The 56475-nt window shown below is 65.2% G+C and carries 51 protein-coding genes and 1 pseudogene (2 of these 52 only partly in view); 27 read left to right on the forward strand and 25 right to left on the reverse strand.

Features of this window, described 5'->3' with window-relative positions:
- Window positions 1–479: the 3' portion of a bifunctional DNA-formamidopyrimidine glycosylase/DNA-(apurinic or apyrimidinic site) lyase gene (gene mutM / locus NJ69_RS19965; RefSeq protein ID WP_039582533.1), read on the forward strand. 334 nt of this gene lie to the left of the window's left edge; 479 of the gene's 813 nt are visible here — the last part of the coding sequence; its start codon lies off the left edge, out of view; the stop codon is at window positions 477–479.
- Window positions 480–486: 7 nt separating this feature from the next.
- Here the strand turns inward: mutM and ggt are convergent, their stop codons facing one another.
- From ggt to NJ69_RS19985, 4 genes are all read right to left on the reverse strand, one after another.
- Window positions 487–2181 (reverse strand): gamma-glutamyltransferase, encoded by a 1695-nt coding sequence (gene ggt / locus NJ69_RS19970; protein ID WP_209435519.1) that lies wholly within the window; start codon window positions 2179–2181, stop codon window positions 487–489.
- A complete protein-coding gene (locus tag NJ69_RS19975; protein WP_039582535.1) occupies window positions 2181–2432 on the reverse strand; it encodes a YfhL family 4Fe-4S dicluster ferredoxin in 252 nt (83 codons plus the stop codon). Before NJ69_RS19975 ends, ggt begins: the two co-directional genes overlap by 1 nt.
- Before the next feature lie 125 nt (window positions 2433–2557).
- Window positions 2558–3037 (reverse strand): pantetheine-phosphate adenylyltransferase, encoded by a 480-nt coding sequence (gene coaD / locus NJ69_RS19980; RefSeq protein ID WP_029612389.1) that lies wholly within the window; start codon window positions 3035–3037, stop codon window positions 2558–2560.
- A 129-nt stretch (window positions 3038–3166) separates the two neighbouring features.
- Window positions 3167–4621 (reverse strand): coniferyl aldehyde dehydrogenase, encoded by a 1455-nt coding sequence (locus tag NJ69_RS19985; RefSeq protein WP_080754784.1) that lies wholly within the window; start codon window positions 4619–4621, stop codon window positions 3167–3169.
- 134 nt (window positions 4622–4755) lie between these two features.
- On the opposite strand from NJ69_RS19985, the gene NJ69_RS19990 reads away from it, so the two are divergent.
- Window positions 4756–5610, forward strand: a complete 855-nt coding sequence (locus tag NJ69_RS19990; protein ID WP_039582540.1) for a sulfurtransferase — start codon at window positions 4756–4758, stop codon at window positions 5608–5610.
- Between the two features lie 12 nt (window positions 5611–5622).
- Here the strand turns inward: NJ69_RS19990 and NJ69_RS19995 are convergent, their stop codons facing one another.
- The 5 genes and pseudogenes from NJ69_RS19995 to NJ69_RS20020 all read right to left on the reverse strand — a co-directional run bounded on the left by NJ69_RS19995 (window position 5623) and on the right by NJ69_RS20020 (window position 12930).
- Window positions 5623–6615 (reverse strand): hydrolase, encoded by a 993-nt coding sequence (locus NJ69_RS19995; RefSeq protein ID WP_039582542.1) that lies wholly within the window; start codon window positions 6613–6615, stop codon window positions 5623–5625.
- Between the two features lie 60 nt (window positions 6616–6675).
- On the reverse strand, window positions 6676–9396 hold the full coding sequence (locus NJ69_RS22225) for a M16 family metallopeptidase (RefSeq protein ID WP_052192167.1): 2721 nt from the start codon (window positions 9394–9396) through the stop codon (window positions 6676–6678).
- Between the two features lie 69 nt (window positions 9397–9465).
- Complete coding sequence (gene rsmD / locus NJ69_RS20010; RefSeq protein ID WP_039582543.1) at window positions 9466–10083, reverse strand: 16S rRNA (guanine(966)-N(2))-methyltransferase RsmD; 618 nt, start codon at window positions 10081–10083, stop codon at window positions 9466–9468.
- A pseudogene (locus NJ69_RS20015) lies at window positions 10083–11435 on the reverse strand (M16 family metallopeptidase); the annotation flags it as partial. The gene rsmD and the pseudogene NJ69_RS20015, both read right to left, overlap by 1 nt.
- Before the next feature lie 139 nt (window positions 11436–11574).
- Window positions 11575–12930 carry a M16 family metallopeptidase gene (locus tag NJ69_RS20020; protein ID WP_039582547.1) on the reverse strand — a complete coding sequence of 452 codons (1356 nt, stop codon included), beginning with the start codon at window positions 12928–12930 and terminating at the stop codon, window positions 11575–11577.
- Window positions 12931–13160: 230 nt separating this feature from the next.
- Between NJ69_RS20020 and ftsY the strand changes: the two genes are divergently transcribed.
- The 4 genes from ftsY to rpoH all read left to right on the forward strand — a co-directional run bounded on the left by ftsY (window position 13161) and on the right by rpoH (window position 17305).
- Entirely contained in the window at window positions 13161–14651 is a 1491-nt protein-coding gene (gene ftsY, locus NJ69_RS20025) for a signal recognition particle-docking protein FtsY (protein WP_039582549.1), read from the forward strand.
- Window positions 14648–15319: a cell division ATP-binding protein FtsE gene (gene ftsE, locus NJ69_RS20030; RefSeq protein WP_029612380.1), complete on the forward strand. Its 672-nt coding sequence runs from the start codon at window positions 14648–14650 to the stop codon at window positions 15317–15319. The genes ftsY and ftsE overlap by 4 nt, the downstream gene beginning before the upstream one ends.
- Complete coding sequence (ftsX, locus tag NJ69_RS20035; RefSeq protein ID WP_029612379.1) at window positions 15316–16341, forward strand: permease-like cell division protein FtsX; 1026 nt, start codon at window positions 15316–15318, stop codon at window positions 16339–16341. Before ftsE ends, ftsX begins: the two co-directional genes overlap by 4 nt.
- A 109-nt stretch (window positions 16342–16450) precedes the next feature.
- Window positions 16451–17305 (forward strand): RNA polymerase sigma factor RpoH, encoded by an 855-nt coding sequence (gene rpoH / locus NJ69_RS20040; protein ID WP_029612378.1) that lies wholly within the window; start codon window positions 16451–16453, stop codon window positions 17303–17305.
- Window positions 17306–17404: 99 nt separating this feature from the next.
- Here rpoH and mtgA read toward each other — a convergent pair whose 3' ends face one another.
- On the reverse strand, window positions 17405–18115 hold the full coding sequence (mtgA, locus tag NJ69_RS20045; RefSeq protein WP_039582550.1) for a monofunctional biosynthetic peptidoglycan transglycosylase: 711 nt from the start codon (window positions 18113–18115) through the stop codon (window positions 17405–17407).
- Between the two features lie 64 nt (window positions 18116–18179).
- Between mtgA and NJ69_RS20050 the strand changes: the two genes are divergently transcribed.
- The 4 genes from NJ69_RS20050 to trmB all read left to right on the forward strand — a co-directional run bounded on the left by NJ69_RS20050 (window position 18180) and on the right by trmB (window position 20433).
- Complete coding sequence (locus NJ69_RS20050) at window positions 18180–18551, forward strand: DUF423 domain-containing protein (protein ID WP_039582551.1); 372 nt, start codon at window positions 18180–18182, stop codon at window positions 18549–18551.
- Window positions 18552–18653: 102 nt separating this feature from the next.
- Window positions 18654–18854: a sulfur carrier protein ThiS gene (gene thiS, locus NJ69_RS20055; RefSeq protein ID WP_029612374.1), complete on the forward strand. Its 201-nt coding sequence runs from the start codon at window positions 18654–18656 to the stop codon at window positions 18852–18854.
- A gap of 52 nt (window positions 18855–18906) precedes the next feature.
- Complete coding sequence (locus NJ69_RS20060) at window positions 18907–19701, forward strand: thiazole synthase (protein ID WP_039582552.1); 795 nt, start codon at window positions 18907–18909, stop codon at window positions 19699–19701.
- 9 nt (window positions 19702–19710) lie between these two features.
- Window positions 19711–20433 (forward strand): tRNA (guanosine(46)-N7)-methyltransferase TrmB, encoded by a 723-nt coding sequence (trmB, locus tag NJ69_RS20065; protein WP_039582554.1) that lies wholly within the window; start codon window positions 19711–19713, stop codon window positions 20431–20433.
- Window positions 20434–20486: 53 nt separating this feature from the next.
- Here trmB and NJ69_RS20070 read toward each other — a convergent pair whose 3' ends face one another.
- The 9 genes from NJ69_RS20070 to NJ69_RS20110 all read right to left on the reverse strand — a co-directional run bounded on the left by NJ69_RS20070 (window position 20487) and on the right by NJ69_RS20110 (window position 27049).
- Entirely contained in the window at window positions 20487–20813 is a 327-nt protein-coding gene (locus NJ69_RS20070; protein WP_029612373.1) for a DUF3392 family protein, read from the reverse strand.
- 9 nt (window positions 20814–20822) lie between these two features.
- On the reverse strand, window positions 20823–22001 hold the full coding sequence (gene hemW / locus NJ69_RS20075; RefSeq protein ID WP_039582555.1) for a radical SAM family heme chaperone HemW: 1179 nt from the start codon (window positions 21999–22001) through the stop codon (window positions 20823–20825).
- The gene (gene rdgB, locus NJ69_RS20080) at window positions 21998–22594 is read right to left on the reverse strand and encodes an RdgB/HAM1 family non-canonical purine NTP pyrophosphatase (protein WP_167335976.1); all 597 of its coding nucleotides are present in this window, start codon (window positions 22592–22594) and stop codon (window positions 21998–22000) included. Before rdgB ends, hemW begins: the two co-directional genes overlap by 4 nt.
- Window positions 22591–23025 carry a DUF4426 domain-containing protein gene (locus NJ69_RS20085; protein WP_039582558.1) on the reverse strand — a complete coding sequence of 145 codons (435 nt, stop codon included), beginning with the start codon at window positions 23023–23025 and terminating at the stop codon, window positions 22591–22593. The genes rdgB and NJ69_RS20085 overlap by 4 nt, the downstream gene beginning before the upstream one ends.
- 23 nt (window positions 23026–23048) lie before the next feature.
- Complete coding sequence (gene metW, locus NJ69_RS20090) at window positions 23049–23669, reverse strand: methionine biosynthesis protein MetW (RefSeq protein ID WP_029612369.1); 621 nt, start codon at window positions 23667–23669, stop codon at window positions 23049–23051.
- Window positions 23670–23676: 7 nt separating this feature from the next.
- Window positions 23677–24816 carry a homoserine O-succinyltransferase MetX gene (metX, locus tag NJ69_RS20095; RefSeq protein ID WP_039582559.1) on the reverse strand — a complete coding sequence of 380 codons (1140 nt, stop codon included), beginning with the start codon at window positions 24814–24816 and terminating at the stop codon, window positions 23677–23679.
- 88 nt (window positions 24817–24904) lie between these two features.
- The gene (locus tag NJ69_RS20100; protein WP_039582561.1) at window positions 24905–25495 is read right to left on the reverse strand and encodes a YggT family protein; all 591 of its coding nucleotides are present in this window, start codon (window positions 25493–25495) and stop codon (window positions 24905–24907) included.
- A gap of 10 nt (window positions 25496–25505) precedes the next feature.
- Window positions 25506–26324 carry a pyrroline-5-carboxylate reductase gene (gene proC / locus NJ69_RS20105; protein WP_039582563.1) on the reverse strand — a complete coding sequence of 273 codons (819 nt, stop codon included), beginning with the start codon at window positions 26322–26324 and terminating at the stop codon, window positions 25506–25508.
- A 38-nt stretch (window positions 26325–26362) separates the two neighbouring features.
- Window positions 26363–27049, reverse strand: coding sequence for a YggS family pyridoxal phosphate-dependent enzyme (locus NJ69_RS20110; protein WP_039582564.1), 687 nt, complete (start codon window positions 27047–27049; stop codon window positions 26363–26365).
- A gap of 65 nt (window positions 27050–27114) precedes the next feature.
- On the opposite strand from NJ69_RS20110, the gene NJ69_RS20115 reads away from it, so the two are divergent.
- The gene (locus tag NJ69_RS20115; protein ID WP_039582566.1) at window positions 27115–28116 is read left to right on the forward strand and encodes a type IV pilus twitching motility protein PilT; all 1002 of its coding nucleotides are present in this window, start codon (window positions 27115–27117) and stop codon (window positions 28114–28116) included.
- A gap of 46 nt (window positions 28117–28162) precedes the next feature.
- Here NJ69_RS20115 and NJ69_RS20120 read toward each other — a convergent pair whose 3' ends face one another.
- Window positions 28163–28795 (reverse strand): C40 family peptidase, encoded by a 633-nt coding sequence (locus tag NJ69_RS20120; RefSeq protein ID WP_039582568.1) that lies wholly within the window; start codon window positions 28793–28795, stop codon window positions 28163–28165.
- 167 nt (window positions 28796–28962) lie between these two features.
- Here NJ69_RS20120 and NJ69_RS20125 point away from each other — a divergent pair, with 167 nt between their 5' ends.
- Entirely contained in the window at window positions 28963–29382 is a 420-nt protein-coding gene (locus tag NJ69_RS20125; protein ID WP_039582570.1) for an NINE protein, read from the forward strand.
- A 51-nt stretch (window positions 29383–29433) separates the two neighbouring features.
- Here the strand turns inward: NJ69_RS20125 and NJ69_RS20130 are convergent, their stop codons facing one another.
- The 3 genes from NJ69_RS20130 to NJ69_RS20140 form a co-directional block, all read right to left on the reverse strand.
- Complete coding sequence (locus NJ69_RS20130; protein ID WP_039582571.1) at window positions 29434–30132, reverse strand: SPOR domain-containing protein; 699 nt, start codon at window positions 30130–30132, stop codon at window positions 29434–29436.
- Window position 30133: 1 nt separating this feature from the next.
- Entirely contained in the window at window positions 30134–31870 is a 1737-nt protein-coding gene (gene argS, locus NJ69_RS20135; RefSeq protein ID WP_039582572.1) for an arginine--tRNA ligase, read from the reverse strand.
- Window positions 31871–32102: 232 nt separating this feature from the next.
- Window positions 32103–34322 (reverse strand): primosomal protein N', encoded by a 2220-nt coding sequence (locus NJ69_RS20140; protein ID WP_039582574.1) that lies wholly within the window; start codon window positions 34320–34322, stop codon window positions 32103–32105.
- A gap of 167 nt (window positions 34323–34489) precedes the next feature.
- On the opposite strand from NJ69_RS20140, the gene rpmE reads away from it, so the two are divergent.
- Together rpmE and NJ69_RS20150 are read left to right on the forward strand one after the other, a co-directional pair.
- Entirely contained in the window at window positions 34490–34705 is a 216-nt protein-coding gene (rpmE, locus tag NJ69_RS20145; RefSeq protein ID WP_029614303.1) for a 50S ribosomal protein L31, read from the forward strand.
- Between the two features lie 324 nt (window positions 34706–35029).
- Entirely contained in the window at window positions 35030–36298 is a 1269-nt protein-coding gene (locus NJ69_RS20150; protein WP_039582576.1) for a malic enzyme-like NAD(P)-binding protein, read from the forward strand.
- Window positions 36299–36404: 106 nt separating this feature from the next.
- Here the strand turns inward: NJ69_RS20150 and NJ69_RS20155 are convergent, their stop codons facing one another.
- Window positions 36405–38855 carry a penicillin-binding protein 1A gene (locus tag NJ69_RS20155; protein ID WP_430736666.1) on the reverse strand — a complete coding sequence of 817 codons (2451 nt, stop codon included), beginning with the start codon at window positions 38853–38855 and terminating at the stop codon, window positions 36405–36407.
- Window positions 38856–38998: 143 nt separating this feature from the next.
- Here NJ69_RS20155 and pilM point away from each other — a divergent pair, with 143 nt between their 5' ends.
- The 11 genes from pilM (at window position 38999) to NJ69_RS20210 (ending at window position 54044) form a co-directional block, all read left to right on the forward strand.
- Complete coding sequence (gene pilM, locus NJ69_RS20160; protein ID WP_167335977.1) at window positions 38999–39907, forward strand: type IV pilus biogenesis protein PilM; 909 nt, start codon at window positions 38999–39001, stop codon at window positions 39905–39907.
- A complete protein-coding gene (locus tag NJ69_RS20165) occupies window positions 39904–40437 on the forward strand; it encodes a PilN domain-containing protein (protein ID WP_039582579.1) in 534 nt (177 codons plus the stop codon). The genes pilM and NJ69_RS20165 overlap by 4 nt, the downstream gene beginning before the upstream one ends.
- Window positions 40438–40451: 14 nt before the next feature.
- Complete coding sequence (locus NJ69_RS20170; RefSeq protein WP_162889484.1) at window positions 40452–41459, forward strand: pilus assembly protein PilP; 1008 nt, start codon at window positions 40452–40454, stop codon at window positions 41457–41459.
- Complete coding sequence (locus NJ69_RS20175; protein WP_116887364.1) at window positions 41425–42651, forward strand: type IV pilus secretin PilQ; 1227 nt, start codon at window positions 41425–41427, stop codon at window positions 42649–42651. The genes NJ69_RS20170 and NJ69_RS20175 overlap by 35 nt, the downstream gene beginning before the upstream one ends.
- Before the next feature lie 4 nt (window positions 42652–42655).
- Entirely contained in the window at window positions 42656–43174 is a 519-nt protein-coding gene (gene aroK / locus NJ69_RS20180; protein ID WP_039582580.1) for a shikimate kinase AroK, read from the forward strand.
- Between the two features lie 95 nt (window positions 43175–43269).
- On the forward strand, window positions 43270–44385 hold the full coding sequence (gene aroB, locus NJ69_RS20185) for a 3-dehydroquinate synthase (RefSeq protein ID WP_039582581.1): 1116 nt from the start codon (window positions 43270–43272) through the stop codon (window positions 44383–44385).
- Window positions 44382–46007: an AAA family ATPase gene (locus NJ69_RS20190; protein ID WP_029614299.1), complete on the forward strand. Its 1626-nt coding sequence runs from the start codon at window positions 44382–44384 to the stop codon at window positions 46005–46007. Before aroB ends, NJ69_RS20190 begins: the two co-directional genes overlap by 4 nt.
- A gap of 371 nt (window positions 46008–46378) precedes the next feature.
- A complete protein-coding gene (gene gltB, locus NJ69_RS20195; RefSeq protein WP_039582583.1) occupies window positions 46379–50824 on the forward strand; it encodes a glutamate synthase large subunit in 4446 nt (1481 codons plus the stop codon).
- A 122-nt stretch (window positions 50825–50946) separates the two neighbouring features.
- Window positions 50947–52365: an FAD-dependent oxidoreductase gene (locus NJ69_RS20200; protein WP_039582585.1), complete on the forward strand. Its 1419-nt coding sequence runs from the start codon at window positions 50947–50949 to the stop codon at window positions 52363–52365.
- 149 nt (window positions 52366–52514) lie between these two features.
- Window positions 52515–53579: a uroporphyrinogen decarboxylase gene (hemE, locus tag NJ69_RS20205; protein ID WP_039582587.1), complete on the forward strand. Its 1065-nt coding sequence runs from the start codon at window positions 52515–52517 to the stop codon at window positions 53577–53579.
- Between the two features lie 117 nt (window positions 53580–53696).
- Window positions 53697–54044 (forward strand): NirD/YgiW/YdeI family stress tolerance protein, encoded by a 348-nt coding sequence (locus tag NJ69_RS20210; RefSeq protein WP_039582589.1) that lies wholly within the window; start codon window positions 53697–53699, stop codon window positions 54042–54044.
- Window positions 54045–54113: 69 nt separating this feature from the next.
- Here the strand turns inward: NJ69_RS20210 and NJ69_RS20215 are convergent, their stop codons facing one another.
- Complete coding sequence (locus NJ69_RS20215; protein WP_039582590.1) at window positions 54114–55358, reverse strand: MFS transporter; 1245 nt, start codon at window positions 55356–55358, stop codon at window positions 54114–54116.
- Between the two features lie 123 nt (window positions 55359–55481).
- Between NJ69_RS20215 and NJ69_RS20220 the strand changes: the two genes are divergently transcribed.
- Together NJ69_RS20220 and NJ69_RS20225 are read left to right on the forward strand one after the other, a co-directional pair.
- On the forward strand, window positions 55482–56387 hold the full coding sequence (locus NJ69_RS20220) for a LysR family transcriptional regulator (protein ID WP_039582592.1): 906 nt from the start codon (window positions 55482–55484) through the stop codon (window positions 56385–56387).
- Between the two features lie 53 nt (window positions 56388–56440).
- Window positions 56441–56475, forward strand: partial view of a ParA family protein gene (locus NJ69_RS20225; protein ID WP_029613852.1) — the 5' portion only. It continues 739 nt past the right edge of the window; the window shows 35 of its 774 coding nt (coding positions 1–35); the start codon lies at window positions 56441–56443; its stop codon lies off the right edge, out of view.

Consider the following 56475-nt stretch of genomic DNA (forward strand, 5'->3'; position numbering starts at 1 on the left):
TCGGCGCCATGCTCTGGAGCCATGACCCGCTCGGCCACGAACTGCTGGCGCGCCTGGGGCCGGAGCCGCTGACCGAGCTGTTCGACGGTGAGCGGCTGTTCCAGCTGTCGCGCGGGCGGTCGATGGCGGTCAAGCCGTTCATCATGGACAACGCCGTGGTGGTCGGCGTGGGCAACATCTACGCCACCGAAGCGCTGTTCGCTGCGGGTATCGACCCGCGCCGCGCTGCTGGCGGCATCAGCCGGGCGCGCTATCTGAAGCTGGCGATCGAGATCAAGCGGGTGCTCGCCGCCGCCATCGAGCGCGGCGGCACCACGTTGCGTGATTTCATCGGCGGCGACGGCCAGCCCGGCTATTTCCAGCAGGAGCTGTATGCCTACGGGCGGGCTGGCGAGGCTTGCAAGGTGTGCGGCAGCGAACTGCGCGAGGTCAAGCTCGGCCAGCGCGCCAGCGTGTTCTGCCCACGCTGCCAGCGCTGAGCGCCGCTCACTCCCGGACAGCCTCCAGCACCGTGGCCTGACCTTCCCCGCGTGGATCGCTGGCCGCTTCGAGCGTGCCCGCGCGCTTGTTCCAATACACCACCTGCTGGTTGCCGTAGCTGCGCTGCAGATCCTTGAGCGTGTAACCACGCGCCCGCAGCGCGGCCTTTTGTGCGTCGTCGAAGGTATCGGGCTCGTGCTCGATCACATCCGGCAGGTACTGATGGTGGTAGCGGGGCGTGGCGGGCCAGTCGCTCACCGGTCGTCCTTCCAGGAAACCCAGCATCGACAGCAGCACCATGCTCGGAATCCGGCTGCCGCCCGGTGTGCCGAAACTGGCGAGTTGCGACGGACTTTCCAGGAAGCTGGGGGTCATGCTCGACAATGGACGCTTGCCCGCGGCCACGGCGTTGGCCTGGCTGCCGGCCAGCCCGTAGCTGTTGCTGCCGCTGGGGTCGGCGGCGAAATCGTCCATCTCGTTGTTCAGCACCACGCCGCTGCCCGGCACGGTGAAGGCGGCGCCGAACGGCAGGTTGACCGACAGCGTGGCCGACACGGCATTGCCAGCGGCATCGATCACGGTGAAGTGAGTGGTGTGGTCGCCTTCGCGCCAGGCCGGTGCCGGCGGCAGCGCACTGCTGGGGGTCGCTTGGTGCACATCGATGCTGTCGGCCAGCGAGGTCAGGTACGAACGCGCCAGCAGGCGGTCGATGGGGTTGGCGACGTAGTCTGGATCGCCCAGCAGACCCCGGTCGCGATAGGCGCGGCGCAGCACCTCGACCACGTAGTGGCTGCGTTGCACCGGCCCGGCGCTCTGCCAGGGCAGGCGCTGGAGCATCGCCAGGCTTTGCGCCAGCGCCACGCCACCCGCCGACGGCAGTGGGCTGCTGATCAGTTCGCGCTGATCGGCCAAGGCATAGCGCAGCGGCTGGCGCCAGGCCGTGCGGTAATCAGCGAGGTCGTCGAGCGTCCACAGCCCGCCGGCCTGGCGAACGCCTGCCACCAGTCGCCGCGCGACCGCTCCGCCATAGAAGCCATCGCGGCCGTGGTCGGCCAGCGCCTGCAGGGTGGCAGCGAGTTCGGGCTGGCGGATACGGGTGCCGAGAGCGGGCACCTGCTGGTCGCGCAAGAACAGGCGGGTGCTTTCGGCGTCGGCGCGCAGCGCGTCAAGGCGCATGCTGGCGCGGTCGCGGTAGATGCGGTCGACGGTAAAGCCTTGGTTGGCCAGGCGGATGGCCGGGGCCAGGCTGTCTTTGAGCGGGAGTTTGCCGTGGGTGGCGGCGAGGTCGGCGAGGGCTTGGGGCAAGCCGGGAATGGCGGCGGCCAAGGGGCCATTGACGGACAGCCCCGCACGGACCTTGCCATTTTCCAGGTACATGTCCGGCGACGCCGCCCCTGGCGCGCGTTCGCGGGCATCGAGGAAGGCGTAGCGCGTTGGCTCGCCCTGTTGGCGCAGCAGGAAGAACCCGCCGCCGCCCAGCCCCGAACCGTATGGCTCGACCACGGCCAGTGCGGCGCTGATGGCGATGGCGGCGTCGAAGGCGTTGCCGCCCTGAGCCAGCACCTGTCGCGCGGCGGCCGTGGCGTCGGCGTGTGGGCTGGCGATGGCGGCCCGACCTGGGCCGTCGGCGAGCGCGGCGCTGGCCAGCAGCGCCAGGGCGGCGCCGAGCAGCGCCTGGCGAATCACGCCGAGCACGGTCATCAGGCCTTGCCGGTGATCCGGCGGTACTTGGCCATCAGCTCGTCTTCGGTTTCCGGGTGCGCGTCATCCAGGGGGATGCAGTCGACCGGGCAGACCTGCTGGCACTGCGGCTCGTCGTAATGGCCCACGCACTGGGTGCACAGGTTCGGATCGATCACGTAGATCTCCTCGCCCTGGGAGATGGCGGCGTTCGGGCACTCGGGTTCGCAGACGTCGCAATTGATGCAATCGTCGGTGATGATCAGGGACATTGGGACTCCGGCCAGGGCTTGCCGCCCAGGCATGTATCAAGGCAATGCGCGCAATTGTGCCGCATTACTGCGCGCAGTGCACGCAGGCGCGGTGTCGCGCCCACGTGGCGTTCCGGGGAGCATGACTACTTCTTGAAGCGTTCGGTCAGTGCGTCGGCCACGCAGGGGTGGACGAACTTGCTGATATCGCCGCCCAGCGCGGCGATCTCCCGCACCAGGGTCGAGGAAATGAACGAATAGCGTTCCGACGGCGTGAGGAACAGGCTCTCCACGTCCGGCGCCAGTTGGCGATTCATGTTCGCCAACTGGAATTCGTATTCGAAATCGGACACCGCACGCAGCCCGCGCAGAAACACATTGGCGCCCTGCTCCTTGGCGAATTGCGCCAGCAGGGTGGAGAAGCCGATGACCTCGACATTGGGCAGGTGCTTGGTGACCTCACGAGCCAGCGCCACCCGTTGTTCCAGCGGGAACAGCGGATTCTTCTTGGGGCTGGCGGCCACCGCGATGACCACTTGGTCGAACAGGCGGGACGCGCGCTCGACCAGGTCGCCATGGCCTTTGGTGATGGGGTCGAAAGTACCCGGGTACAACACTCGGTTCATCGCGTCATCCTGGCTGGAGTGCGTTGGGGAGTCGGATGGTAGCGCAGCGACTGCTGCCGGGCCAAGTCATGTGTCCGGCTGATGGCACTATAGACAGTGCGTCTATTGGCTGTCATGCCCGCGCTGCCATCAGCGGATGAATAGGCGCTGCACCAAGCGCTGCAGCGCCGTGCCGTAGGGCGGGTAGATCAGCCTGGCCAGGTTCACGCGCTGCTTGACCAGCACGGCCTTGGCCTTGCTGAAGGTCTGGAAACCCGCCTGACCATGGTAATGGCCCATCCCGGAGGGGCCGATCCCGCCGAACGGCAAGTCATCCTGGGCAACGTGGAGCAGGGTGTCGTTCAGGCAGACGCCACCGGAGTGGCTGTGCGCCAGCACGCGAGCCTGTTGGCGGCGATCGTAGCCGAAATAGTACAGGGCCAGTGGGCGAGGGCGCTGGGCGATATAGGCCAGGGCGTCGTCCAGATCGTCGTAGGGCACCAGCGGCAGCAGCGGACCGAAGATCTCCTGTTGCATCACCTGCATGTCATCGCTCACCTGCAGCAGCAGGTGCGGTGGCAGTCGCCGGCCCTGGCGCCCTTCCTGCGGATATAGGTCGAGCACCTGGGCGCCTTTGTCGCGGGCGTCCTGCAGCAGGTGTTCGAGGCGCTGCAACTGGCGCGGGTTGATGATGGCGCTGTAGTCGGGGTTGTCGGCGATGTGCGGGTACAGCCGGGTCACGGCCGCCCGATAGGCCTGGGCAAACGCGTCCAGCTGCTGGCGTGGGACCAGCACGTAGTCCGGGGCCACGCAGGTCTGCCCGGCATTGAGCGTCTTGCCGAAGGCGATGCGTTCGGCGGCCATGGCCAACGGCACGTCGGGCGCGACAATGGCGGGCGACTTGCCGCCCAGCTCCAGGGTCACTGGCGTGAGGTTGGCCGCTGCGGCCTGCATGACCTGGCGGCCGATGGCCGTGGCGCCGGTGAACAACAGGTGATCGAACGGCAACCGGGCGAAGGCCTGGGCGACATCGACCTCACCCAGCACCACGCTGACCAGGTCGCTCGGGAACACCTGTTCGAGCAGGTGCTTGAGCAGCGCAGCGGTCTGCGGCGTGGCCTCGCTGAGCTTGAGCATGACGCGGTTGCCCGCCGCCAGCGCATCGGTAAGCGGACCGATGCTCAGGAACAGCGGGTAATTCCAGGGAACGATGATGCCGACCACGCCCAACGGCTGCCACAGCACGTGGGCGCGGGCCGGTTGAAACGCCAGGCCCACCTTGCGCCGCTGGGGTTTCATCCACCGTCGCACGCGGCGTTCGGCATGCCGCAGGCCGTGCACGGTAGGCAGCAGTTCGGCGAACAGGGTTTCATCGGCGCTGCGTCCACCGAAGTCGGCGTCGATGGCGTCGATCAAACGCTCGCGATTAGCCAGCAGGGTTTCGCGCAGGTGCCTCAGCCATTGCCTACGCTGATCGGCGGGTGGCATCGGGTGGGCGGCAAACGCGCGGCGCTGAGCGTCGAACAAGCGTTGCAGGGCGAGGTCGGATGATTCAACGGGCGGGGGATTGGACGAACTCACGGCAGCTCCGTGCAAAGTGGGCATCTGGCCAGCTTATACTCCCTACGCCTCGGTCCGTGAACCTGTCGCTGGCTGCCATGCGATCAGGTCCATAGCCGCTTCAATCAGGCCCTGGCGCATGCCTGCCGGGCCGTTCGTGCCATCGATAGGAGACTGTCATGCCGCTTGCGCAACTGATCACCCCGCCGCAATTGGCCGAGCGCCTGGGTTCGCCAGGACTGGTGATTCTCGACTGCCGTTTCGCCCTCGAAGACCCTGACTATGGCCAGCGCAGCTATGCCGAGGGGCATATCGAAGGGGCGCATTTCGCAGACCTGGAGCGTGACCTCAGCGGACCTGTGATCAAGGGCCGCAGTGGCCGACATCCACTGCCGGATCCGCAGCGGCTGGTCGAGCGCCTGCGCGCCTGGGGCGTGGACAACGACAGCCAGGTGGTGCTCTACGACGATGGTCCCGGCGCCTATGCCGCCCGCGCCTGGTGGCTGCTGGCTTGGCTGGGCAAACGTGACGCAGTGTTCCTCCTCGACGGTGGGCTCAAAGCCTGGCATGCCGCGCATCTGCCGCTGAGCCTGGACCCGCCGGCGCAGCGCGAGGGCAGTTTCGCCGGTGAGCCGGACCTTGCGCTGCTGATCGATGCCGAGCAGTTGGCCAAGCGCCTGGACGCGCCTGATTTGACCTTGATCGATGCGCGGGCGCTGCCGCGCTTTCGCGGGGAAGTCGAGCCGATCGACCCGGTGGCCGGACACATCCCTGGCGCACAGTGCGCCACGTTCACCGACAACCTGGGTGCTGACGGACGCTTCCTGCCTCCCGAGCAATTGCGCCAGCGCTTCGACCAGAAGCTCGCGGACCGCGCACCGCAACAGTTGGTCGCCTATTGCGGTTCGGGCGTCACGGCTTGCCATAACCTGTTCGCCCTGGCGCTGGCGGGCTATCCGCTGGGTCGGCTGTACGCCGGCTCCTGGAGCGAGTGGATCAATGACGCCGACCACGCCATCGAGGTCGGCGACTGAAAGAGGCCCCGCTTAACCCAATCCGCCCAGCCACTGCGGAATGCGCCGTTCCAGGTAGTAGCCCGGAGCGCGCAGGCTGCCTTCGACGAAACCCACATGGCCGCCGTGCCGATGCAGTTCGAATTCGGTCTGCGGCGCCAATTCCCCTGGTGTCGGCAGGCTGTGGTCGAACACGAAGGGATCGTCCTGGGACTGGATGATCAGGGTCGGGGTGCGGTTCTCGCCCAGGTAGTAGCGACTGGAGGCGCGGCGATAATAGTCGTGCGCGTCGCTGAAACCGTGCAGGGGCGCGGTTACCCGGCCATCGAAATCCCAGAAGGTGCGCAGGTTGCGCAGCGGCCCCAGGCCCTCGAGGGCCGCCAGCGCTTCAACGTGCCCCTGCGCCTGGAAATGGCGCTGCTTGACCTGCACGTAGCTCAGCATCTCGCGCATGAAATGCGCCTGATAGATCTTCGAAAAGCCCAGGCCGATGCGGTCGGCGCACTGGTCCAGGCGGAACGGTACCGAAACCGCCACTGCGCCCTGAAGTGCGCTGGCCGCGCCGGTTTCACCCAGGTACTTGAGCAGCACATTGCCGCCCAGCGAGTAGCCCACGGCGTACAGCGGCGCCAGCGGACGTCGGGCGCGCAGGTGGCGGACGGTTTCGCCGAGGTCTTCGCTGGCGCCGGAGTGGTAGCTGCGCGCAAGCCGATTCGGTTCGCCCGAGCAGCCCCGCCAGTTCAGCGCGACGCTGGCCCAGCCTTGCGCCTCAAGTGCCTGTTGCAGGCCCTTCACGTAGGGCGAGTCGGACGAGCCGGTCAGGCCGTGCAGCACCAGCACCAGCGGCGTCTCGGTCTGGTCAGGGCCGTACCAGTCCAGGTCGAGAAAGTCGCCATCCTCCAGCCACAACCGCTCTCGGGCGCGCCGCAGCGCAGGCAGTTTGCGCCACAGCGGTCCCCAAAGCGTTTGCAGGTGCGGATTCGACAGGCCGCGGGCCGGACGAAAGAGGGCGGTGGGACTGGGCATGCTGGGCAACTCGTGATGGGCCTGTCTAGAGTGCCATGAAACAGCGCGCCTGTACCGCGCCTAGTGGTCGGCGCCGACGAGCGCCGGCAATGGTTTCTGCGCCACGTTCGGACCGACGCTGACCACCACGCAGCGGTTTGGGTCGAAGGCCTGCCGGGCTGCCGCCTGAACCTGCGCCGCGCTGACCTGGGCCAGGCGCGCTGAATAACCGCTGCAATGGTCGGCCGGCAGCCCTTGGGCGTTGATCTCGGCGAGCAGGGTGGCCAACTCCTCGTCGTCGGCGAACGTGCGCAACTGTTTGCCGAGCAGTTGGCTGCGCGCCATGTCCAGTTCGACGGGATTCGGGCCTTGCTCAATGAAACAACGCAGCACCAGCCGGACCAGTTCCAGCGAGGCGTCGAGGTACTGAGGCTGGATGTCCCACGACACGATCAACACGCTCGCCGCGCGATAGTGGTGCAGACGGCTATGGATCGCGTAGGTCAGCGCGCGGCGCTCGCGCAGTTCGCTGACCAGCCGCGACTGGAAGCTGCCCCCGACTATCTGGTTGGCCATCAGCAGCGCCGGGTAGTGTGGATCGTCCGGCAGCGTATCCACCGCGAAGGCGAGCTTGAGCGTGACGTTGTCCGTCGTCGTCTCGTTGCCGGGCTCTTCGATACGCAGCGTGCCCGGCTGGCCGGTGGCCTGCGCCTTGGCCACGGTCGGGAGGGGCTGTTCGGTTGCCGTGAACGCTTGGCTCAGTGAGGCCAGCAAGGCTTGCGCCTGTTCGTGCGGCAGGTCTGCGACCAGGGTGATCTCCAGGTTCGCAGCGCTGTAGGCGCGCTGGTGGAAGTCGACGATCTGCTGGCGATCGAGGGTGGCGAGACTGGCGACGGTGCCGTGGTGATCCTGGGTGTAGGGGTGCGCGGCATACAGCAGGCGCAGCGTTTCGACGTTGAGCCGGTTTTGCGCTTTGGCTTCGCGGCGGCGCACATAGTTGAGCACGCGCGTGCGCATCCGTTCGAGGGCCGTGGGCTCGAAGCTCGGGCGTGCGCACACGGCCGTCAGCAGCGCCAGGGCGTCGCTGCGCAGCCCTGCGTGGGCCGGGCAACGCAGGCGCAGGATGGCGTCGTCAGGGGTGACGTTGCGGCTGAAGGTGGCACCCAGGGCCTTGAATCGCTCGGCGATCTGCGCGGCATCCCATTGCCCGCCGCCTTGGTCGAGCATGTACAGCGTCAGTGCCGCCAGGCCCGGGGTATCGCCGTCATGACACGCGCCGGCCTTGAAGCGCAGTTGCAGATCGAACATCGGCGCGCCCTCGCTGGCGACGAAGCACACCTTGCTGCCCTGCGCCGTGTGCCACTGCTGCAGCGGTCGTTGCGTGCCGTCCAACGCGATCTCCGGCAGACCCTGCGCCGACATCAGCGCGGACATGTCCACGGCGGCGATGCCGGGCGACAGATCGGCGCAGGTCAGCACCGGGTGTTGATCGATGACCGGCGTGACGGCGCACAGGTGGGTGACGGTCGATCGCTCGCGAGTCAGGTAAGTGTCGATAGCGTGCTGGATGTCTTGCTCGGTGATCGAGGCCAATGTGCGCAGGTGTTGTTGGCGCAGGGCGGGCGCGGTGCCGCCGATCACGCTCCAGCCGATGGCATCGGCCTGGCCGGTGAGGCTGGCCTGGGCGGCGGCATGCTGTGCCAGCAAGTGGAATTTGGCGTTCTCGATGTGCTGGGCGCTCACAGGCGCTGTCCGAAGCCCATCGATTACGTTCCACACGGCTTGCTCGGCGGCGGCCGGGGTATGCCCGGGGGCGACGTAACCGGCGAAGTTGAGCAAGGTGTCGCCACGCACCTGATAGTCGTACGAAGGGTCGATGCCGGTCATCACGTGCTGTCCGCGCACCAGTTGGCTGTACAGCAGCGACGAAGCGCCTCTGCCCAGCAGTTCGGCGACGACTCTCAACGCATGTACGCTGCGCGGTTCATCGCAGGTTGCCAGGCTCGGAACATTGAAGGCCATGAGCAAGCCGTCGCGCAGGCCGGGCAGGGTCACCGACTGACTGCGCGCGTGCAGGGGCGTTGCGTGACGAGGGACTTCCGGAGGCGGCAGCGGTACGGCCTCGTGAGCGGCAAAATGCCGTTCCACCAGACGCTGAAGAGCGTCGGCCTCGACGTCTCCGACCACCACCAGCGTGGCGTTGTTCGGCGCGTAACGATTCCGGTACCAGGTCCGTATCGCGATCAGGCTCATGTCCTCCAGATCCCGTGCTTGACCATAGTGGGGTGTGCCATAGGGGCTGGTGCCGTGGGCCAGGGCATGGTGGCGCTCTATGGCCTGTTGCACAGGACGGTTGTCGATTTTCAGGCGACGCTCGTCACGCACGGCGGTCCGGGCTTTCTCGAAGGCCCGTTCACTCAGGCGGGCATTGATCATGGTATCTGCCAGGATCTCCAGCGCCACTTCCAGTCGCGAGGCTGGCAGGACCATGGTGTAGACGGTGGCGTCTTGCAGGGTCTGGGCGTTGTTGCTACCGCCCAGCCACTCGATGACGCGCAGGTACTGACCGGTGGCGAGTTTTTCGCTGCCCTCGAAAATCATGTGCTCCAGTACATGGGACAGGTTGGTATGGCCCGGCGCCTCGTGACTGGAGCCCACATGGTAGTAGAGGTGCACGCACACCAAGGGGCTGCGTCGATCTTGCTGGAAGTGGACAGCGAGGCCGTTGGGCAAGGTGAAGTGCTGTTGAGGCGAGTGGGGCGCGGTGATCAGGTCTTCGAGTGCGAGGGGGGATGCTTGCATGGGGGCGCTGCTCCGAGTGAGGTCACAAGCGGAGCAGCTTCGATCACGGCAGGTATCGGCAGGTATTACCTATGTCTGGCTGTCCTGGCGCACTTCGCCGCGCTGCCACAAGGCGTAATGCACCTGGCCGGTTTTCTTTTCCCGGTGCAAGCGCCAGTTGCCCGGCATCGGCAGGCTCGACGGCGCGGTCTCGCTCTCGGTGTAGACCCACGCCTGGTCGCGCAGCCACTGCTGGTTTTCCAGCAGATTGCACACCTCGGCCAGCAGGTCTTTGTGAAAGGGCGGGTCGAGGAACACCAGGTCGAAGGGTTGCTTGGCCTGCCCGCCGAGGTAGCGCAAGGCGTCGGTTTGCAGGATCTGCCCGCGCGGGCAGCGCAGCAACTCCAGGTTGTGCTTGAGGTTGGCGATGGCTGCCGGATTGCTGTCCAGCGCCACCGCATCGGCCGCGCCGCGCGACAGCGCCTCGAGCACCAGCGCGCCGCTGCCGGTGAAGGCATCCAGCACATGGGCGCCTTCGATGTAGGGCGCCAGCCAGTTGAACAGGGTTTCGCGCACGCGATCAGGCGTCGGACGCAGGCCTTCGCCTTCGGGCACGGCCAGGCGACGGCTGCGCCATTCGCCCGCGATGATGCGCAACTGGCCAGCCCCTTTGCTGTGGGGCTGGGCGGGGGAGGAAGGTCTGGCCATCAGTGCTCCGGTACGCCGAGTGGCTGCTCGGACGGTGTGTCTGTCGGTGGCGGCAGGGGCTTTTGCGGCACGCTCGGGCCGGCGGTGACGATCACCAGCTTGTCCGCCGCCAGATGCTTGTTCAACGCCGCCTTGACTTGCTCGACCGTCAGCGCCTGTGACTGCTGCATGAAGTCTTCGAGCCAGGTCAGCGGCAGATTGTAGAAGCCAATGGCGCCGAGTTGCCCGACGATGCTCGCGTTGCTGGCGTTGGACAGCGGGAAGCTGCCGGCCAGCTCGCGCTTGGCGTCGTCCAGTTCCTGCTGGGTCGGGCCGTTCTTCAGGTAGTCGGCCAGGATGTCACGCACCAGTTGCAGGGTGCCTTCGCTGAGTTCGGCACGGGTCTGCAGGTTGATCATGAACGGTCCGCGCACCTGCATCGGGGTGAAGGTGGAGTACACGCCGTAGGTGAGGCCGCGTTTCTCGCGCACTTCGCTCATCAGCCGGGTGCCGAAGGCGCCGCCGCCGAGGATCTGGTTGCCCAGCGACAGCGCAGGCCAGTCCGGGTCCTGGCGGGTGATGCCCAGCTCGGCGAGCATCAGGTGGGTCTGCTTGGACGGGAAGTCGATGTGGGTAGCGCCGGGCTTGGGTTCGGTCGGCTCGGCGGGACTGGCCAGTGCCGGGCCCTTGGGCAGGGCGGCGGACACCTGGGCGGCGATGGCTTCGGCGTCGCTGCGGCTGAGGTCGCCCACCAGCGCGATCACCGCGTTGCCGGCTGCATAGGCCTTGGCGTGGAACGCGCGCAACTGCGCCTGGGTGATGCCGGGGATGCTCTGCGCGGTGCCATCGCTGGGGTGGGCATAAGGATGGCTGCCGTAGAGCTTGGCGAACAGCGTCTGGCCAGCCAGCTTGCCGGGGTTCTGCTTGTCGTACTCGAAGCCTGCCAGCAACTGGTTCTTGATGCGCTTGAGGGCGTCCTGCGGGAAGCTGGGCTTGCCGACCACGTCGGCGAACAGCTTGAGCGCCGGTTCGCGTTTGTCGGCGGCGCTGAGGCTGCGCAGCGAAGCCACGGCCATGTCGCGATAGGAGCCGTTGCCGAAGTCGGCGCCCAGGCCTTCGAAGCCCTGGGCGATGGCAGTGACGTCCTTGCCGGCCACGCCCTCGTTGAGCATGGCGTTGGTCAGGGTGGCCAGGCCCGGCACCGGGCCGTCCTGGCTGCTGCCGGCCGCGAAGGTCACGCGCAGGTCGAACATCGGCAGTTCGCGGGCCTCGACGAACAGCACGCGGGCGCCTTCGGCCGTGGTCCAGTGCTGGATGTTCAGTTGACGCCGGCTGGGCGCCTTGCCGTCGAGCTCGGCCAGCGACTGCAGGGTATTGGCCGGGCGCGCGCTGGAGCGGTCGATGGTGCCGGTGGCCTCGTCGGCCTGCGCGGGGCCGACGAGCAACAACGCCAGGGTGAGCGCCGAGGCGAACGCACCACGGCCGGGACGCAGAGCGCGGGGGGCGCGACGATCAGTCATGGGCGGACTCCTCGGGCAGAACATGGGCAACGCTCAGGCGTTCGCGGGTGAAGTAGGTGCGTGCGGCTTCCTGGATGTCCTGCGGGGTGACGCGCTTGAGGTCGTCCAGTTCGCTGTCGATCAGCTTCCACGACAGACCTACGGTTTCCAGTTGACCAATGGTGGTGGCCTGGCTGCTGATCGAGTCGCGGTCATAGACCAGTCCGGCGATGACCTGGGCGCGCACGCGCTCGAGCTCTTCGGCGGTCGGCGGAGTGCGTTTGAGTTCGTCGAGCAACTGCCAGACGCCCTTTTCCACATCGGCGAGCGTCTTGTGCTTCTGTACGTTCGGCGTTGCCGAGATCAGGAACAGGCTGTCACCACGGGTGAAGGCGTTGTAGCTGCTGGAGGCACCGGCCACCAGTTCCTGGCCGCGTTCCAGGCGTGCCGGCATGCGCGCGCTGTAGCCGCCGTCGAGCAGGGCCGAGATCAGCCGCAGGGCTTGGGCGCTGCGGGTGTCCTTGGCGGTGGCCAGGCCCGGCACGTTGAAGCCGTAGATCAGGCTGGGCAATTGGGTGCGTACATGCAGGGTGAGCTGGCGCTGACCGGGCTCGGCGAGCTCCAGCGGCAGCTTGGCTGGTGGCACGCTGCGCTTGGGGATGGCCGCGAAGTACTTGTTGGCCAGGCCCTTGACCTCATCGACGGTGACATCGCCGACCACCACCAGGGTGGCATTGTTCGGCGCGTACCAGGATTCGTACCAGTGCCGCAGTTCCTCGACTTTCATCCGCTCCAGGTCGGCCATCCAGCCGATGGTCGGGGTGTGATAGCCGCTGGCGGGGAAGGCCATGGCGCGGAACAGCTCGAAGGCTTTGGCGTTGGGCTGGTCGTCGGTGCGCAGCCGGCGCTCTTCCTTGATCACTTCGATTTCGCGGCTGAACTCGTCGGCCGGCAGGCGCAAGCTGGCCAGGCGATCGGCCTCCAGTTCCAGGGCCACCGGCAGGCGGTCGCGGGCCAGCACCTGGTAATAGGCGGTGTAGTCGTCGCTGGTGAAGGCGTTTTCCTCGGCGCCCAGGTCGCGCAGGATGCGCGAGGCTTCACCGGGGCCGATCTTGGCGCTGCCCTTGAACATCATGTGCTCCAGGGCGTGGGACAGGCCGGTCTGGCCCGGCGTCTCGTAGCTGGAGCCGACTTTGTACCAGATCTGCGAAACCACGACGGGCGCGCGATGATCTTCGCGCACCACGACCTTCAGGCCGTTGTCGAGGATGAATTCGTGGGTGGGTTGCGTATCGGCGGCCAGTGCCGCCAGGGGCAGGCAGAGCGTGCCGAGCAACAGGCCAGCGGCGCGGCGGGCGAGAGCATTCATACGATGGATAACCTGTACGGCGGCCTGCGGGACTTAGCGTCGGCAGGCCAGGAGGTGCTAGGATACTGATCCGGTTGCCTGGCGACCATGCCTGTCGCCGTTCTGGCCCACAGGACACCAAGACAAAACGTTGCGCGTGAACCAGCCGCCTGCATGAGAGTCTGTTCTGCGTATAAAACATTCCCGATGCCCAATGATGGTGCATCGCCACCCTGAGATAGCCGTCTTCCATGTTTGGTTCCAACGACGACAAGAAAGCGCCGGCCGAGGCCGGTGAAAAGAAAGGCCTGTTCGGCTGGTTTCGCAAGAAGCCGCAGCAACCTGTCGCCGAGCCGCCGCCAGTATCCGAGCAACCGGCTGCCGAACCGGTAACGCCCGCCGCAGCGGCCGAGCCTGCGCCGGTTGAGGTCCACGAACCGGTCGCCGATGAGCGGCCGCTGGCGCCGAGCGAGGCGCCTGTCCAGGCCGTCAGCCCAACGCCCGTGGTGGTGGCGCCAGTCGCCGAGGCCCCGGTGAGCAATCTGGTACTGCCGGTTGCCGAAGAGCCGGTGGCGCTGGTGCCCGATCTGGAACCGAGCGCGCCGCCGGTCATCCCCGCGCGTCCTGCTGCCATTGCCGAGCCGATCGCCGAGCCGGTGGTTCAGCCCCAGTCCGTCGAACCCGAGTTGGTCGTGGTTGCACCCGTGGTGGTGGAGCCGGCGCCCGTGAGCGTGCCTGCCCCAGTCGAGCCCGTGCCCGTAGCCGAGCCGGAGCCGGTCGCTGCAGCGGTCGCGGCCACCGAGCAGACCAAGGTCGGTTTCTTCGCCCGGCTCAAGCAGGGCCTGTCCAAGACCAGCGCCAGCATCGGCGAAGGCATGGCCAGCCTGTTCCTCGGCAAGAAGGTCATCGACGACGACCTGCTCGATGAGATCGAGACACGCCTGCTGACCGCCGACGTCGGTGTCGAAGCCACTTCGCTGATCGTGCAGAACCTCACCCAGAAGGTCGCCCGCAAGCAGTTGGCCGACGCCGATGCGCTGTACAAGTCGCTGCAGGAAGAACTCGCCGCGCTGCTGCGCCCGGTCGAGCAACCCCTGAAGATCGACGCGCAGACCAAGCCCTATGTGATTCTGGTGGTGGGCGTCAACGGCGCCGGCAAGACCACCACCATCGGCAAGCTGGCCAAGAAGCTGCAACTCGAAGGCAAGAAGGTCATGCTCGCCGCCGGTGACACCTTCCGCGCCGCAGCGGTGGAGCAGTTGCAAGTCTGGGGCGAGCGCAACCAGATTCCGGTGATCGCCCAGCACACCGGCGCCGATTCGGCTTCGGTGATCTTCGACGCGGTACAGGCGGCCAAGGCCCGTGGTGTCGATGTGTTGATCGCCGACACGGCCGGTCGCCTGCATACCAAAGACAACCTGATGGAAGAGCTGAAGAAGGTCCGTCGGGTCATCGGCAAGCTCGACGCCGAGGCGCCGCACGAGGTGCTGCTGGTGCTCGATGCCGGAACCGGGCAGAACGCCATCAGCCAGGCCAAGTACTTCAACCAGAGCGTCGAACTGACTGGCCTGGCCCTGACCAAGCTGGATGGTACTGCCAAGGGCGGGGTGATCTTCGCCCTGGCCAAGCAGTTCAGCCTGCCGATCCGCTTCATCGGCGTCGGCGAAGGTATCGATGACCTGCGCACCTTCGAAGCCGAGCCTTTCGTCAAAGCCCTGTTTGCCGAGCGTGAGCACCCATGATCCGATTCGAGCAGGTCGCCAAGCGCTACCCCAATGGCCACGTCGGCCTGCATGAACTGAGTTTCCGGGCGCGCCGGGGCGAATTCCTGTTCGTCACCGGGCACTCGGGCGCCGGCAAGAGCACCTTGCTGCGCTTGTTGCTGGCCATGGAGCGCCCCACCAGCGGCAAGCTGCTGCTGGCCGGCCAGGACCTGGGCCAGATCAGCAACGCACAGATTCCGTTCCTGCGCCGCCAGATCGGCGTGGTGTTCCAGAATCACCAACTGCTCTTTGACCGTACCGTATTCAACAACATCGCCCTGCCGCTGCAGATTCTCGGCCTGTCCAAGGCCGAGATCGGCAAGCGCGTGGACTCGGCGCTGGAGCGGGTTTCGCTGTCGGACAAGGGCGAACTGTTCCCCGCCGACCTGTCCACTGGTCAGCAGCAGCGCGTGGGCATCGCCCGCGCCATCGTCCACCAGCCGGCCCTGCTGCTGGCGGACGAGCCCACCGGCAACCTCGATCCGCGCCTGGCGGCCGAGATCATGGGGGTGTTCGAAGACATCAACCGGTTGGGCACCACCGTGCTGATCGCCAGTCACGACCTGGCGCTGATCGCGCGCATGCGCCACCGCATGCTCACCCTGCAACGCGGACGACTGATCGGCGATGGGGAGGCCGGACAATGAGTGACACCCGTACACCCAAGGTCTCCGAGCGCGTCGCGCCCAAGGCGGCAGACCCCAAGTCCGACAAGAAGCGCGGTGGCCACGACGACGATGGCCCGGATTTCCGCACCCTGCTCAACGCCTGGCTGGAAAGCCACCGCGCCAGCTTGGCCGACAGCCTGCGTCGCCTGGGCAAGCAGCCGATCGGTAGCTTTTTCACCTGCCTGGTGATGGCGGTGGCGCTGAGCATGCCGATGGGACTGTCGCTGCTGTTGAAGAACGTCGAGAAACTGGGCGGCTCATGGCAGCGCGCGGCGCAGATTTCGCTGTACCTCAAGCTCGATGCCGGCACCCAGCAAGGCGAAGCGCTGCGCGACGAGATCAAGGCCATGCCGGGGGTGGCCGAGGCCACCTATGTCAGCCGCGAACAGGCGCTGCAGGAGTTCCAGCAGCAGTCGGGCCTGGGCGAGGCGCTGCGCGAGCTGCCGGAGAACCCGCTGCCCGGCGTGGTGGTGGTGACACCGACCGAAGTCGACAAGCCGGCGCTCGAAGCGCTGCGCCAGCGTTTGTCGGAGCTGCCGCGGGTTGAAGTGGCGCAGTTGGACCTGGTCTGGGTCGAGCGCCTGGCGGCGATCCTCAAACTGGGCGATCGCTTCGTCTTCGGTCTGGCGGTGATGCTGATTTCCGCACTGCTGCTGGTCATCGGCAACACCATTCGCCTGCACATCGAGAACCGCCGGGTGGAGATCGAGGTGATCAAGCTGGTGGGTGGCACCGACAGCTACGTGCGCCGACCCTTCCTGTACATGGGCGCCTTGTACGGTCTGGGCGCCGGCGTGCTGGCCTGGGGCATCCTGGCGTTTGGCCTGAACTGGCTGAATGATGCGGTGGTCGGGCTTTCCGACCTGTATGGCAGTGACTTCGCCCTGGGGGGCGTACCCGCTGCCGACGGTCTGTCACTCTTGATCGGGGCGGTGCTCTTGGGGTATATCGGTGCATGGATTGCGGTCGCTCGCCACCTGAACGAGCTCGCACCGCGATAATGCTTTCGTGCCAGCATTGACTTTTTTCATCCAGGAACTTGTCTGATGGTTCCGGGTCTATGTTGGCAGTGCCCACAAGGCACGAGTCCAGTGAGTCGGAGGTACTTGAATGACCACTTCGTTGCAACCTGCGTATGCCTTGGTTCCCGGTGCAAACCTGGAAGCCTATGTGCACACGGTCAACAGCATCCCGCTGCTGACGGTCGAGCAGGAGCGTGAACTGGCTGAGCGTCTCTTCTATGAGCAGGATCTTGAGGCCGCTCGGCAAATGGTGATGGCCCACCTGCGTTTCGTCGTCCATATCGCCCGCAGCTACGCCGGTTACGGGCTGGCCCAGGCTGACCTGATCCAGGAAGGCAACGTGGGCCTGATGAAGGCAGTCAAGCGCTTCAACCCGGAAATGGGTGTGCGCCTGGTGTCCTTCGCCGTGCACTGGATCAAGGCGGAGATCCACGAATTCATCCTGCGCAACTGGCGTATCGTCAAAGTGGCCACCACCAAGGCGCAACGCAAGCTGTTCTTCAACCTGCGCAGCCAGAAGAAGCGTCTGGCCTGGCTGAACAACGACGAAGTGCACCGTGTGGCCGAGAGCCTGGGCGTCGAACCGCGTGAAGTGCGTGAGATGGAAAGCCGCCTGAGTGGCCATGACATGGCCTTCGATCCGGCAGCCGATGCCGACGACGACAGCGCCTTCCATTCGCCTGCGCACTACCTGGAAGACAATCGCTACGATCCGGCCATGCAGTTGGAAGATGCCGACTGGAGCGACAACGCCAACAGCAACCTGCATGAAGCGTTGAACGGTCTGGACGAGCGCAGCCGCGACATCCTCTACCAGCGCTGGCTGGCCGAGGAAAAGGCGACCTTGCATGAGTTGGCCGAGAAGTACAGCGTGTCGGCCGAGCGGATTCGTCAGCTCGAGAAGAACGCGATGAGCAAGGTCAAGGCGCTGATCACCGTCTGATCGGCCTTGCGCTCAACTGAAAAGCCGCCTGTTTCCCACGAAACAGGCGGCTTTTTCGTTGCGGGTGCTTGTGACATTGGCGTTTGCCAGGCGCCTCGCTCAGAGGCGCGCGCTGCCCTGCAGTTGCATCAGGTAGCTGGTACCGCCCAACTGACTCATCTGTCGTTGAATCCAACTGGCCCGGCTTGCCACGTAGGCGCTGGGCCGGCTGGCGCTCCATTTCAGCGGGCTGGGCAGCACAGCGGCGAGCTGGCTGGCCTGCTGACGTGTCAGGCGACTGGCATCGACGCCGAAGTGATAGCGCGCGGCAGCCTGGGCACCGAACACCCCCGGCCCCCATTCGGCGCTGTTGAGGTAGACCTCGAGGATGCGCTCCTTCGACCAGAGCAGTTCCATCAGCGCGGTGAACCAGGCCTCCAAGCCTTTGCGCAGCCAACTGCGCCCAGACCACAGGAACAGGTTCTTGGCCACCTGCTGGGTCAGCGTGCTGGCGCCGCGCAGCTTGCCCCCTTGCTCGTTGTGCACCAGGGCTGCCTGAATCGCCGGGACATCGAAGCCCCAATGGCTGGCGAAGTGCTGATCTTCGCCGGCGACCACAGCCACCTTCAGTTCATCGGAGATCTGCTCCCAGGACACCCAGTCGCGCTGCAGGTCGATCGGCTCGCCATCGACCCACGACTGCACCTTGCGCTCGACCATCAAGGCCGTGCCCGGTGGCGGCACCCAGCGCAGCGCCAACACCAGCACGATGCTGCCTGCGGCGAACCAGAGCAGGACACGAGCAAGACGGCGGATAAGGGATGACAGCATGTCGATAGCTTGGCCGGACCGATGGAACGGGCCATTATACAGACCCCTTTCAAGGAGTCGTCCCATGCTTCGCAGCTTCCTGATGCTCGCGGCCTTCTTCGGCTTCACCGGTGTCGCGCTGGGTGCCTTCGCCGCACACGGCTTGAAGAACCGTCTGAGCGCCGACTACCTGGCGATCTTTCATACCGGTGTCAGCTATCAACTGGTGCATGCGCTGGCGATTCTGGCGGTGGCGATGCTGTCCGTGCATCTGCCCGGGCGGCTGATCGGCTGGGCGGGCGGCCTGTTCGCTGTGGGCATCGTGCTGTTCTCCGGCAGCCTCTACGCCCTGACCCTCAGCGGCGTGAGCAAGCTCGGCATCATCACCCCCATCGGTGGCGTGTGCTTCCTGGCGGGCTGGGCCTGTCTGGGCCTGACGGCGTGGCGCCTGGGCTGACCAGTCGGTCGGCAATAGCGACTGATGGCGCCGCTCGCCCTTGGGTTGCACGGCGGATCGGCGCTAGAATGCGGGCCCCAATGAACGATGGTGGCCGTGCGCATGCGCATTCAACTCAACGGTGAACCCTACGAACTGCCTGCAGGCGAGAGCGTGGCGGCCCTGCTGGGGCGTCTGGAGCTGGTCGGGCGTCGTGTGGCGGTGGAACTGAACCTGGACATCGTGCCGCGCAGCCAGCACGACTGCACCCTGTTGAACGAGGGCGACCGGGTCGAGGTGGTCCACGCCATCGGTGGCGGCTGACGGCCGCGCCGTGCCCACCCGCAACTCCCGTAACCTTTGCAGAGGAACCACGATGAGCAACGTTCGCAGCGACAAGCCTTTCACCCTGGCCGGGCGTACTTTCCAGTCGCGCCTGCTGGTCGGCACCGGCAAGTACCGTGACATGGACGAGACCCGCGAGGCCATCGAGGCCTCGGGGGCCGAAATCGTCACCGTCGCCGTGCGCCGCACCAACATCGGCCAGAATCCAGGCGAGCCGAACCTGCTCGATGTGTTGCCACCGGACCGCTATACCATCCTGCCGAACACCGCCGGGTGCTACGACGCGATCGAAGCCGTGCGCACCTGCCGCCTGGCCCGTGAGCTGCTCGACGGCCACAACCTGGTGAAGCTGGAGGTGCTGGCCGACCAGAAGACGCTGTTCCCCAACGTCATCGAAACCCTCAAGGCCGCCGAAGTACTGGTCAAGGATGGCTTCGATGTGATGGTCTACACCAGCGACGACCCGATCATCGCGCGTCAACTGGCCGAGGTCGGCTGCATCGCGGTCATGCCGCTGGCGGGTCTGATCGGCACGGGCCTGGGCATCTGCAACCCCTACAACCTGCAGATCATCCTCGAGGAATCCAAGGTGCCGGTGCTGGTCGATGCCGGTGTGGGCACCGCTTCCGACGCCACCATCGCCATGGAAATGGGCTGCGAAGCCGTGCTGATGAACTCCGCCATCGCCCACGCCCAGCAGCCGGTACTGATGGCCGAAGCCATGAAGCATGCCCTCGTCGCCGGTCGCATGGCCTATTTGGCCGGGCGTATGCCGAAGAAACTCTATGCCAGCGCGTCTTCGCCGCTGGATGGTCTGATCAAGTAAGAGCACCTGATGACTGAATCGCAAGAAACGCCGATCTCCGCCGACGGCGAAGAGCGCCCGCACCGCCGCATCAAGAGTTTCGTGATGCGTGCAGGCCGCATGACCGAAGGCCAGCAGCGCGGCCTGGAGCAGGGCGGCCCGCTGTTCATCCTGCCCCTGGCCGACAGCCCGGTGGACTACGACCAGGTGTTCGGCCGCTCGGCGCCGCGCACTCTGGAAATCGGTTTCGGCATGGGCCACTCCCTGCTGGAAATGGCCGCTGCCGCACCGGAGCTGGATTTCATCGGTGTCGAAGTGCACCGCCCTGGTGTCGGCGCGCTGCTCAACGGCGTGCTCACCCAGAACCTGAAAAATCTGCGGGTGTACGACTGCGATGCCATCGAAGTGCTCAACCGCTGCGTGGCCGACGGCAGCCTGGACCGGCTGATGCTGTTTTTCCCCGATCCGTGGCACAAGGCCCGTCACCACAAGCGGCGCATCGTCCAGCCGGCGTTCGCCGAACTGGTGCGGCGCAAGCTCAAGGTCGGCGGCGTGTTCCACATGGCCACCGACTGGGAGCCCTACGCTGAGCACATGCTGGAAGTGATGCAGGCCGCGCCGGGTTACCGCAACCAGGCGGCGGACGGCGCCTACGTACCGCGTCCGGACGAGCGCCCGATCACCAAGTTCGAGCGCCGCGGTGAGCGGCTCGGGCATGGGGTGTGGGATCTGAAGTTCGAGAAGGTTGACTGACAGTCAGCGTTGGACCGACCGACAAAGGGCTGCTATGCAGCCCTTTTGCGTTACTAGCCGCGGCGATCCGCCACCACGCCGATCAGCACCAGTACCACCAGCAGTACTGGCGCCAAGGCGTAGTTGTTGAACTGTGCCAGCGCTTTCACCACCCACGGCGTGGCATAGATCAGCGCCGCGCCGCTGCCGATCATCACCAGCAGGGCCATGAACGGCACCCGCAGGGCGCCGGCCAGTCCGCCCAGGCGCTGCTCGACCCAGCCCTTGATGTCGGTGCCGAACAGCACCAGCAGGCAGCCCACCAACGCCAGGGAAATCTCCGAAAGGTTGCTGCGGCTCCAGCGGGAAACGGTCGAGAGCAGGTCAAGTACCAGGTCCATGGGTCATCCTTAATTCAAGAAGTACTGCAGCAGATCGTTGAGAAACAGCTGGCCTTGGGGCGTTGCCGCCAGCCGCTCCGGTTCGACTCGCAAAAGCCCCTTTTGTTCGGCGGCGCGCCGTGCCTCGGCCAACTGCGCCAGCGGCAGCCCTGTGCGTTGGGTGAACAATTCGGCTTCCACGCCCTCGGTCAAGCGCAGGGCGTTCATCAGGAACTCGAAGGGCAGCTCATCGGGCGGCAGCAGCTTCTCGCCCGCCTTGTACGGTTTCTCGGGATTGAGGTAGTCCTTGGGCAGGCGAGTCTTCCAGGTGCGCAGGATGCGCCCGTCGGGGAACGACAGCTTGCCGTGGGCCCCGGCACCGATGCCGATGAAGTCGCCGAAGCGCCAGTAGTTGAGGTTGTGGCGCGCGGCGCGTTCGGCCTGGGCATAGGCCGACACTTCGTATTGGCGATAACCCTGCTCGGCCATCAGCGCCTGTCCGGCCTCCTGGATATCCCAGAGAATGTCGTCTTCGGGCAGCAGCGGCGGCTGGTTCCAGAACACCGTGTTCGGTTCCAGGGTCAGTTGGTACCAGGACAGGTGCGTCGGCCCCAGGTCGATGGCCTGGCGCAGATCGCCCAGCGCTTCGTCCAGCGACTGTTCAGGCAGGCCGTGCATGAGGTCCAGATTGAAGTTGTCGAAGCCTGCCGCACGGGCCATGCCGGCGGCGCGCACGGCCTCGTCGCCATTGTGAATGCGCCCGAGCTTTTCCAGCTTCTGCGCCTGGAAACTCTGCACGCCGATGGACAGGCGGTTGATGCCGGTCTGGCGATAGGCCTTGAACTTGTCCTGCTCGAAGGTGCCGGGGTTGGCCTCCAGGGTGATCTCGATGTCGGCGGCGAAGGGAATGCGCTGCTCGATGCCACGCAGCAGCCGACCCAATGCGGCGGCGCTGAACAAGCTGGGCGTGCCGCCACCGAAGAAGATGCTGCTGATCGACCGGCCTTGCACCGCCGGCATTTCCAGCGCCAGGTCGGCGAGCAGGGCATCGACGTACTGCGCTTCAGGCAGGGTCGGTCCGGCCTGGTGCGAGTTGAAGTCGCAATAAGGGCATTTGCGCACGCACCAAGGAATGTGGATGTACAGCGACAGCGGCGGCAGCACCGCAAGCACCAGGCCCGGCGGTGGCGCAGAGGAGGATTCGGTCATGCCAATCCCAGGCGCTGACGCAGCAGGGCCATGGCCCGGGCGCGGTGACTGAGTTGGTTCTTTTCCAGCGGCGCCAGGTCGGCGCTGGAACAATTGCGTTCAGGCACCCAGAACAGCGGGTCGTAGCCGAAACCATGCTCGCCGCTGGCCGCGAACAGAATCCGCCCGTGCCACAGCCCCTCGCAGAGCACTGGCAGGGGATCGTCGGCATGCCTGACCAGCGCCAGCACGCAGACGAACTGTGCACCGCGTTCGGCTTCAGGCACGTCCTTGAGCGCCTCGAGCAGTTTGGCGTTGTTCGCCGCATCGCCCTGACCGTCGGCGTAGCGGGCCGAGTAGATGCCCGGTGCGCCGCCCAATGCATCCACCGCCAGGCCCGAATCGTCGGCCAGGGCCGGCAGGCCGGAAATACGCGCGGCATTGCGTGCCTTGAGGATGGCGTTTTCGACGAACGACAGGCCGGTTTCCTCGGGTTCGACCTGGCTGAATTCGCCGATCGAACGCAGCTGCACGGACTCTCCGAGCATGGCCTGGAGTTCCTTGAGTTTGCCGGCGTTGTGGCTGGCCAATACGAGTTGCTGGAAATTCATCATTCGCCTGGGAATACGTCCTGGTTGAATTGAAGGTCGTGGCTGATGCCGCCGGCCTCGATCTGCACGTCGAAGACCAGGGTCTGCGCCTGCTCGGTCTTGAACTGGGCGATGTAGGACACCGCGCCTGCGCTGCTCACCTGGCGGAACGACAGCGCACTGGCGCGGCCGGTAAGGTCTTTGACCTTGCCGCTGACCACCGCGGTCGTAGGCGTGCCACCCTTGAGCAGGGTGATGTTGAGCACGCCCAGGCGCTTGCTGCGTTCGATGCCGCTGGCCTGCGCCACCTCGGGCGTCAGTGCGCCGGAGGCGAAGGCGTTGTAGTACACCGTGACGTCGCCGAAGACCTGCTTGCGGTCCGGTCGGGCTGCATCGGCGGCCCAGCTCGGTAGGGCCAGGCACAGGGTGATCAGCAAAAGGGCGAGACGACGCATGTTGCCATTCCTCCGGTGGTGGGTCACACCGCGACCTGGTGCTCCTGCAACCCAGGGCTGCTGACCCGATAGATACCGATTTCCCCCAACAGATTAGGCCAAAGCCGACCGCCCCACCCGTTGCGGTGACGGTTGTCCACGGCCAGGCGATCGAGCACCTTTGCATCGCGTTCGCGGCACAGGTTCTCGAAGTCCTCGAAGGTGCAGAAGTGGATGTTCGGGGTGTTGTACCAGGTGTAGGGCATGAAGTCCGACACGGGCATGCGGCCCTTGGTCGCCAGGTACCAGCGGCAGCGCCAGTGGCCGAAGTTGGGGAAGGTGATGATGCACTGGCGGCCCACGCGCAGCATCTCGTCGAGGATTCGGTCGGGATACTCCACAGCTTGCAGGGCCTGGGTCATGACCACCACATCGAAGCTGTTGCTGGCGAAGTTGCCCAGGCCCTTGTCCAGGTCCTGCTCGATGACGTTGACACCGTTGGCCACGCAGGCGGCGATGTTGTCGGCGTCGATCTCCAGGCCGTAGCCGGTGACCTGCTTGCGGTCGCGCAACGAAGCCAGCAGCTCGCCATTACCGCAGCCTAGGTCGAGTACCCGGCTGCCGGCAGGGATCCAGTCGTGGATGATTTCCAGGTCGGCTCTCATGCTGTCCTCAGATGACGATGCGGTTCATGTAGTTCGTGAAGCCCTGGGTGTAGCGCGGTGTGGGGATCAGGAAGGCATCGTGGCCGTAAGGGGCATCGATCTCCAGGTAGCACACGTTCTTGCGCGCGGCCATCAGCGCATCGACGATCTCCCGTGAGCGTGCCGGGGAGAAGCGCCAGTCGGTGGTGAACGACATGATGCAGTAGTCGGCCGTGACATGGCCCAGGCTGGCGGCCAGGTCACCGCCGTGGGCGGCGGCTGGGTCGAAATAGTCCAGCGCCTTGGTCATCAGCAGGTAGGTGTTGGCGTCGAAGCGGCCGGAAAATTCCTCGCCCTGATAGCGCAGGTAGCTCTCCACCTGGAACTCGACGCTGTGGAAGTCGTAGTTGAGCTTGTCGCTCTTGAGTTCGCGGCCGAATTTCTCGCCCATCGAGTCGTCGGACAGGTAGGTGATATGGCCGACCATACGCGCCAGCATCAGCCCGCGCTTGGGAATCACGCCCTGGTCCTGGAACGAGCCACCGTGGAATTCGGGGTCGGTGAGGATGGCCTGGCGCGCGACTTCGTTGAAGGCGATGTTCTGCGCCGACAGCTTGGGCGCCGAGGCGATGTCCACGCAATGACGCACGCGCTGCGGGTAGGTGATGGTCCACTGCAAGGCCTGCATGCCGCCCAGGCTGCCGCCGACCACGGCGGCCCATTGGCTGACGCCGAGGCGATCGGCCAGGCGTGCCTGGCTGTGCACCCAGTCCTCGACGGTGAGCACCGGAAAGTCCGCACCATAGGCTTTGCCGGTGGCCGGGTTGATGCTGCTCGGACCGGTGCTGCCATTGCAGCCGCCGAGGTTGTTCAGGCTGACCACGAAGAAGCGGTTGGTGTCGATGGGCTTGCCCGGGCCGATGCAACTGTCCCACCAGCCCGGCTTGCGGTCTTCGACGCTGTGGTAGCCGGCCGCATGGTGATGGCCGGACAGCGCGTGGCAGATCAGCACCGCATTGCTGGCACTGGCATTGAGCGTGCCATAGGTTTCATAGACCAGCTCGTAGCCGGCCAGCGAGCGGCCACCGGCCAGCGTCAACGGTTCATCGAACCGGGCGATCTGGGGGGTTACCAGACCGACGGAATCTTCGGGAAAGACAGTGGACATCGGCCCTGCTCACGCTTGACGGAGGCGTAAGTCTAAAGAGCGCTACCCCCAGCGGCAAGCAATGGCTGCCGCTGGGGGCCGGGCTGGATCAGATCAGGCGCCACAGCACATCCGGCATGCCGGCGTAGTTGGCCAGTTGCGGCATCAGGAACGACTGCACCACCTGGATAGCGATGAAGGCGAAGATCGGCGAGATATCCAGACCACCGAGGTTGGGCACCAGGCGGCGGAAGGGCGCCAGCACCGGCTCGCTGATCTGGTAGGCCAGCTCGGCGGCGGGGTTGTGGCTGTTGGGCGCGATCCAGGACACGATCACCATGACGATCATCGCCACCCAGAAGATCTTCAGGAACAGCGAGGTGATCCCCAGGATGGCCCAGATCAGCAGGTGCGGCAGGTCGCCGATGGTGCCGTAGGTGAGCATCAGCACGAAGGCCATCAGCAGCGCCTGAATCACGATCGCCAACAGCAGCGACGAGGTATCCAGCCCGGCGATGCTCGGCACGATACGGCGAATCGGCTTGAGCAGCGGCTGGGTGGCGCGCACCGTGAACTGGCTCAGCGGGTTGTAGAAATTGGCCTTGACCAGTTGCAGCACGAAGCGCAGCAGGACGATCACCAGGTACAGGCTGACCAGGGTTTGCACCACGAAGATCGCGGCGCCGGACAGTGCATTCATCGACAACTCCTCATTTGCCCAAGTGTTCGGCCAGCTCGGCCGAACGTGTGGCGGCCGCTTGCAGCGCCTGCTCGACCACGGCCTCGAAGCCGTTGGCCTGGAACGATTTGATCGCCGCTTCGGTGGTCCCGGCTGGCGAGGTGACGCGGCGACGCAGCTCGGCGGCGTCGACGTCGCTGGAAACGGCCATGTGCGCGGCGCCCAGTGCGGTCTGCAGGGTCAGCTGCGAGGCGATGTCGCGTGGCAGGCCGAGCTTCTCGCCGGCGGCGGTCATGGCTTCGATCAGCAGGAAGAAATAGGCCGGGCCGCTGCCGGAGACGGCGGTGACCGCATCCAGTTGCTGCTCCTGCTCCAGCCACAGGGCGGTGCCCACGGCGCTGAGCAACTGTTCGGCCTGCTCGCGCTGGCCGACCGACACCTGTGCGGTGGCGTACAGGCCGCTGGCGCCCTGACGCAGCAGGGACGGGGTATTGGGCATGCAGCGCACCACCGGGACCTGGCCCAGCCAGTTCTGGAGGCTGTCGCAGGTGATGCCGGCGGCGATCGAGACGACCAATTGCCCGGCCTTCAGCTCAGGTTTGAGGGTTTCGCACACGCTCTTCATGACCTGTGGCTTGACTGCCAGCACGATCACGTCGGCGCCATCGATGGCCTGGGCGTTGCTCTCGAAGGTCGCGATGCCGTGTTCGGCCTGGATCCGGGTGCGGGTGTCGGCGCCAGGATCGCTGGCGCGGATCTGCGAAGCGTCCAGGCCCTGGGCCCGCAGGCCGCCGATCAGGCTGGCCGCCATGTTGCCCGCGCCGATGAAGGCGATACGCGTCTTGCTCATGTCAGGTCCTTGAAGGAAAGAGTGAGTAAAGCATGGATTCAGGCGTGCCCGTAGTCGCGCGCGCCGAACAGTGCGGTGCCGATACGCACCCAGGTCGCGCCTTGGGCGATGGCCGCTTCCAAGTCATGGCTCATGCCCATGGACAGACTGTCCAGGCCAAGGCCGAGGGCCTCCTGCAACTGGCGCAGCCGGGCGAACGCAGCGTGCTGGGCGGCAGGGTCGTCGGTGGGTTCAGGGATCGCCATCAGCCCGCGCAAGCGCAGGTTGGGCAACGCGGCCACGGCCTGGGCCAGGGCTGGAAGCTGCTCTGGCGTGCAGCCAGACTTGCTGTCCTCGCCACTGACATTCACCTGCAGGCAGATATTCAGGGGTGGCAGGTCGGTCGGGCGTTGGTCACTCAGGCGTTGGGCGATCTTCAGGCGGTCCACGCTATGTACCCAGTCGAAATGTTCGGCAATGGCCTTGGTCTTGTTCGACTGGATGGGGCCGATGAAATGCCAGATCAAGGGCAGGTCGGACAATTCCGTCTGTTTGGTCAGCGCTTCCTGAAGATAGTTCTCGCCGAAATCGTGCACGCCCGCCCGGTGAAGTTCGGCGATGGCGCTGGCGGGCTTGGTCTTGCTCACGGCCAGCAACTGCACGCTGGTCGGGTCGCGGTGGCTGGCCTTGGCCGCGCCGTCGATGCGGGTACGAATGGCGTGAAGGTTGTCTGCTAGGGTGGACATGGATCGATGCCGGCAGCTCAGTGGTGTGCGGCATTCTACCTGCTTGATGGCCTTTGGGGAGTCTCATGGACGTGACCGACCTGCTGGCCCGCGCCGTGAAGGCGGGGGCCTCGGACCTGCACCTGGCGGCGGGCGAATTGCCGGCGTGGCGCCTGGATGGCGTATTGCAGCGCGTGGCGTTGCCGACGTTGTGCAGCGACACGCTGGAGCAGGGGCTTGCGCCCTGGCTCGATGCGGATCAGCGCCAGCGCTGGCGGACGGGCGACGAGGTGGACCTGGCCGTGGAGCCGCCTGGGCTTGGACGCGTTCGCCTGAGCCTGTTCAGGCAGTATCACGGCCTGGCCGCCAGCCTGCGGCTGATCGGGCAGCAGGCGCCGACGGTCGAGGCGTTGGAATTGACTGGGGTGTATCAGGCGCTTGCCCGCTGCCGCGATGGCCTGGTGCTGGTGGGTGGGGCGACCGGCAGTGGCAAGTCCAGCACGCTCGCCGCGCTGGTCGCGCAACTGGGATGCGACCGCGCAGGCCATATCCTGACCCTGGAAGACCCGGTTGAGTTCGTACACGGCGGTGGCCGGGCGTTGATCAACCAGCGCGAGATCGGCCGCCACAGCCGAGACTTCGCCCAAGGCCTGCGCAGCGCACTGCGCCAGGATCCGGATGTGATCATGATCGGCGAACTGCGCGACCTGGACAGCATCCGCCTGGCCTTGCGCGCAGCGCAGACCGGTCATCTGGTACTGGCCACCGTGCACACGCGCAGCGCTGCCAGCAGCATCGATCGGCTGGTGGAGGTGTTCGCCGCCGAGGAGAAGCCGCTGATCCGCGCCATGCTCGCCGAGTCGCTGCAATTGGTGGTGGCGCAGGCGTTGGTGCGGCGTGTGGGCGGCGGTCGGGTGGCGGCGCGCGAGGTGCTGGTGGCCACCGCGGCGGTCCGCAATTTGATCCGCGAAGGGCGCGTGGCGCAATTGCAGTCGGCCATGCAGACCGGTGCGGCGCAGGGCATGGTGACGATGGAGGCGGCGCTGGACAGGTTGAGGGGGCGGGGGCTGATCGACAACCTGGAGTAGGAGCGGCGCTCTCGGCGCGGAGTGCCCGCGCCGGGCCGAAGGGGGATTAACGCTTGGCCAGTCTCAAGGCCTGCTGCTCTTTGGGCAGCACGCGTTTGGCGACGACGTAGTGCTTCTGCCAGTAAGGTTTGTCCAGACTGTCGATGCTCACCCGCTTGCCGGTGCGCGGTGCGTGGATGAAGCGCTCGTTGCCCAGGTAGATGGCCACGTGGTTGACGCGACGGCTCTTGATGTTGAAGAAGATCAGGTCGCCAGGCTTGAGGTCCTTGCGCGCCACTTTCACGCCGTGGCCCTGGGCCATGGCATTGGAGCTACGCGGCAGATCCAGGTCGGCGACGTCGTTGAAGGCATATTTCACCAGGCCGCTGCAATCGAACCCTTTGCCGGGTGTGCTGCCGCCCCAGCGGTAGGGCGTGCCGAGCGCATTGACGGCGCGGCTGAGCACTTGGCTGCTTTGCTTGGGCGTGGCAGCGGCCACCTTCAGTGTGGGGTTCTTGGCCGCATTGCCTGGCCGTGCACGCAGATTGACGTGCTTGGCGGGGGAACGTTTGATGGTCGCATCGGCATTGGTGGTATAGCCGCTGAAGCCGTTGGGAAGTCGTTGCTCACGATTGGTGGCGTGGGCGGCCAGGGGCAATAAAAGGCAGAGGGTCAGCCATGTCTTGAAGAAGGGCGGCATAGATGAAGCTCTTATGAACGGTTATGGAGATTGGCGCGCAACTTTATAACAGCTTTTCGATCAAAAACTGATCCGTTGGTCGTGTGGGCGATTACCATACGTCGGCGCAAAACGGAAAAGTCACATTTTTTCTTAGAAAATTTTCGGCTATCCCACGAGGACAATGCATGAATACGTATCAACAGGGTGCGCCGCTGCACGACACGCACAGCAAGGTGATTGGCTATCTGCTGTGGATTTTCGGCTTCACCGGCTCGCACCGCTTCTATTACGGCAAGCCCATCACCGGCACGATCTGGTTCCTGACCCTCGGTCTGCTGGGCATCGGTTGGCTGATCGACCTGTTCCTGATTCCGTCGATGGACCGCGAAGCCGACATGCGCTTCCAGTCAGGCCGGGTGAACTACACGGTGGCCTGGGTGCTGCTGACCTTCCTGGGCATCTTCGGTATCCACCGGCTGTACCAGGGCAAATGGATCAGCGCGATCATCTACTTCTTCACCGGGGGCCTGTTCCTGGTTGGTGTGCTGTATGACTTCTGGACGCTGAACACCCAGATATCCACGGTCAACCGCGAACGTCCCTGAAAGGCGCGCTTCAGAAAAAAGGCCTTGTCGCAGTGCGGCAAGGCCTTTTCTTTACTGGCGTGTCTGGCGCTGCTGCAACAGCAGGTTGCTGAAGCCGGCGCCGGCCAATTGTTTCTGTGCAACGGTCAGCTGTTCGCGGTTGCTGAACGGTCCGACCAGTACCCGGTACCAGGTCTCGTCTTTCACCGTACCGGACTCCACTTTCACCACCTGCCCCAGCAGGATGATCTGCGCCCGTACCTTGTCGGCGTCGGCCTCCTTGCGGAACGAGCCCGCCTGCAGGAAGTACAGGGTGGTCGCTGCCGGCTTGATCACCGGTGGTGCGGGTGGCGGCGTCTGACCCAGCAGCGCGGCTTGGGCACGGGCGGTGTCGATCTTCGCCGCTTCTGCCGGGGTGACCGGCGTGGTCGGCTGCGCCGGCACTGGCGGCGTCTTCTCCGGCACCGCTTCAGGCGGCACGATCACTTCCGATTCCGGCAGCAGGGTGTAGAAATCGTACTTCGGCTTGATCGGCTGAGGCGTGGTGGGGGTGGTGCCCTTGGCGGCTTCGGCGACCTTGGCCGGCTTCTGCTGTTCAGGCTTGGCGCGCTTGATGTCGTCGCCGCCCGGCTCGAGCTTCATCAGGAACACCACGAACGCGCCCACGGTGAGGCCGATCGCCAGCCACACCCAGCCCGGAATCGGCTGTTTCGCAGGTGGCTGATGGCGACTGGCGCCGCGCTTGGGCGCAGGTTTCTTCTTGGCAGCCAACTTACATGCGCTCCAGGGTTTCCAGGCCAAGCAGTTCCAGGCCCTGTTTGAGGGTACGGCCGGTCAGCGCCGCAAGCCGCAAGCGGCTTTGTTGCTGCTCGGCGGTGTCGGCGGCGAGGATCGGGCAGTTCTCGTAGAAACTGGAGAACAGACCCGCCAGGTCGTAGAGGTAGCTGCAGAGCACGTGTGGCGTGCCTTTGTCGGCGACGTTGTTGAGCACTTCGCCGAATTGCGCCAGGCGCGCGGCCAGGTCCTGCTCGTGAGCCGCCTGCAGCACGATGTCGCCTTCGACCTGCTCGAAGCCCTTGCCCAGCTTGCGGAACACGCCGGCCACGCGGGTGTAGGCGTACAGCAGGTAAGGCGCGGTATTGCCTTCGAAGTTGAGCATCAGTTCGAAGTTGAAGCTGTAGTCACTGGTGCGGTGCTTGGACAGGTCCGCGTACTTCACAGCGCCGATGCCGACCACTTCGGCGATGCGCCGCAGTTCGTCTTCGGCCAGGCTCGGGTTCTTTTCCTTGACCAGGGCGTAGGCGCGGTCCTTGGCTTCGCTCAGCAGGTCGATCAGCTTGACGGTGCCGCCGTCGCGGGTCTTGAACGGACGGCCATCGGCGCCGTTCATGGTGCCGAAGCCCATGTGCTCCATTTTCATCGGGTGGCCGACGAAGCCGGCGCGGCGGGCGACCTCGAACACTTGGTTGAAGTGCAGCGCCTGGCGTTGGTCGACGAAGTACAGCGCGCGATCGGCGTGCAGCACGTTGCTGCGGTAGCGTACCGCCGCCAGGTCGGTGGTGGCGTAGAGGTAACCGCCATCGGCCTTCTGCACGATCACCGGCAGCGGCTCGCCTTCGGTGTTCTTGAACTCTTCGAGGAACACGCACTGGGCGCCCTGGCTCTCGACCAGCAGGCCCGAGGCCTTGAGGTCGGCCACGACCGGTGCCAGGTCGTCGTTGTAGGCACTTTCGCCCATCACGTCGGCCATGGTCAGCTTGACGTTGAGCAGCTCGTAGGTTTTCTGGCAGTGCGACAGCGAGATGTCCTTGAAGCGCGTCCACAGCGCCAGGCACTCCGGATCGCCGGCCTGCAGCTTGACCACCAGGCCCCGGGCGCGGGTGGCGAATTCCTCGGACTCGTCGAAGCGTTTCTTCGCGGCGCGGTAGAAGTTTTCCAGGTCCGACAGCGCTTCGCTGGTGATCGGGTTTTCCTGCAGGTAGGCCAGCAGCATGCCGAACTGGGTGCCCCAGTCGCCCACGTGGTTCTGGCGGATCACCGTGTCGCCGAGGAACTCGAGCACGCGGGCGACGCTGTCACCGATGATGGTCGAGCGCAGGTGGCCGACGTGCATCTCTTTGGCCAGGTTGGGCGCCGACAGGTCGACGACCACCTTCTCGGCGGTGCCGGCTTTGCGTACGCCCAGGTGGTCGTCGGCCAGCGCCGCGTCCAGGCGCTGGGCCAGGGCGTCGGTGTTCTGGAAGAAGTTGAGGAACCCGGGACCGGCGATCTCGACCTTGCTGATGTCGGCGCTGGCCGGCAGCGCCGCGATCAGCTTGTCGGCGAGGTCGCGAGGCTTCATGCCCGCAGGCTTGGCCAGCATCATGGCGATGTTGCTGGCGAAGTCGCCATGGGTCTTGTCGCGGGCGTTCTCCACCTGAATCGATGGCGACAACCCTTCAGGCAGCACACCGTCGGTGACGAGTTGGGCGAGAGCTTGCTGGATCAGCTGGCGAATGGTGTCTTTCATCGGGTTCTCGTTTCGACCGCAAACGCGGCGAGCGCTTCGATGCGCAGGTGGAAAAACTGGACATTATCCGTGCTTGAGCCTTAAGGCTCAAGCACAGCGGCAAGTGATGAGCGGCAAGTGGCAAGCTGCAAGCGGCAAGAGGTTGTGCGGTGACTGCGCGGGCCCGAACCTGTCGCGTGCAGCTTGCAGCTTGCAGCTTGCAGCTTGCAGCTTGCAGCTTGCAGCTTGCAGCTCAATAAAGGTCGACGGGGTCGACGTCGAGCGACCAGCGTACTTGGCGGCCCGAGGGCAGTTGCTCGACTATCAGCAGCCAGGCGGCGATCAGCCGGTGCAATGGGGCGCGGGCGCTGGCCTGGATCAGCAACTGGGCGCGGAAGCGGCCAGCGCGGCGCTCCATGGGGGCGGGCACCGGGCCCAGCAGCTCGATGCCTGGCAGCGTCATCTCGGTCTGCAGGCGTTCGGCGGCGGCGCAGGCTTCGTCGAGGAAGGCTTCGGCCTGGCCCGGCTTGTGCGCTTCGGCGCGCAGCAGCGCCAAGTGCGAAAACGGCGGCAGGCCGGCGGCGCGGCGTTCGCTCAAGGCCTGTTCGGCGAAGGCGAAATAGCCTTGCTCGGTGAGCTGTACCAGTAGCGGGTGCTCGGCCAGATGGGTCTGCACGATCACCTTGCCCGGTTCCTCGGCGCGACCGGCGCGGCCAGCCACCTGCACGATCAACTGCGCCATGCGCTCGCTGGCGCGGAAGTCGCCGGAGAACAGGCCACCGTCGGCATCGAGAATCGCCACCAGCGTCACCCGGGGGAAATGGTGGCCTTTGGCGAGCATCTGGGTGCCGACCAGGATGCTCGGCTGGCCGCGCTGGATGGTGCTGAACAACTGCTGCATGGCGTCCTTGCGCGAGGTGCTGTCGCGGTCCACGCGCAGCACCGGGTAGTCGGGGAACAGCGTTTTCAGGCGCTCTTCGGCACGCTCGGTGCCGGCGCCGACCGGCCGCAGGTCGACATGCGCGCACTGGGGGCATTGCAGCGGCAGACGCTCATCGTAGCCGCAGTGATGGCAGCGCAGCACGCCGGAGCGCTGGTGCACGGTCATGCGCGCATCGCAGCGCGGGCACTCCGACAGCCAGCCGCAGTCGTGGCACAGCAAGGTCGGGGCGAAGCCGCGGCGGTTGAGGAACACCAGCACCTGCTGGCCGGCCGCCAGGGTCTGGCCGATGGCCTGTTGCAAGGGCCCGCTGATGCCGCTGTCCAACGGCAGGCTGCGCACATCCAGACGCATGAAGCGCGGCGGCTTGGCACCGCCGGCGCGCTGGTTCATACGCAACAGGCCGTAGCGGCCGGTGTGGGCGTTGTGCAAGCTTTCCAGCGAGGGCGTGGCCGAGCCCAGCAGAATGGGAATGTTGTCCTGATGCGCGCGCACCACTGCCAGGTCGCGGGCGTGATAGCGCAGGCCTTCCTGCTGTTTGTAGGAGCCGTCGTGCTCTTCGTCGATGATGATCAGGCCGGGTCGCTTCATGGGCGTGAACAGCGCCGAGCGGGTGCCGATGATGATGTCGGCCTCGCCGTCGCGGGCCGCCAGCCACGCGTCCAGGCGCTCGCGATCGTTGACCGCCGAGTGCAGCAGCGCGATGCGCGCGTTGAAGCGTTGCTCGAAGCGCGCCAGGGTCTGCGGGCCGAGATTGATCTCGGGAATCAGGATCAGGGCCTGCTTGCCGGCCTCCAGGGTTTCGCGGATCAGTTGCAGGTAGACCTCGGTCTTGCCACTGCCGGTGACCCCGGCGAGCAGGAAGGCATGGTAGCTGCCAAAGCCCGAACGCACGGCCTCGAACGCCGCCCGCTGTTCATCGTTGAGTGGCAGCTCCGGCTGCGCCAGCCAATGCTCGTGGCGCGGCGGCGGCAGATGGCGGCGCACCTCGACCTGCACCAGCTCCTTGGCCAGCAGCAGGTCGAGGCTGTCCTTGTTCAGTGCCAGCTTGCTCAGCAGGCTGTGGGCCACGCCATGGGGATGCTGGGCGAGGGTCTGCAGGGCCTCTTTCTGGCGCGGGGCGCGGGCGATGCGCGGGTCGTCGAGTCGCGCGCCCGGCGCGACGTGCCAAAAGCGCTCCTGCCGGGCTTCGGCCGCCTCGCCCTGGCGCAGCAGCACCGGCAGTGCCCAACTGAGGGTGTCGCCCAGACTGTGCTGATAATAGTGGGCGGTCCACAGGCACAGCTTGAACAGCTCAGGCGGCAGCGGCGACACCGGATCGAGCAGCTCGCTGGCCGGCTTGAGCTTGTCGGCGGGCACTTCGCTCTGCGCGCAGACTTCCACCAGCACGCCGATCATCTCGCGGCGTCCGAACGGCACGCGGATGCGCATGCCCGGGGTCAGTGTCTGGCGGGCCATGGCGGCCGGCGCCCGATAGTCGAACAGGCGACGCAAGGGCGAGGGCAGGGCAAGGCGCAGGATGACGTCGGGCACGCGGGAGGTCTTCGTGGGAAGGGGATGAGTCGGCGAGCCTAGCAGACGACAGCCGGTGCAAGCGACCACTTGCGCTGCCTCCGGGCTCTGGTATTATTTGCCGCCTAATTACGTGCGGTATTCAACAATAGGTGTTGGGTGGCGGCACGCAGCTCGAGGAAGTGACCATGAAAGCCGATATTCATCCGAACTACGAAGTAGTTGCAGTCACCTGCAGCTGCGGCAGCAAATTCGAAACCCGTTCGACCCTGGCCAAGCCGCTGGCGATCGACGTCTGCTCCCAGTGCCACCCGTTCTACACTGGCAAGCAGAAAGTCCTGGACACCGGTGGTCGCGTACAGAAGTTCGCCGACCGCTTCGGTATGTTCGGTACCAAGAAGTAATCATGCACCTGGCGAGGCCTCTGGCTTCGCGATGCTGCAAAAGAAGGCGCCCCTTGCGGGCGCCTTTTTTGTATCTGCCGTTTGGCAGGTAAGGCGGGGGTGAGGTGCAGGGTGTGCGAGCATGAGGAGAAGGTGGTCAGAGAAAATAGTTGTAGACACTATGTGCGTGGATTGTACACACTCGATTTCGCCAGCCCCGTCAGGTGTAGCGTAAAGTCGTAGGCCACCGGCCTTGACAGGTGTGACCGGGCAGTCTTGTCGCTCCCGGACTCTTTGCGTATCCTCGGCGGTCCGTCAGAACAGTAAACAAGCGGAATGCCCACCATGTCAGATTTGAAAACCGCCGCTCTCGAATACCACGCTCAACCTCGTCCGGGGAAACTGAGCGTGGAACTTTCCAAGCCAACCGCCACCGCCCGCGACCTCGCCCTGGCCTACAGCCCAGGCGTTGCCGAGCCGGTCCGCGAAATTGGCCGTGATCCAGAGCTGGCCTACAAATACACCGGCAAGGGCAACCTGGTCGCGGTGATTTCCGACGGCACCGCCATCCTGGGCCTGGGCGACCTTGGCCCGCTGGCCTCCAAGCCGGTCATGGAAGGCAAGGGCGTTCTGTTCAAGCGTTTCGCGGGCATCGACGTGTTCGACATCGAAGTTGAATCGGAAAGCCCACAGGCCTTCATCGACACCGTTCGCCGCATCTCCATCACCTTCGGCGGCATCAACCTCGAAGACATCAAGGCGCCTGAGTGCTTCGAGATCGAGCGCACGCTGATCGAGCAGTGCGACATTCCGGTCTTCCACGACGACCAGCATGGCACCGCCATCGTGACCGCTGCGGGCATGATCAACGCCCTGGAAATCGCAGGTAAAACCCTGGAGGACGCGAAGATCGTCTGCCTGGGCGCCGGCGCTGCGGCCATCTCCTGCATGAAGCTGCTGGTCAGCATGGGTGCCAAGGTCGAGAACATCTTCATGATCGACCGCAACGGCGTGATCCATGCCGGTCGCGACGACCTGAACCAGTACAAGGCCCAGTTCGCCCACGCCACCGACAAGCGCACCCTGGCCGATGCCCTGGACGGTGCTGACGTGTTCGTGGGTCTGTCCGGCCCGAACCTGCTGAGCGCCGACGGCCTGAAGTCGATGGCGGCCAACCCGATCGTGTTCGCCTGCTCGAACCCGGATCCGGAAATCGCCCCTGAGCTGGCGCACGCCACCCGCAATGACGTGATCATGGCCACCGGTCGTTCTGACTACCCGAACCAGGTCAACAACGTGCTGGGCTTCCCGTTCATCTTCCGTGGCGCCCTGGACGTGCGCGCCAAGCGCATCAACGAAGAGATGAAGATCGCTGCCGCCGTCGCCCTGAAGGATCTGGCCAAGCTGCCTGTGCCGAAGGAAGTGTGCGAAGCCTACGGCGTCGAGGGCCTGGAGTTCGGCCGTGAGTACATCATTCCGAAGCCGCTGGACGCGCGCTTGATCACCGTCGTTTCCGACGCGGTGGCCAAGGCAGCCATCGAGTCGGGTGTGGCCACCCTGCCGTATCCGAAGCACTACCCGCTCAAGAGCGTGGATGACGTGTTCAACGGCTGATCGGCCGCCGCGTCATTGAAAAGCCCCGGCGCGTGAGCGTCGGGGCTTTTTTGTGGGCGTCCTGCAGAAGCGGCGCTGCGCCGCCTCGACAGAAGATGAGCGGCGCTTAGAACAGGTCCATCGGCGCCGATTCATCGGCCGGGAGCGGGCTGCCCGGTGCTACGCCATTGCCCAGTTCGTCACCTGAAGGTGGCGAGTCTTCAGCCTTGAACAGCTCGAAGTAGGCATTCGGCGTGCTTGGCGTCGCCGCACGGCCGCTCACCGGATCGACCCTCAGGCTGAGAATGCCCTCGGGCTCGGCTGGCGGATGCTCGGGCTTGCCCTTGAGCGCCGGGCCCATGAAGTCCATCCAGATCGGCAGCGCGACGGTGCCCCCATACTCGCGACGACCCAAGGTCTCCGGCTGATCGAAGCCGACCCAGACGGTGGTCATGTAGTCGGCGTTGTAACCGGAGAACCAGGCATCCTTGGATTCGTTGGTGGTACCGGTCTTGCCCGCCAGGTCGCTGCGGCCCAGGGCCAAGGCGCGTCGGCCAGTGCCGCGCTTGATCACGTCCTGCAGCATGCTGGTGAGGATATAGGTGGTACGACCGTCGATGATCCGCTCGGCCACCACCGGCGTCAGTGGCGGCGGGGCGATCTGGCCCAGCGCCGACGGCGCGGTACCCGGCTGCGCGAGAGTAGTGATCGGCGCTTCCGGTGCAGCGATGCCGGCCTGATCCTGCTGGCCTTGCGGTACCCGCGCCGGATTGGCGGTGAACAGGGTCTCGCCGCTACGGCTCTCGATACGCTCGATCAGGTACGGGTTGATCTTGTAGCCGCCGTTGGCGAAGGTGCTCCAGCCGGTGGCGATCTCCATCGGCGTGAGCGTTGCGGTGCCCAAGGCCAGCGACAGGTTGCGCGGCAGGTCCTGCTTGTTGAAACCGAACTTGGCGATGTAGTCGATGGTGCGATCGACGCCCATGGCTTGCAGCAGGCGGATCGACACCAGGTTGCGCGACTTGTACAGCGCCTCGCGCATGCGGATCGGGCCGAGGAAGGTGTTGGTGTCGTTCTTCGGACGCCAGACTTTGTCGATGGACTCGTCGACGAACACGATCGGTGCGTCGTTCACCAGGCTGGCGGCGGTGTAGCCGTTGTCCAGCGCAGCGCTGTAGACGAACGGCTTGAAGCTCGAACCCGGCTGGCGCTTGGCTTGCATGGCGCGGTTGTAGTTGCTCTGCTCGAACGAGAAGCCGCCGACCAGCGCTTGGATCGCGCCGTCGGTCGGGTTCAGTGTCACCAGCGCACTCTGCGCCCCCGGCACCTGGCTGAACTTGAGCGTGCCGTCGTCCAGGCGCTGCACACGGATCAGGTCGCCGACCTGCGCCACGTCTGCCGGCGACTGCGGCGAGCGGCCCTGGGCGTTGCTGTTGATGAACGGCCGGGCCCACTTCATGGTGTCCCAGGCCACGTCTTCTTCCTGTCCGGCACGGGTCAGTACCTTCAGGCCAGTCTTGTCGACCTGGGTGACGATGGCCGGTTCCAGCCCGCCGAGGGTGCGCTGTTTGGTCAGGTCCTGCTGCCAGGCGTTGCGCGTCTTGCCCGGATAGCGCGCTTCGGGGCCACGGTAGCCGTGGCGCTCGTCGTAAGCGGTCAGGCCATTGAGCACCGCCTTGTTGGCGATCTCCTGGGTATCGCTGGGGACCGTGGTGGTGACGCGATAGCCTTCGGTGTAGGCCTCGCTGCCGTATCGGCCAACCATTTCGGCCCGCGCCATTTCGGCGACGAACGGCGCATTCACCTCCGGCGCCGGCACGTGATAGCTGGCGTTCAGCGGCTCGGCGAGCGCGGCCTGATAGCTCGCCTGGTCGATCTTGCCGAGCTTGTACATGCGCCCCAGGATCCAGTCGCGGCGCTCTTTGGCGCGTACCGGGTTGGCCAGCGGGTTGAAACGCGACGGCGCCTTGGGCAGGCCGGCGATCATCGCCATTTGCGCCAGGCTGACGTCACGGATCGACTTGCCGTAATACACCTGCGCTGCCGCATCGATGCCATAGGCACGATTGCCCAGGTAGATCTTGTTCACGTACAGCTCGAGGATTTCGTCCTTGGTCAGCTCGCGTTCGATCTGCAGGGCCAGGAGGATTTCGTTGGTCTTGCGCGAGAAGCTGCGTTCACTGGTGAGGAAGAAATTCTTGGCCACCTGCATGGTGATGGTGCTGCCGCCAGTCTGAATATGACCGGATTTCACCAATTGGGTCGCAGCGCGCATCAGGCTGCTTGGATCGACGCCGTAATGGTTGAGGAAATTGTCGTCTTCGGCTGACAGAAGTGCCTGGATGAACTGCGGGGGAATTTCCGCGAATCTAATGGGAGAGCGCCGCATCTCGCCAAACTCGGCAATCAGCTTGCCGTCGCTGCTGTACACCCTCAGCGGTATCTGCAACTGGATGCTTCTGAGCGAGTCGACCGACGGCAGGCTGGGACTAAGATACAGAAACGCCCCGCTCAGACCGAGTACGAGCGCGCAGATGACGGCGACGAAAGACCACCAGAAGAACTTCAGCAGGCGAATCAAGGCTTTGGGGTGTCCAGGTTGATAAATGGAGTGCACGCAGGCCCGGCGGACGGGCAAAAACGCTGGGCATTATAAGCATTTCGCCCTTCCGGGTCATCGACCGGCCGGGGCAGGCGACGATGGGTTCGACCGGCAATGGGATGCCGGTCATCAAAAAGGGAATAGCGATGCTTGGACGCTTTGGCAGGGATGACGGTTCAGTGTTGGGTGTGCAAATTACGTCCGATTCGGTGCGAATGCTGCAGTTGAGCGGCGCCCGAGGGCGACGCAGGGTGAGTTCCTGGGTTCATCAGGTGGTGGCACCTGTAACTCGGTTGGACGCTGATGGCGAGTCGCTAGCACAGGCGCTGCGCGAGGCTGCTCGCCGTTGCGGCCGGGCCAGGAGAGTCGCCCTGGCCATGCCGGGGTCTCAGGTGATCTGCAAGGTGGTGCAGTTGCCGTCGGCCGTTCCTGAGGCTGAACGCGAGGCGCGGCTGCTGGCCGATGCCGAGCATCTGTTCCCTTTTCCTTTGGATGATCTGGCCATGGACTTCCAGGTGCTTGGCCCGACGGCGCAGGCTTCCCAGTCGCTCGACGTGCTCATAGGCGCGGCGCGCCAGAGCCTTGTCGAAACGCTGCTGCAGCCGTTCGAGGACGCGGGGCTTGAGGTCGTCGCCGTGGAGGTGGATAGCGTCGCGCTGGCTCGGTTGCAGCCGGGCGCGGATCGCCAGCCTTTGCTGCTGCTGGAGGCGGACGGGCTGGCATTGCATACCTGGGGTGATGCCCCGCTGGGGGTGCGTGTAGAGCAGCGTTTCGACAATGGCTGTACGCAGGCGGCTTACCTGCAGCGGATCGAGGATCTGCTTGCGAGCGCTGCGCTTGGGAAAAACGCCGCGGGATTGATGGTCGGCGGTGCGGCGGCCACGTCGAACTGGCTACAGGTGCTGGAGCAGCATCTAGGTCGCGTTTGCCAACCAATTTGCTCCGCCTACGTGCGCAAGGATATGCCTGCTGCGGACCACGGCGCGATGGCCCTGCCCCTGGCACTGGCGTTGGGAGTGGACGCATGAGCCTGCGCTTGAATCTGTTGCCCTGGCGCGAACGCCAGCGGTTGGCCGCGCTGCGCAGGTTCCGCTGTGTGTTCCTGGGCAGTCTGTTCACGGCCTTCGTGGCGGTGATGCTGGTGGATCGCCTAGCTCATCAGCGTCTTGAGCGGCAGGCGCAAGCCGGTGTGCTGCGCCAAGCCGAACTCCAGGTGCTGGACGAGCGGGTGCAGCAGGTGCAGCGCCTGCATGCCGCGCGCGAGGATATGCGCGGACAGGTCCAGGCGCTCGCTGGACTGCGCGCGGGGCAGGCCCAGATGCCGCAGTTGCTCGCTGAGGTGGAGGCGGCGATGTCCCAAGGCATGCAATTGACCCGTCTCGATCTTCAAGACGGGCGCCTGCAGGTCAACGGCCTGGCGCTGTCTTCAGCCGTGCTGGCTCAGTTCATGCGCGACTTGCAGCGATCACCGGTCGTTCACGACCTTGAGCTCAAGCAAGTCGTTGGGCGTGCTGCAGGGGACGCATTCCTGTTGATCGCTCGCGTTTCGCCATCTTGATCATGCGCTGGTCAGTGCTCTCACGCTGGCAGGACGATGCTGCGCGTTCGCCAGTGTCCCGCGCGGCCACTGTGGGGCTTGGGGTGCTGTTGGTGCTGGCCGGCGGCTACTGGCTGCGTGTCCATGACACGCGCGCTGCTTATCGCCAGGGCTCGTTGCTCGAAGCGCAGCAGATGCAGGCACTGCAAGCGCGACAGTCCCTGGCAGAGGGGCTGGTCCCGGCCGAAGCGGCGTTGATTCAGGAGCAGCACACACTGCAGGAGGCGCGCTGGCGCTTGTCGGGTGGAGCGAGCATGAGCGACTTGCTCGATCAACTGGCGCTGACGGGGCGCTCCCACGGCCTGCTGTTCGAGCAACTCGATATCGGGCAAGAGGTCCAGGCTGTCGGGTACCGCCAGATTCCGCTGCAGATGCAGGTCAGCGGCAGCTATGCCGGGTTGCGCGCCTGGCTTGACGAATGGCTGCAGCAGGTGCGGTTGCTGCAAGTGGTGCGTGCGCAACTGGAGCCTGCAACAGGACGGCCCGGGCTGCTGCATCTGCACCTGCAAGTGCACGCGTTGGAGGCCGGCGAGGAGTTGCCGGCGCCGGCCTCGCTTGCCGATGAGCCGGCACGGCAGCGCGTCACAGCGCCGCTGCTTGACCCGTTCGCCCCATGGTCTACACGGCGCAGGGCGCAAGAAGGCTTGATCGGGGTGCCGCTGGAGCAGTTGGAGATGGTCGGCAGCCTGTCGCGCGCGGGTAGCACGCACGCCTTGGTGCGCTGGGCCGGGCGGGTGTATCGGGTGGCTGAGGGGGATCACCTGGGGCGTGAAGAGGGCGAGGTGGTCAAGGTCGATCCGGATCAAGTCGAAATCAGGGAACGGTTGTTCAACGATGCAGCATGGCAGGAGCGCTCCAGCTATCTGACGTTGAGCCGTGGCAGCAGTGCAGGGAGCACGGATGATTGGACAAAACGCGGTGATCGGTCTGTGGGCGCTCTTGGCGTCGATGCAGGCACTGGCGACGACGGCCTACAAAGGTGAGCCGCTGTCGCTGAACTTCCAGGATGTGGAGGTGCGAGCGGTGCTGCAGGTGCTGGCCGACTATGCAGGGGTCAATCTGGTGGCCAGCGACACGGTCCAGGGCAACGTCACGCTGCGCTTGCAGGACGTACCCTGGGACCAGGCGCTGGACCTGGTGCTGCGCAGTCGCGGATTGGCCAGGCGCGAGCAGGGTAATGTACTGCTGATCGCCCCTGCCGCCGAGCTTGCCGAGCAAACGCGCGAGACGCAGGCTGACCGCCTGCTGGAGGCGCGGTCGCAGCCGCTGCAGCGCGCACTGCTGCCCGTTCACCATGCCGATGCGTCCGCGCTGGCACCGCTGTTGCTGGCCAGCCTGGCCCTCGATGACCCGGCGGATGCGCGCGCCACGCTGAGCGTGGATCCACGCACCAACACCCTCGTCGCCGTCCAGTCCGCCGGGCGGCTGGCCGAACTGCGGCAGTTGATCGCGCAGTTGGACGTGCCGGTGCGTCAGGTGATGATCGAGGCGCGCATCGTCGAGGCCAACGTCGACTACGAGAAGGTGCTTGGCGTACGCTGGGGCGCCAAACATGGCGGTTCGCCGGGACGCTCGGGCAGCGAACTGTTCGTCGATCTCGGCGCCTCGCCCGCCACGTCCGGCATCGGTCTAGGCTTGGTGGGCAGCAATGCGCTGCTCGACTTGCAGCTCAGCGCCATGGAAAAGAGCGGGAATGGCGAGATCATCTCGCAGCCCAAGGTGGTCACGGCCGACAAGGAAACCGCACGCATCCTCAAGGGCACCGAGGTGCCGTACCAGCAGTCGAGCAAGAGTGGCGCCACCTCGGTGTCGTTCCGCGAGGCCTCGCTTTCATTGGAGGTCACCCCGCAAATCACCCCTGACGGCAAAGTCATCATGGCGGTGCGCGTGACCAAGGACGAGCCCGACTACGCCAATGCCCTCAACGACGTGCCGCCGATTCGCAAGAACGAGGTCAACGCCAAGGTACGCGTGGCCGACGGTCAGACCATTGTGATTGGTGGCGTGTATTCGACGTCGAACAGCAATGTGGTCGACAAGGTGCCATTTCTTGGCGATCTGCCGTATGTTGGACGGCTGTTTCGACGCGATGCATTACAAGAGAAAAAATCCGAGCTGCTGGTCTTCCTGACTCCGCGTATCATGAATGACCAGGCGATTGCTGTGAGTCGTTGATTCTGTGCGAAATTTGATACTTGTAGGGCCCATGGGTGCCGGAAAGAGCACCATCGGGCGCCTGTTGGCCAAAGAGCTGCGTCTGCTGTTCAAGGATTCCGACAAGGAAATCGAACTGCGCACCGGCGCCAACATCCCGTGGATCTTCGACAGGGAAGGCGAGCCGGGCTTTCGCGATCGCGAGCAGGCGATGATCGCCGAGTTGTGCGAACTCGACGGCGTGGTGGTCGCCACAGGCGGTGGCGCGGTGATGCGCGAGGCCAACCGTCGTGCCCTGCACCAAGGCGGCCGGGTCATCTACCTGCACGCCTCGGTCGAGCAGCAGGTGGGCCGTACCGCCCGTGATCGCAATCGCCCGCTGCTGCGCACGGCCAATCCTGAAGCCACGCTGCGCTCGCTGCTGGAGATGCGCGACCCGCTCTACCGCGAGATCGCCGACCTGGTGGTGGAAACCGACGAACGGCCACCGCGCATGGTGGTGATCGACATTCTCGAGCGCCTGCAGCAGTTGCCGCCCCGCTGAGCCGGGACTATTCTCGGCGACCAACGCCGGGTCGAGGTTGAACGTACGCGCAGGCCGCTCAGCCAAGGCCGCGCCCAAGCACATTGTGGGGATACATGCAGACACTGAAGGTCGATCTGGGCGAGCGCAGCTACCCGATCTACATTGGCGAGGGCCTGTTGGACCAGCCCGAGCTGCTGGCACCGCATATTGCCGGACGGCAGGTCGCCATCGTCTCCAACGAAACCGTCGCGCCGCTGTATCTCGAGCGCCTGAGCAAGACCCTTGGGGCTTGGTCGGTGCTGCCGGTGATACTGCCCGACGGCGAGGCCCACAAGAACTGGGAAACCCTGCAGTTAATCTTCGACGCCCTGCTCACCGCCCGGCATGATCGGCGCACCACGGTGGTGGCGCTCGGCGGCGGAGTGATCGGTGACATGGCCGGCTTCGCTGCAGCCTGTTATCAGCGCGGCGTCGATTTCATCCAGGTGCCGACTACGCTGCTGTCCCAGGTGGACTCTTCGGTGGGTGGCAAGACCGGCATCAACCATCCGCTGGGCAAGAACATGGTCGGTGCGTTCTACCAGCCCAATGCAGTGCTCATCGACACCACCAGCCTGCGCACCTTGCCGGCCCGCGAGCTGTCGGCCGGGCTTGCCGAGGTCATCAAGTACGGTCTGATCTGCGACGAGCCGTTCCTCGGCTGGCTGGAAGACAACATGGTCGCGCTGCGCCAACTCGACTCGACAGCCCTCACCGAAGCCATTCGCCGCTCCTGCGCGGCCAAGGCGGCGGTCGTCGGTGCCGACGAACGCGAATCGGGCGTGCGTGCCACCCTGAACCTCGGCCACACCTTCGGCCACGCCATCGAAACCCACATGGGTTACGGGGTATGGTTGCATGGCGAGGCCGTCGCTGCCGGGACCGTGATGGCCCTGGAGATGTCCATGCGCCTGGGCTGGATCGACCAGACGGCGCGTGATCGCGGAATTCGCCTGATGCAGGATGCAGGCCTGCCGGTGGTGCCTCCAGAGGAAATGACCCCGGCGCATTTCATGGAACATATGGCGGTCGACAAGAAGGTGCTCGACGGACGCCTGCGCCTGGTGCTGTTGCGCCAGTTGGGCGAAGCCGTGATCACCGACGACTATCCGAAAGAGATCCTTCAGGCCACGTTGGCGGCGGACTACCGCGCAATCGTGGCCCAGCGTGAGGTTGTGACAGGGCAATGACCAGTTTGCATGCCGATGAGGCGTTTCTCGACCACTACCAGTTGAGCCACGATCCGTTCGCGCCGCGTGTGCCCGGCTTCAAGTTCTTTCCTGCCCAGCGCAAGCCGGTGCTGGGTCAGTTGCATCATCTGGCACGCTACAGCCACCTGATGCTGGTGGTGACCGGTCCCCATGGCAGCGGCAAGACCTTGCTGCGCCAGGCACTGGTCGCCAGCACCAACAAGCAGTCGGTGCAGAGCGTGGTGGTATCGGCGCGCGGCGCCAGCGATGCCGCCGGTGTGCTCGGCCAAGTGGCCCAGGCGCTGGGCGTCGCGCAGCCGCAGGTACAGGCCATTCTTTCCCAGGTCGTGCAGTTGGCGCTGACCGGGCAAGAGGTGTATCTGCTGGTAGACGATGCGGAACAACTCGAAGAGTCAGCACTCCAAGCGTTGCTGGAACTGGCGGCCGGCGTTGCGGAAGGACGCCCGCATGTATTCCTGTTCGGCGAGCCTTCGCTGATTGCCGGGTTGGACGAGCTCAGTGCCGAGGAAGAACGCTTCCACATCATCGAGCTCGCCCCCTACAGCGAAGAGGAAACCCGCGAGTACCTGGAGCAACGCCTTGAAGGTGCTGGCCGGGGGCTGGACCTGTTCAGCGCCGAGCAGATCGCCGATATCCACGAAAACTCCGACGGTTGGCCGGGCAACATCAATCAGGTGGCCCGCGATACCTTGATCGAAGCCATGATCGCCACTCGCAGTACCGAGAAGCGACCATCCATGGGGTTCAAAATGCCTAAGAAACACGTGCTCGCACTGTCTGCTGTGGTTGTGGTCGCCGTTGCGGCGGCGGTCCTGATGCCCAAGAAAAGCGACAAGGCGCCAGCCGAGGCGCCTGCCGCCCAAGCTCAGTTGCCACTGGGTCAGGGCCAGTCGGGCAATGGCGGTCCGACGGTGGAGTTCTCCGGTTCGTCGCAACCGATGCCGCTGCCGCTGGTCGGTCAGTCGCAGCCGGTGATGCGTGAGCCGCTGGCCCAGGCGGCCGGTATGGGGGATGGTGAGGAGGGGGGGCCAGCGGGCAACACCGCACTGCAGCCGTCCGCGCCTTCGGCCGCGGTGCCGCCGACCGTCACCACCACTGCACCGCCACAAGGTGTCGCTGCAGGTCCGGCGCCGACGCCGGCCCAGCCGGTTGTCAGCGCACCGAGCCAGCCGGCTGCCGCCGCGCAGAAACCGGCTGCCACGCAGCCGGCGAAAACCGCCACCCCTGCCAGCAAGCCGGCTGCGGCGCCGACCCAGGTCGCCACGGCGAAGCCGGCGGCCAAAGCGGTCGAGAAGTCGACCGGCGGTGCGGGTAACAGCAGTTGGTACAGCGGCCAGAAGGCCGGCAACTACGTGGTCCAGGTATTCGGCACCAGCAATGAGTCGGCGGCCCAGTCGTTCGTCCGCGAGCAGGGCGGCGAGTACCGCTACTTCAAGAAAAACCTGCAGGGCAAACCCCTCTACGTGGTTACCTACGGCAATTTCGCCAGCCGCGACGCGGCAGCGGCTGCAATCAAGAACTTGCCAGCGAAGGTCCAGGCTGGTAAACCTTGGCCTCGTACCGTCGGCAGCGTTCAACAAGAGCTGGCCACGGCCCGCTGATCCTTCCGGGCGGCACCACCCCGCCGCCCAGTTGCTGAGCGAATCCCGGAATCTCGATAGCCTGCTGTGCACGAGCGCGGCAGGCTTTCGTGTCCCAGACTGCCGGCCACAAGCCTGATTGCAGTCACCGCTGAAACGCTTCAGACTCAAGTCCACCCGCCTACACGGTGAGTGACGCAAAAACATTCAAAATTGCGACATAAACTTTCAACGATTCGTCGTTATTGTTTGTGGGCGGCTTCGTCGCTGTGCAACAATGGTTTCCCATTGCCCCCGCAAAAAAGCTGGCATTCGATCGGCGTGGATGGTAAGTGGTTGTACTAAAAAGAGATTTGCCTTGGTTGAGAGGCGAACCTGGTGAGAATGTGTCTATGAAAACAGGTCTGTACCATCCCGAAGAATTCAAGGACAACTGTGGTTTTGGCCTGATCGCCCATATGACGGGCGAGCCGAGCCACCACCTCCTGCAAACTGCCGTCGAGGCCCTGACCTGCATGACCCACCGCGGTGGGATCAACGCAGACGGCAAGACCGGTGACGGTTGTGGCCTGCTGATGCAGAAGCCCGATCAGTTCCTGCGCGCCGTGGCCCGGGAACACTTCGCCGTCGAGCTGCCCAAGCAGTACGCGGTCGGCATGGTGTTCTTCAATCAGGACCCGGTGAAAGCCGAGGCCGCGCGGGCCAACATGAACCGCGAGATCACCCAGGCTGGCCTGCAACTGATCGGTTGGCGCAAGGTGCCGATCGATACCCGCGTGCTCGGTCGCCTGGCCCTGGAGCGCCTGCCGCAGATCGAGCAGGTGTTCATCGGCGGCGAAGGCCTGACCGACCAGGAAATGGCCATCAAGCTGTTCAGTGCCCGTCGCCGCTCGTCCGTGGCCAATGCCCACGACGCCGACCACTACATCTGCAGCTTCTCGCACAAGACCATCATCTACAAAGGTCTGATGATGCCGGCGGACCTCACCGCCTTCTATCCAGACCTCGGCGACGAGCGCCTGAAGACCGCGATCTGCGTGTTCCACCAGCGTTTCTCCACCAACACCTTGCCCAAGTGGCCGCTGGCGCAGCCGTTCCGCTTCCTCGCCCACAACGGCGAAATCAACACCATCACCGGCAACCGCAACTGGGCCATGGCCCGGCGCACCAAGTTCGCCAACGACCTGATCCCGGACCTGGAAGAGCTCGGCCCGCTGGTCAACCGGGTCGGCTCCGACTCCTCGAGCATGGACAACATGCTCGAGCTGATGGTTACCGGTGGTATCGACCTGTTCCGCGGTGTGCGCATGCTGGTGCCGCCGGCCTGGCAGAACGTCGAAACCATGGACGCCGACCTGCGCGCCTTCTACGAATACAACTCCATGCACATGGAGCCGTGGGACGGTCCGGCCGGCATCGTCATGACCGAAGGCCGCCACGCGGTGTGCCTGCTCGACCGCAATGGCCTGCGCCCGGCGCGCTGGGTGACCACCCGCAACGGCTACATCACCCTGGCCTCGGAAATCGGCGTGTGGAACTACCAGCCGGAGGACGTCATCGCCAAAGGTCGTGTCGGCCCGGGGCAGATCTTCGCCGTGGACACCGAGACCGGCCAGATCCTCGATACCGACGCCATCGACAATCGCCTCAAGTCGCGCCATCCCTACAAGCGCTGGCTGCGTCAGCACGCCACCCGTATCCAGGCGACCCTGAGCGACGACCAGGGCGTGGCCAGCTACGACGCCGACCAGCTCAAGCAGTACATGAAGATGTTCCAGGTCACCTTCGAGGAGCGTGACCAGGTGCTGCGTCCGCTCGGCGAGCAGGGCCAGGAAGCGGTCGGCTCGATGGGCGACGACACGCCGATGGCCGTGCTCTCCCAGCGCGTCCGCTCGCCGTACGACTTCTTCCGCCAGCAGTTCGCCCAGGTGACCAACCCGCCGATCGATCCGCTGCGCGAAGCGATCGTGATGTCCCTGGAAATCTGCCTGGGTGCCGAGCGCAACATCTTCCAGGAATCCCCCGAGCACGCGTCGCGGGTGATCCTCAGCTCGCCGGTGATCTCGCCAGCCAAGTGGCGCTCGCTGATGAACCTGGAGCGCGAGGGCTTCGACCGTCAGTTGATCGACCTCAACTACGAGCAGGGCCTGGGCTTGGAAGCGGCCATTCGCAACATCGCCGACCAGGCCGAAGAAGCGGTGCGCAGCGGCAAGACGCAACTGGTGCTGAGCGACCGTTTCATCGCCCCAGGCAAGTTGCCCGTGCATGCTTCGCTGGCTGTCGGGGCGGTTCACCACCGCCTGACCGAACAAGGCCTGCGCTGCGACAGCAACATCCTGGTGGAGACCGCCACCGCCCGTGACCCGCACCACTTCGCCGTGCTGCTGGGCTTCGGTGCCTCGGCCGTCTACCCGTACCTGGCGTACGAAGTGCTGGCCGACCTGATTCGTACCGGCGAAGTGCTGGGCGATCTGGACGAAGTGTTCAAGTACTACCGCAAGGGCATTTCCAAAGGCCTGCTGAAGATCCTCTCGAAGATGGGCATCTCCACCGTCGCCTCGTACCGTGGCGCCCAGTTGTTCGAAGCCGTGGGGCTGTCGGACGAGGTGGTCGGCCTGAGCTTCAAGGGCGTGTCCAGCCGCATCAAAGGTGCGCGCTTCGAGGATTTGGAGAGCGACCAGAAGCTGCTGGCGGCCGAAGCCTGGAGCGCGCGCAAGCCGATCCAGCAAGGTGGCCTGCTCAAGTTCGTGCATGGCGGCGAGTACCACGCCTACAACCCGGACGTGGTCAACACCCTGCAGGCCGCCGTGCAGCAAGGCGATTACAGCAAGTTCAAGGAGTACACCGCGCTGGTCGACCAGCGTCCGGTGTCGATGCTGCGTGACCTGCTCAAGGTCAAGGTGGCCGATCAGGCCCTGGCGCTGGAGCAGGTGGAGCCGGTCGAGGCCATCCTCAAGCGCTTCGACTCCGCCGGCATCTCCCTCGGTGCGCTGTCGCCGGAGGCCCACGAGGCCCTGGCCGAGGCCATGAACCGCCTGGGCGCGCGCTCCAACTCCGGCGAGGGCGGCGAAGATCCGGCCCGCTACGGCACGCTCAAGAGCTCGAAGATCAAGCAGGTGGCCACCGGCCGCTTTGGCGTGACCCCGGAGTACCTGGTCAACGCCGAAGTGCTGCAGATCAAAGTGGCCCAAGGCGCCAAGCCGGGCGAGGGCGGCCAGTTGCCTGGCGGCAAGGTCAACGGCCTGATCGCCAAGCTGCGCTATGCCGTGCCCGGCGTCACCTTGATCTCGCCACCGCCGCACCACGACATCTACTCCATCGAAGACCTCGCGCAGTTGATCTACGACCTCAAGCAGGTCAATCCACAAGCGCTGGTGTCGGTGAAGCTGGTGGCCGAGGCGGGTGTCGGTACCATCGCGGCAGGCGTGGCCAAGGCCTATGCCGACCTGATCACCATTTCCGGCTACGACGGTGGCACCGGCGCCTCGCCGCTGACCTCGATCAAGTACGCGGGCGCACCCTGGGAACTGGGCCTGGCCGAGACCCACCAGACCCTGCGCGGCAACGACCTGCGCGGCAAGGTGCGGGTGCAGACCGACGGTGGCCTGAAAACCGGCCTGGACGTGATCAAGGCCGCCATCCTCGGCGCCGAGAGCTTCGGCTTCGGCACCGCGCCGATGATCGCCCTGGGCTGCAAGTACCTGCGTATCTGTCACCTGAACAACTGCGCCACCGGCGTGGCCACCCAGAACGACAAGCTGCGCAAGGACCACTACATCGGCACCGTCGACATGGTGATCAACTTCTTCACCTTCGTCGCCGAAGAGACCCGCGAGTGGCTGGCCAAGCTGGGCGTGAGCAGCCTCGGCGAGCTGATCGGGCGTACCGACCTGCTCGACGTGCTGCCAGGTGACACCGAGCGCCAACAGCACCTGGACCTCACGCCACTGCTGGGCAGCTCGCACATTCCGGCCGACAAGCCGCAGTTCTGCGAAGTGGACCGCAACCCGCCGTTCGACAAAGGCGAGTTGGCCGAGCGCATGGTCGACATGGCCCTGCCGTCGATCCGTGACCAGGCCGGTGGCGAGTTCGCCCTCGACATCTGCAACTGCGACCGCTCCATCGGCGCGCGCATCTCCGGTGAGATCGCCAAGCTCTACGGCAACCAGGGCATGGCGGCCACGCCGGTCACCTTCCGCTTCAAGGGCACCGCAGGGCAGAGTTTCGGCGTGTGGAACGCCGGTGGCCTGAACATGCACCTGGAAGGCGATGCCAACGACTACGTCGGCAAAGGCATGACCGGTGGCAAGCTGACCATCGTACCGCCGGCGGGCAGTCCGTTCGAAACCCAGCACAGCGCCATCGTCGGCAACACCTGCCTGTACGGCGCCACTGGCGGCAAGCTGTTCGCCGCTGGCACCGCAGGTGAGCGCTTCGCGGTGCGTAACTCCGGCGCCCACGCTGTGGTCGAGGGCACGGGCGATCATTGCTGCGAATACATGACCGGTGGCTTTGTCTGCGTCCTGGGCAAGACCGGTTACAACTTCGGCTCCGGCATGACGGGCGGCTTCGCCTACGTGCTCGACCTGGACAACACTTTCGTCGACAAACTCAACCACGAGCTGGTGGAAATCCAGCGCATCAGTGGTGAGGCGATGGAGGCCTATCGCAGCCATCTGGCGCGTGTCCTGGGCGAATACGTGGACGAGACCGGCAGCGAGTGGGGGCGTGAGCTCTCCGAGAACCTGGACGACTACGTGCGGCGCTTCTGGTTGGTCAAGCCCAAGGCGGCCAACCTCAAGCAACTGCTGTCCAGCACCCGCGCCAACCCGCAGTAAAGCAGCTGCAAGTGGCGAGCTCCCAGCTGCAAGCAGAAGCAGCACGGGGTTCGCCCGGCTTACGTGATCGTCTTGCGGCTTGCAGCTTCTGGCTCGCAGCTGCTGTTGAGAGGTTTTGAAAAATGGCTGAACGTCTGAGCAACGACTTCCAGTTCATCGAAGTGGGCCGCAAGGACCCGAAAAAGAAGCTGCTGCGTCAGCGCAAGAAGGAGTTCGTGGAAATCTACGAGCCCTTCAAGCCGCAGCAGTCCGTGGAGCAGGCACATCGCTGCCTGGGCTGCGGCAACCCGTATTGCGAGTGGAAGTGCCCGGTGCACAACTTCATCCCCAACTGGTTGAAGCTGGTGTCCGAGGGCAACATCCTGGCGGCGGCGGAGCTGTCGCACCAGACCAATACACTGCCGGAAGTCTGCGGCCGGGTCTGCCCGCAGGACCGTCTGTGCGAAGGCGCGTGCACCCTGAACGACGGTTTCGGTGCGGTGACCATCGGCTCGGTGGAGAAGTACATTACCGACACCGCCTTCGCCATGGGCTGGCGTCCGGACATGTCCAAGGTCAAGCCGACCGGCAAGCGCGTCGCCATCATCGGTGCCGGCCCGGCTGGGCTGGGCTGCGCCGATGTGCTGGTGCGTGCTGGCGTCACCCCGGTGGTGTTCGACAAGAACCCGGAAATCGGCGGTTTGCTGACCTTCGGCATTCCCGAGTTCAAGCTGGAAAAGAGCGTATTGAGCAACCGCCGCGAAGTGTTCACCGGCATGGGCATCGAATTCCGCCTGAACACCGAAGTGGGCAAGGACATCACCTTGGAGCAGTTGCTCGCCGATTACGACGCCGTGTTCATGGGCATGGGTACCTACACCTACATGAAGGGCGGTTTCCCCGGCGAGGACCTGCCGGGCGTGCATGACGCGCTGGACTTCCTGATCGCCAACGTCAACCGTAACCTGGGCTTCGAGAAGTCGCCGGAAGACTTCGTCGACATGCAGGGCAAGCAGGTGGTGGTGCTCGGCGGTGGCGACACGGCGATGGACTGCAACCGCACCTCGATCCGCCAGGGCGCCAAGTCGGTGACCTGTGCCTACCGCCGCGACGAGGCCAACATGCCAGGCTCGCGCAAAGAGGTGAAGAACGCCAAGGAAGAAGGCGTGAAGTTCCTCTACAACCGCCAGCCCATCGCCATCGTCGGCGACGGCAAGGTCGAGGGCGTCAAGGTGGTCGAAACCCGCCTGGGCGAGCCGGATGCTCGCGGTCGCCGTAGTCCGGAGCCTATTCCCGGCTCCGAGCAGATCCTGCCGGCCGATTCCGTGGTGATCGCCTTCGGCTTCCGTCCGAGCCCGGCGCCGTGGTTCGAGCAGCATGGCATCCAGATGGACAGCCAGGGCCGCGTGGTGGCCCCGGAGAAGGCCGCCTTCAAGCACCAGACCAGCAACCCGAAGATCTTCGCCGGTGGCGACATGGTGCGCGGTTCGGACTTGGTGGTGACGGCCATCTTCGAAGGCCGCACGGCAGCCGAAGGCATCCTCGACTACCTGCAGGTGTGATCGAGCGCCGGGGTCGCCACTCGACCCCGGCGTTATCCCGCCCGACAATCCTTGACCCACGGCACCCAATAGACAAAAGCCATGGCCGCAGCCGTGCCTTTTGCGCTGGCGTCTGAGAAAATGCCCGCACTTTTTTGCTGGATGCCGACATGACTGCCCTGAAGAACGATCGTTTCCTGCGTGCATTGCTCAAGCAGCCTGTAGACGTCACCCCGGTGTGGATGATGCGCCAGGCCGGCCGCTACCTGCCGGAGTACCGCGCCAGCCGTGCCAACGCCGGCGACTTCATGAGCCTGTGCAAGAACCCGCAGTTCGCCTGCGAGGTGACGCTCCAGCCGCTGGACCGCTACCCGCTCGACGCCGCGATCCTGTTCTCCGACATCCTCACCATCCCCGACGCCATGGGCCAGGGCCTGTATTTCGAGACCGGCGAAGGTCCGCGCTTCAAGAAGGTCGTCAGCACGGCGGCCGATATCGAAGCCCTGCCCATTCCCGATGCGCACAAGGACTTGGGCTACGTGATGGATGCGGTCAGCACCATCCGCCGCGAACTGAACGGCCGCGTGCCGCTGATCGGGTTCTCCGGCAGCCCCTGGACCCTGGCCACCTACATGATCGAAGGCGGCTCGTCGAAAGACTTCCGCAAGACCAAGGCCATGCTCTACGACCAGCCCGAGGCCATGCACTTGCTGCTGGACAAGCTGGCCCAGTCGGTCACCGCCTACCTCAACGGCCAGATCCAGGCCGGCGCCCAGGCGGTGCAGATCTTCGACACCTGGGGCGGCGCGCTGTCGGCGTCGGCCTACCAGACCTTCTCCTTGGCCTACATGCGCAAGATCGTCAGCGGCCTGATCCGCGAGCACGAAGGCCGCAAGGTGCCGGTGATCCTGTTCACCAAGAATGGCGGGCTATGGCTGGACAGCATCGCCGAAGCCGGCGCCGACGCGCTGGGCCTGGACTGGACCTGCGATATCGGCGACGCCCGTCGCCGTGTGGGCGACCGCGTGGCGCTGCAAGGCAACATGGACCCGACGGTGCTGTACGCCAAGCCGGAGGCGATCCGCCAGGAAGTCGCGCGCATCCTGGCCAGCTACGGCCATGGCAGCGGCCACGTCTTCAACCTCGGCCACGGCATCACCCCGGAAGTCGATCCCGAGCACGCGGGCGTGTTCATCAATGCCGTGCACGAGTTTTCGGCGCAGTACCACGGCTGAGTCCGCTTCACGCCTCACCCAGCCCGGCCATGTGCCGGGCTTTTTGTGACATTAAGGTTAAATTCAGCGATCGTCGCTAATCTGGTCCCATCGAAACCCAAACAGGACCCGATCATCATGAAAATTCGTTATCTGCCGCTGATTCTTGCCCCGCTGTTCAGCACCGCCGCCCTGGCGGCTGGCTACACCGGCCCGGGTGCTCAATCGATCACCACCGTCGCCGCTGCCAAAGAAGCCGCCGACGACACGCCAGTGGTGCTGCAGGGCTACATCACCAAGAAGGTCAACAACGACGACAAGTACGAGTTCAAGGACAACACCGGCACCATCACCGTCGAGATCGACAACGAAGACCTGCCGGTCACTCCTTTCAATGAAAAGACCAAGGTCAAGCTGACCGGCGAGGTGGAGAAGCACCTGATGAGCCGTGAAGTGGATGTGGATATCGTCGAAATCATCAACTGATCCAGCCGCTGTCTCGCTGGCGAGCGCGCCTGCCGAAAGTAATGGCGGCGCGCTCGCTCCGCGCAGGTCTCACACCGATTTGGGCGCCAGTTTGCTCAAGTGCAGCGCCACCAGCAACGCCACCGCCAGCAGGCTGCCAATGAACAGCCCGATGCCGTTCCAGCCCCAGTGGTGCCAGAACACCCCGCCCGCCGTCCCGGCGACACTCGACCCCGCGTAATAACAGAACAGATACAGCGACGACGCCTGCCCCTTGGCCTTGAGCGCGCGTCGGCCGATCCAGCTGCTGGCCACCGAATGCGCGCCGAAGAAACCGAAGGTGAACACCAGCATGCCGACCACCACCACTGGCAGCGGTGTGAACAGCGTCATCAGCATGCCCGCCGCCATCACGCCGATACTGGCCCAGAACACCCGGCGCCGCCCCAGTCTGTCCGCCAGTGCGCCGACCTGCGCCGAGCTGTAGATCCCCGACAGGTAAACCACTGACAGCAACCCGACCAATGCCTGGTTCATGTGGTACGGCTCGGCCAGCAGGCGATAGCCGATGTAGTTGAACAGGGTGACGAACGCGCCCATCAACAGGAAGGCTTCAAGGAACAGCCAAGGCAGGCCGGCGTCCTTGAAGTGCATGAGGAAGCCGTCGAGCAGGCGACGCGGTTGCAGCGATTGTGCGCGGAAGTTGCGCGATTCGGGCAGCACCTTCCAGAACACCACCGCCGCCAGCAGCGCCAGACCACCGATTACCAGCATCGCCGTGTGCCAGCTGACGAAGTCGATCAGCACCCCGGCGATCAGTCGACCGCTCATGCCACCGATGGCATTGCCACCGATGTACAGGCCCATGGCCAGGCCGATGTGCTGGGGGTGGATCTCTTCGCTCAGATAGGTCATGGCCACGGCGGCCAGCCCGCTCAGGGACAGCCCGACCAGCGCCCGCGTGGCCAATACGCCTTCCCAGGTCGGCATGACGGCGCTGGCCAGGGTCGCCAGTGCCGCGCAGAGCAGGGCCATGACCATCACCGGCTTGCGCCCGATGCGGTCGGAGATCGGCCCGGTGACCAGCAGTCCCACGGCGAGCAACGCCGTGGAGACCGACAGCACCAGGCTGCTCTGCGCGGCATTGATGGCGAACTCCTGCGACAGCAGCGGCATCATCGGCTGCACGCAGTAGAGCAGGGCGAAGGTGGCGAAGCCGCCGCTGAACAATGCCAGCACGGTCTTCATGAAGGCCGGGCTGCCTTTTTCGATCCAGATATCGGTCAGCGCAGCGGGGTCGGGTTCCAGGGCAAGGGGGGCTACAGCGGATTTCACGACGGACTACCTCGAGGCGCGGGGCCGGTGATGCGATGGAAAAATCATATAGCTGGCTAATGATTAGATCCAATATATTGTTCGACCTATTTGAGACGTTTTACGACTTGTTTGGAGCGCGCTATGGAGCTGCGTCACCTGCGTTATTTCATCGCGGTCGCCGAGGAGCTGCACTTCGGCCGCGCCGCGCAGCAACTGGGCATTTCCCAGCCACCGTTGAGCCAGCAGATCCAGGCCCTCGAACAGGAGCTCGGTGCCCGACTGTTCGAGCGCACCAACCGCCGGGTGGCACTCAGCGAGGCCGGCCGGCTGTTTCTCGATGAGGCGCGTCAAGTGCTGGCCCAGGTCGACAAGGCCGCCGACGTGGCGCGGCGCGCGCAACTGGGCGAGCTGGGCGAGATGAAGATCGGGTTCACCTCGTCGGCGCCGTTCACGTCGCGTATTCCCCAGGCGATTCACGCCTTTCGCCAGCGCTTTCCGGCAGTTCACTTGCATTTGACGGAGATGAGCAGTCGCGAGGTGGTCGATGCGGTGTTCGACGAGTCCATCGAGGTCGGTCTGATGCGCCCGTTGCCCGTACCCGAGGGGCTGGCGGTCACCGAGCTGTTCCGCGAGCCGCTGGTCGCCGTGCTCAACGCCTCCCACCCGCTGGCGGCGTGTGGTGACGGTGGCGTTCAGATGGCTGATCTGGCCCAGGAGCCGTTCGTGTTCTTCCCGCGCAGCTACGGCAGCGGCCTGTACGCGCAGTTGATGGAACTGGCGCGCCAGGCCGGCTTCAGCCCCCATTTCGCCCAGGAGGCAGGCGAGGCGCTGACCATCATCGGCCTGGTGTCGGCCGGGTTGGGCGTGTCGGTGCTGCCGGCCTCGTTCCAGCGCATTCGCATCGACGGTGTGGTCTATCGCACGCTGCTCGACCCGCAGGCGACCAGCGCCGTGTGGCTGGTGCGCCGCGAGGGAGCAGGCTCGGCGATGGCCAATGCGTTTTGCGAGCTGTTGGCTGGTGTGCAAGCGCCCCAAGGCGCTGGATAAAGCGTTGCTGTGCACACATACTCGGGCATTCCTTGATACCCGGAGATCCTGTCATGCGGCGCGTGGTGTTCAATCAGAAAGGTGGCGT

Source organism: Pseudomonas parafulva (genome assembly GCF_000800255.1).
In the GTDB taxonomy this organism is placed as follows: Bacteria; Pseudomonadota; Gammaproteobacteria; order Pseudomonadales; family Pseudomonadaceae; genus Aquipseudomonas; species Aquipseudomonas boreofloridensis.

Bases quoted from the DNA above. Each gene is read 5' to 3' on its own strand.
- ggt (WP_209435519.1), bottom strand. From the start codon at position 2,181: ATGACCGTGCTCGGCGTGATTCGCCAGGCGCTGCTCGGCGCCGCCCTG.
- NJ69_RS19975 (WP_039582535.1), bottom strand. From the start codon at position 2,432: ATGTCCCTGATCATCACCGACGATTGCATCAATTGCGACGTCTGCGAA.
- coaD (WP_029612389.1), bottom strand. From the start codon at position 3,037: ATGAACCGAGTGTTGTACCCGGGTACTTTCGACCCCATCACCAAAGGC.
- NJ69_RS19985 (WP_080754784.1), bottom strand. From the start codon at position 4,621: ATGCCCACTTTGCACGGAGCTGCCGTGAGTTCGTCCAATCCCCCGCCC.
- NJ69_RS19990 (WP_039582540.1), top strand. From the start codon at position 4,756: ATGCCGCTTGCGCAACTGATCACCCCGCCGCAATTGGCCGAGCGCCTG.
- NJ69_RS19995 (WP_039582542.1), bottom strand. From the start codon at position 6,615: ATGCCCAGTCCCACCGCCCTCTTTCGTCCGGCCCGCGGCCTGTCGAAT.
- NJ69_RS22225 (WP_052192167.1), bottom strand. From the start codon at position 9,396: ATGCAAGCATCCCCCCTCGCACTCGAAGACCTGATCACCGCGCCCCAC.
- rsmD (WP_039582543.1), bottom strand. From the start codon at position 10,083: ATGGCCAGACCTTCCTCCCCCGCCCAGCCCCACAGCAAAGGGGCTGGC.
- NJ69_RS20020 (WP_039582547.1), bottom strand. From the start codon at position 12,930: ATGAATGCTCTCGCCCGCCGCGCCGCTGGCCTGTTGCTCGGCACGCTC.
- ftsY (WP_039582549.1), top strand. From the start codon at position 13,161: ATGTTTGGTTCCAACGACGACAAGAAAGCGCCGGCCGAGGCCGGTGAA.
- ftsE (WP_029612380.1), top strand. From the start codon at position 14,648: ATGATCCGATTCGAGCAGGTCGCCAAGCGCTACCCCAATGGCCACGTC.
- ftsX (WP_029612379.1), top strand. From the start codon at position 15,316: ATGAGTGACACCCGTACACCCAAGGTCTCCGAGCGCGTCGCGCCCAAG.
- rpoH (WP_029612378.1), top strand. From the start codon at position 16,451: ATGACCACTTCGTTGCAACCTGCGTATGCCTTGGTTCCCGGTGCAAAC.
- mtgA (WP_039582550.1), bottom strand. From the start codon at position 18,115: ATGCTGTCATCCCTTATCCGCCGTCTTGCTCGTGTCCTGCTCTGGTTC.
- NJ69_RS20050 (WP_039582551.1), top strand. From the start codon at position 18,180: ATGCTTCGCAGCTTCCTGATGCTCGCGGCCTTCTTCGGCTTCACCGGT.
- thiS (WP_029612374.1), top strand. From the start codon at position 18,654: ATGCGCATTCAACTCAACGGTGAACCCTACGAACTGCCTGCAGGCGAG.
- NJ69_RS20060 (WP_039582552.1), top strand. From the start codon at position 18,907: ATGAGCAACGTTCGCAGCGACAAGCCTTTCACCCTGGCCGGGCGTACT.
- trmB (WP_039582554.1), top strand. From the start codon at position 19,711: ATGACTGAATCGCAAGAAACGCCGATCTCCGCCGACGGCGAAGAGCGC.
- NJ69_RS20070 (WP_029612373.1), bottom strand. From the start codon at position 20,813: ATGGACCTGGTACTTGACCTGCTCTCGACCGTTTCCCGCTGGAGCCGC.
- hemW (WP_039582555.1), bottom strand. From the start codon at position 22,001: ATGACCGAATCCTCCTCTGCGCCACCGCCGGGCCTGGTGCTTGCGGTG.
- rdgB (WP_167335976.1), bottom strand. From the start codon at position 22,594: ATGATGAATTTCCAGCAACTCGTATTGGCCAGCCACAACGCCGGCAAA.
- NJ69_RS20085 (WP_039582558.1), bottom strand. From the start codon at position 23,025: ATGCGTCGTCTCGCCCTTTTGCTGATCACCCTGTGCCTGGCCCTACCG.
- metW (WP_029612369.1), bottom strand. From the start codon at position 23,669: ATGAGAGCCGACCTGGAAATCATCCACGACTGGATCCCTGCCGGCAGC.
- metX (WP_039582559.1), bottom strand. From the start codon at position 24,816: ATGTCCACTGTCTTTCCCGAAGATTCCGTCGGTCTGGTAACCCCCCAG.
- NJ69_RS20100 (WP_039582561.1), bottom strand. From the start codon at position 25,495: ATGAATGCACTGTCCGGCGCCGCGATCTTCGTGGTGCAAACCCTGGTC.
- proC (WP_039582563.1), bottom strand. From the start codon at position 26,324: ATGAGCAAGACGCGTATCGCCTTCATCGGCGCGGGCAACATGGCGGCC.
- NJ69_RS20110 (WP_039582564.1), bottom strand. From the start codon at position 27,049: ATGTCCACCCTAGCAGACAACCTTCACGCCATTCGTACCCGCATCGAC.
- NJ69_RS20115 (WP_039582566.1), top strand. From the start codon at position 27,115: ATGGACGTGACCGACCTGCTGGCCCGCGCCGTGAAGGCGGGGGCCTCG.
- NJ69_RS20120 (WP_039582568.1), bottom strand. From the start codon at position 28,795: ATGCCGCCCTTCTTCAAGACATGGCTGACCCTCTGCCTTTTATTGCCC.
- NJ69_RS20125 (WP_039582570.1), top strand. From the start codon at position 28,963: ATGAATACGTATCAACAGGGTGCGCCGCTGCACGACACGCACAGCAAG.
- argS (WP_039582572.1), bottom strand. From the start codon at position 31,870: ATGAAAGACACCATTCGCCAGCTGATCCAGCAAGCTCTCGCCCAACTC.
- rpmE (WP_029614303.1), top strand. From the start codon at position 34,490: ATGAAAGCCGATATTCATCCGAACTACGAAGTAGTTGCAGTCACCTGC.
- NJ69_RS20150 (WP_039582576.1), top strand. From the start codon at position 35,030: ATGTCAGATTTGAAAACCGCCGCTCTCGAATACCACGCTCAACCTCGT.
- pilM (WP_167335977.1), top strand. From the start codon at position 38,999: ATGCCGGTCATCAAAAAGGGAATAGCGATGCTTGGACGCTTTGGCAGG.
- NJ69_RS20165 (WP_039582579.1), top strand. From the start codon at position 39,904: ATGAGCCTGCGCTTGAATCTGTTGCCCTGGCGCGAACGCCAGCGGTTG.
- NJ69_RS20175 (WP_116887364.1), top strand. From the start codon at position 41,425: ATGCAGGCACTGGCGACGACGGCCTACAAAGGTGAGCCGCTGTCGCTG.
- aroB (WP_039582581.1), top strand. From the start codon at position 43,270: ATGCAGACACTGAAGGTCGATCTGGGCGAGCGCAGCTACCCGATCTAC.
- NJ69_RS20190 (WP_029614299.1), top strand. From the start codon at position 44,382: ATGACCAGTTTGCATGCCGATGAGGCGTTTCTCGACCACTACCAGTTG.
- gltB (WP_039582583.1), top strand. From the start codon at position 46,379: ATGAAAACAGGTCTGTACCATCCCGAAGAATTCAAGGACAACTGTGGT.
- NJ69_RS20200 (WP_039582585.1), top strand. From the start codon at position 50,947: ATGGCTGAACGTCTGAGCAACGACTTCCAGTTCATCGAAGTGGGCCGC.
- hemE (WP_039582587.1), top strand. From the start codon at position 52,515: ATGACTGCCCTGAAGAACGATCGTTTCCTGCGTGCATTGCTCAAGCAG.
- NJ69_RS20210 (WP_039582589.1), top strand. From the start codon at position 53,697: ATGAAAATTCGTTATCTGCCGCTGATTCTTGCCCCGCTGTTCAGCACC.
- NJ69_RS20220 (WP_039582592.1), top strand. From the start codon at position 55,482: ATGGAGCTGCGTCACCTGCGTTATTTCATCGCGGTCGCCGAGGAGCTG.